Origin of the sequence: Planctomonas sp. JC2975 (assembly GCF_012985205.1) — a bacterium.
In the GTDB taxonomy this organism is placed as follows: domain Bacteria; phylum Actinomycetota; class Actinomycetes; order Actinomycetales; family Microbacteriaceae; genus Humibacter.
The window spans coordinates 687,545-745,215 of sequence record NZ_JABEKS010000001.1; the positions used below are offsets into that span (position 1 = coordinate 687,545).

Annotated in this window: 51 protein-coding genes and 1 riboswitch (2 of these 52 running past the window's edge); of the genes, 17 read left to right on the forward strand and 34 right to left on the reverse strand. The window is 68.3% G+C overall.

All coding sequences use genetic code 11. The features are described 5' to 3' along the window. Positions 1-401: the 5' portion of an ECF transporter S component gene (locus tag HII28_RS03290; protein WP_170024100.1), read on the reverse strand. It extends 292 nt beyond the left edge of the window; 401 of the gene's 693 nt are visible here — the first part of the coding sequence; its start codon is at positions 399-401; its stop codon lies off the left edge, out of view. A 60-nt stretch (positions 402-461) separates the two neighbouring features. Then, positions 462-572: riboswitch (TPP riboswitch) on the reverse strand. Between the two features lie 176 nt (positions 573-748). Here HII28_RS03290 and HII28_RS03295 point away from each other — a divergent pair. Continuing rightward, entirely contained in the window at positions 749-967 is a 219-nt protein-coding gene (locus HII28_RS03295) for a hypothetical protein (protein WP_170024101.1), read from the forward strand. A gap of 107 nt (positions 968-1,074) precedes the next feature. Here HII28_RS03295 and HII28_RS03300 read toward each other — a convergent pair whose 3' ends face one another. Continuing rightward, positions 1,075-1,416, reverse strand: a complete 342-nt coding sequence (locus tag HII28_RS03300) for a hypothetical protein (RefSeq protein WP_170024102.1) — start codon at positions 1,414-1,416, stop codon at positions 1,075-1,077. 59 nt (positions 1,417-1,475) lie between these two features. After that, positions 1,476-2,786, reverse strand: a complete 1,311-nt coding sequence (locus tag HII28_RS03305; RefSeq protein ID WP_170024103.1) for a DNA polymerase IV — start codon at positions 2,784-2,786, stop codon at positions 1,476-1,478. 222 nt (positions 2,787-3,008) lie between these two features. On the opposite strand from HII28_RS03305, the gene HII28_RS03310 reads away from it, so the two are divergent. Then, on the forward strand, positions 3,009-4,013 hold the full coding sequence (locus tag HII28_RS03310) for an aldo/keto reductase family protein (RefSeq protein WP_170024104.1): 1,005 nt from the start codon (positions 3,009-3,011) through the stop codon (positions 4,011-4,013). Positions 4,014-4,200: 187 nt separating this feature from the next. Here the strand turns inward: HII28_RS03310 and HII28_RS03315 are convergent, their stop codons facing one another. From HII28_RS03315 to HII28_RS03325, 3 genes are all read right to left on the reverse strand, one after another. After that, the gene (locus HII28_RS03315) at positions 4,201-4,860 is read right to left on the reverse strand and encodes a hypothetical protein (RefSeq protein ID WP_170024105.1); all 660 of its coding nucleotides are present in this window, start codon (positions 4,858-4,860) and stop codon (positions 4,201-4,203) included. A gap of 77 nt (positions 4,861-4,937) precedes the next feature. Continuing rightward, positions 4,938-5,288 carry a gamma-glutamylcyclotransferase family protein gene (locus HII28_RS03320; protein WP_170024106.1) on the reverse strand — a complete coding sequence of 117 codons (351 nt, stop codon included), beginning with the start codon at positions 5,286-5,288 and terminating at the stop codon, positions 4,938-4,940. Further along, complete coding sequence (locus HII28_RS03325; RefSeq protein WP_170024107.1) at positions 5,285-5,617, reverse strand: hypothetical protein; 333 nt, start codon at positions 5,615-5,617, stop codon at positions 5,285-5,287. Before HII28_RS03325 ends, HII28_RS03320 begins: the two co-directional genes overlap by 4 nt. A 65-nt stretch (positions 5,618-5,682) precedes the next feature. On the opposite strand from HII28_RS03325, the gene HII28_RS03330 reads away from it, so the two are divergent. The 5 genes from HII28_RS03330 to HII28_RS03350 all read left to right on the forward strand — a co-directional run bounded on the left by HII28_RS03330 (position 5,683) and on the right by HII28_RS03350 (position 10,716). Then, positions 5,683-6,351 (forward strand): SDR family oxidoreductase, encoded by a 669-nt coding sequence (locus tag HII28_RS03330; protein ID WP_170024108.1) that lies wholly within the window; start codon positions 5,683-5,685, stop codon positions 6,349-6,351. A 97-nt stretch (positions 6,352-6,448) separates the two neighbouring features. After that, positions 6,449-7,018 carry a TIGR03086 family metal-binding protein gene (locus tag HII28_RS03335; protein WP_170024109.1) on the forward strand — a complete coding sequence of 190 codons (570 nt, stop codon included), beginning with the start codon at positions 6,449-6,451 and terminating at the stop codon, positions 7,016-7,018. Between the two features lie 44 nt (positions 7,019-7,062). Beyond that, the gene (locus HII28_RS03340) at positions 7,063-8,760 is read left to right on the forward strand and encodes a long-chain-fatty-acid--CoA ligase (protein WP_170024110.1); all 1,698 of its coding nucleotides are present in this window, start codon (positions 7,063-7,065) and stop codon (positions 8,758-8,760) included. 91 nt (positions 8,761-8,851) lie between these two features. Beyond that, positions 8,852-9,505, forward strand: coding sequence for a DUF1345 domain-containing protein (locus tag HII28_RS03345; protein WP_346769162.1), 654 nt, complete (start codon positions 8,852-8,854; stop codon positions 9,503-9,505). Between the two features lie 95 nt (positions 9,506-9,600). Beyond that, positions 9,601-10,716 (forward strand): 5-methyltetrahydropteroyltriglutamate--homocysteine S-methyltransferase, encoded by a 1,116-nt coding sequence (locus HII28_RS03350; protein WP_170024111.1) that lies wholly within the window; start codon positions 9,601-9,603, stop codon positions 10,714-10,716. A 101-nt stretch (positions 10,717-10,817) separates the two neighbouring features. Here HII28_RS03350 and HII28_RS03355 read toward each other — a convergent pair whose 3' ends face one another. Next, entirely contained in the window at positions 10,818-11,390 is a 573-nt protein-coding gene (locus HII28_RS03355) for a TetR/AcrR family transcriptional regulator (protein ID WP_170024112.1), read from the reverse strand. A 115-nt stretch (positions 11,391-11,505) separates the two neighbouring features. Between HII28_RS03355 and HII28_RS03360 the strand changes: the two genes are divergently transcribed. Further along, positions 11,506-12,828: an MFS transporter gene (locus HII28_RS03360; RefSeq protein ID WP_170024113.1), complete on the forward strand. Its 1,323-nt coding sequence runs from the start codon at positions 11,506-11,508 to the stop codon at positions 12,826-12,828. A gap of 29 nt (positions 12,829-12,857) precedes the next feature. Here the strand turns inward: HII28_RS03360 and HII28_RS03365 are convergent, their stop codons facing one another. From HII28_RS03365 to HII28_RS03400, 8 genes are all read right to left on the reverse strand, one after another. Then, complete coding sequence (locus tag HII28_RS03365) at positions 12,858-13,763, reverse strand: oxygenase MpaB family protein (RefSeq protein ID WP_346769163.1); 906 nt, start codon at positions 13,761-13,763, stop codon at positions 12,858-12,860. Between the two features lie 13 nt (positions 13,764-13,776). Beyond that, positions 13,777-14,187, reverse strand: a complete 411-nt coding sequence (locus HII28_RS03370; protein WP_346769164.1) for a DUF3054 domain-containing protein — start codon at positions 14,185-14,187, stop codon at positions 13,777-13,779. Between the two features lie 136 nt (positions 14,188-14,323). Then, positions 14,324-15,895: a methyltransferase gene (locus HII28_RS03375; RefSeq protein ID WP_170024115.1), complete on the reverse strand. Its 1,572-nt coding sequence runs from the start codon at positions 15,893-15,895 to the stop codon at positions 14,324-14,326. A 130-nt stretch (positions 15,896-16,025) separates the two neighbouring features. After that, a complete protein-coding gene (locus HII28_RS03380; protein ID WP_170024116.1) occupies positions 16,026-16,352 on the reverse strand; it encodes a YciI family protein in 327 nt (108 codons plus the stop codon). A gap of 155 nt (positions 16,353-16,507) precedes the next feature. Further along, complete coding sequence (gene gatB, locus HII28_RS03385) at positions 16,508-18,004, reverse strand: Asp-tRNA(Asn)/Glu-tRNA(Gln) amidotransferase subunit GatB (RefSeq protein ID WP_170024117.1); 1,497 nt, start codon at positions 18,002-18,004, stop codon at positions 16,508-16,510. Beyond that, positions 18,004-19,557: an Asp-tRNA(Asn)/Glu-tRNA(Gln) amidotransferase subunit GatA gene (gene gatA / locus HII28_RS03390; protein ID WP_170024118.1), complete on the reverse strand. Its 1,554-nt coding sequence runs from the start codon at positions 19,555-19,557 to the stop codon at positions 18,004-18,006. Before gatA ends, gatB begins: the two co-directional genes overlap by 1 nt. Beyond that, positions 19,557-19,886 carry an Asp-tRNA(Asn)/Glu-tRNA(Gln) amidotransferase subunit GatC gene (gatC, locus tag HII28_RS03395; protein ID WP_170024119.1) on the reverse strand — a complete coding sequence of 110 codons (330 nt, stop codon included), beginning with the start codon at positions 19,884-19,886 and terminating at the stop codon, positions 19,557-19,559. The genes gatA and gatC overlap by 1 nt, the downstream gene beginning before the upstream one ends. A 41-nt stretch (positions 19,887-19,927) precedes the next feature. After that, positions 19,928-21,172, reverse strand: coding sequence for an epoxide hydrolase family protein (locus HII28_RS03400; protein WP_170024120.1), 1,245 nt, complete (start codon positions 21,170-21,172; stop codon positions 19,928-19,930). A 66-nt stretch (positions 21,173-21,238) separates the two neighbouring features. Here HII28_RS03400 and HII28_RS20435 point away from each other — a divergent pair, with 66 nt between their 5' ends. After that, positions 21,239-21,817, forward strand: coding sequence for a TetR/AcrR family transcriptional regulator (locus HII28_RS20435; RefSeq protein ID WP_170024121.1), 579 nt, complete (start codon positions 21,239-21,241; stop codon positions 21,815-21,817). Between the two features lie 3 nt (positions 21,818-21,820). On the opposite strand, the gene ligA is transcribed toward HII28_RS20435, so the two are convergent. Then, positions 21,821-24,256 (reverse strand): NAD-dependent DNA ligase LigA, encoded by a 2,436-nt coding sequence (ligA, locus tag HII28_RS03410; RefSeq protein WP_346769165.1) that lies wholly within the window; start codon positions 24,254-24,256, stop codon positions 21,821-21,823. Positions 24,257-24,390: 134 nt separating this feature from the next. On the opposite strand from ligA, the gene HII28_RS03415 reads away from it, so the two are divergent. Further along, positions 24,391-24,930: an alpha/beta hydrolase gene (locus tag HII28_RS03415; protein ID WP_170024122.1), complete on the forward strand. Its 540-nt coding sequence runs from the start codon at positions 24,391-24,393 to the stop codon at positions 24,928-24,930. A gap of 131 nt (positions 24,931-25,061) precedes the next feature. Here the strand turns inward: HII28_RS03415 and mnmA are convergent, their stop codons facing one another. Together mnmA and HII28_RS03425 are read right to left on the reverse strand one after the other, a co-directional pair. Next, positions 25,062-26,168, reverse strand: coding sequence for a tRNA 2-thiouridine(34) synthase MnmA (gene mnmA, locus HII28_RS03420; RefSeq protein WP_170024123.1), 1,107 nt, complete (start codon positions 26,166-26,168; stop codon positions 25,062-25,064). A gap of 110 nt (positions 26,169-26,278) precedes the next feature. Next, entirely contained in the window at positions 26,279-27,538 is a 1,260-nt protein-coding gene (locus HII28_RS03425; RefSeq protein ID WP_170024124.1) for a cysteine desulfurase family protein, read from the reverse strand. 19 nt (positions 27,539-27,557) lie between these two features. On the opposite strand from HII28_RS03425, the gene glgX reads away from it, so the two are divergent. Continuing rightward, positions 27,558-29,606, forward strand: coding sequence for a glycogen debranching protein GlgX (glgX, locus tag HII28_RS03430; RefSeq protein WP_170024125.1), 2,049 nt, complete (start codon positions 27,558-27,560; stop codon positions 29,604-29,606). Further along, positions 29,606-30,088, forward strand: coding sequence for a Cys-tRNA(Pro) deacylase (gene ybaK / locus HII28_RS03435; RefSeq protein ID WP_170024126.1), 483 nt, complete (start codon positions 29,606-29,608; stop codon positions 30,086-30,088). Before glgX ends, ybaK begins: the two co-directional genes overlap by 1 nt. A 103-nt stretch (positions 30,089-30,191) precedes the next feature. Here ybaK and glgP read toward each other — a convergent pair whose 3' ends face one another. Beyond that, positions 30,192-32,750, reverse strand: a complete 2,559-nt coding sequence (glgP, locus tag HII28_RS03440) for an alpha-glucan family phosphorylase (RefSeq protein ID WP_170024127.1) — start codon at positions 32,748-32,750, stop codon at positions 30,192-30,194. A 231-nt stretch (positions 32,751-32,981) separates the two neighbouring features. Between glgP and HII28_RS03445 the strand changes: the two genes are divergently transcribed. Then, complete coding sequence (locus HII28_RS03445) at positions 32,982-34,949, forward strand: alpha-1,4-glucan--maltose-1-phosphate maltosyltransferase (RefSeq protein WP_346769316.1); 1,968 nt, start codon at positions 32,982-32,984, stop codon at positions 34,947-34,949. Next, positions 34,949-37,234 carry a 1,4-alpha-glucan branching protein GlgB gene (glgB, locus tag HII28_RS03450; RefSeq protein ID WP_170024129.1) on the forward strand — a complete coding sequence of 762 codons (2,286 nt, stop codon included), beginning with the start codon at positions 34,949-34,951 and terminating at the stop codon, positions 37,232-37,234. Before HII28_RS03445 ends, glgB begins: the two co-directional genes overlap by 1 nt. 106 nt (positions 37,235-37,340) lie before the next feature. Here the strand turns inward: glgB and HII28_RS03455 are convergent, their stop codons facing one another. Together HII28_RS03455 and HII28_RS03460 are read right to left on the reverse strand one after the other, a co-directional pair. Beyond that, entirely contained in the window at positions 37,341-38,294 is a 954-nt protein-coding gene (locus HII28_RS03455; RefSeq protein WP_170024130.1) for a tetratricopeptide repeat protein, read from the reverse strand. Next, positions 38,291-40,183 carry a hypothetical protein gene (locus tag HII28_RS03460; RefSeq protein WP_170024131.1) on the reverse strand — a complete coding sequence of 631 codons (1,893 nt, stop codon included), beginning with the start codon at positions 40,181-40,183 and terminating at the stop codon, positions 38,291-38,293. Before HII28_RS03460 ends, HII28_RS03455 begins: the two co-directional genes overlap by 4 nt. A 399-nt stretch (positions 40,184-40,582) precedes the next feature. Between HII28_RS03460 and HII28_RS03465 the strand changes: the two genes are divergently transcribed. Both HII28_RS03465 and HII28_RS03470 read left to right on the forward strand, forming a co-directional pair. Further along, the gene (locus HII28_RS03465; protein WP_170024132.1) at positions 40,583-42,031 is read left to right on the forward strand and encodes a DivIVA domain-containing protein; all 1,449 of its coding nucleotides are present in this window, start codon (positions 40,583-40,585) and stop codon (positions 42,029-42,031) included. A 26-nt stretch (positions 42,032-42,057) separates the two neighbouring features. Next, positions 42,058-43,098 carry an AI-2E family transporter gene (locus HII28_RS03470; protein WP_170024133.1) on the forward strand — a complete coding sequence of 347 codons (1,041 nt, stop codon included), beginning with the start codon at positions 42,058-42,060 and terminating at the stop codon, positions 43,096-43,098. 36 nt (positions 43,099-43,134) lie between these two features. Here HII28_RS03470 and HII28_RS03475 read toward each other — a convergent pair whose 3' ends face one another. The 10 genes from HII28_RS03475 to HII28_RS03520 all read right to left on the reverse strand — a co-directional run bounded on the left by HII28_RS03475 (position 43,135) and on the right by HII28_RS03520 (position 53,018). Next, complete coding sequence (locus tag HII28_RS03475) at positions 43,135-43,431, reverse strand: hypothetical protein (RefSeq protein WP_170024134.1); 297 nt, start codon at positions 43,429-43,431, stop codon at positions 43,135-43,137. 50 nt (positions 43,432-43,481) lie between these two features. Beyond that, the gene (locus HII28_RS03480; RefSeq protein ID WP_170024135.1) at positions 43,482-45,218 is read right to left on the reverse strand and encodes a cation:proton antiporter; all 1,737 of its coding nucleotides are present in this window, start codon (positions 45,216-45,218) and stop codon (positions 43,482-43,484) included. 41 nt (positions 45,219-45,259) lie between these two features. Then, positions 45,260-45,817, reverse strand: a complete 558-nt coding sequence (locus HII28_RS20045; RefSeq protein WP_346769166.1) for a lytic transglycosylase domain-containing protein — start codon at positions 45,815-45,817, stop codon at positions 45,260-45,262. 214 nt (positions 45,818-46,031) lie between these two features. Beyond that, positions 46,032-46,574: a DivIVA domain-containing protein gene (locus HII28_RS03490; RefSeq protein WP_170024136.1), complete on the reverse strand. Its 543-nt coding sequence runs from the start codon at positions 46,572-46,574 to the stop codon at positions 46,032-46,034. 141 nt (positions 46,575-46,715) lie between these two features. After that, complete coding sequence (locus HII28_RS03495) at positions 46,716-47,633, reverse strand: phosphatidate cytidylyltransferase (protein WP_346769167.1); 918 nt, start codon at positions 47,631-47,633, stop codon at positions 46,716-46,718. Between the two features lie 91 nt (positions 47,634-47,724). Next, positions 47,725-48,279, reverse strand: coding sequence for a ribosome recycling factor (gene frr, locus HII28_RS03500; protein ID WP_170024138.1), 555 nt, complete (start codon positions 48,277-48,279; stop codon positions 47,725-47,727). A 122-nt stretch (positions 48,280-48,401) separates the two neighbouring features. Then, positions 48,402-49,115 (reverse strand): UMP kinase, encoded by a 714-nt coding sequence (pyrH, locus tag HII28_RS03505; protein WP_170024139.1) that lies wholly within the window; start codon positions 49,113-49,115, stop codon positions 48,402-48,404. 202 nt (positions 49,116-49,317) lie between these two features. Then, a complete protein-coding gene (tsf, locus tag HII28_RS03510) occupies positions 49,318-50,145 on the reverse strand; it encodes a translation elongation factor Ts (RefSeq protein WP_170024140.1) in 828 nt (275 codons plus the stop codon). 32 nt (positions 50,146-50,177) lie between these two features. Beyond that, positions 50,178-51,146 carry a 30S ribosomal protein S2 gene (gene rpsB, locus HII28_RS03515; protein WP_170024141.1) on the reverse strand — a complete coding sequence of 323 codons (969 nt, stop codon included), beginning with the start codon at positions 51,144-51,146 and terminating at the stop codon, positions 50,178-50,180. Between the two features lie 384 nt (positions 51,147-51,530). Further along, positions 51,531-53,018 (reverse strand): sugar porter family MFS transporter, encoded by a 1,488-nt coding sequence (locus tag HII28_RS03520; RefSeq protein WP_170024142.1) that lies wholly within the window; start codon positions 53,016-53,018, stop codon positions 51,531-51,533. A gap of 68 nt (positions 53,019-53,086) precedes the next feature. Between HII28_RS03520 and HII28_RS03525 the strand changes: the two genes are divergently transcribed. Further along, a complete protein-coding gene (locus tag HII28_RS03525) occupies positions 53,087-53,842 on the forward strand; it encodes a M23 family metallopeptidase (protein ID WP_170024143.1) in 756 nt (251 codons plus the stop codon). Between the two features lie 342 nt (positions 53,843-54,184). On the opposite strand, the gene HII28_RS03530 is transcribed toward HII28_RS03525, so the two are convergent. The 3 genes from HII28_RS03530 to HII28_RS03540 all read right to left on the reverse strand — a co-directional run. Beyond that, entirely contained in the window at positions 54,185-55,264 is a 1,080-nt protein-coding gene (locus HII28_RS03530) for a tyrosine recombinase XerC (protein WP_170024144.1), read from the reverse strand. 293 nt (positions 55,265-55,557) lie between these two features. Next, entirely contained in the window at positions 55,558-56,958 is a 1,401-nt protein-coding gene (dprA, locus tag HII28_RS03535) for a DNA-processing protein DprA (RefSeq protein WP_170024145.1), read from the reverse strand. Beyond that, positions 56,955-57,671 carry the end of a YifB family Mg chelatase-like AAA ATPase gene (locus HII28_RS03540; protein WP_170024146.1) on the reverse strand. 822 nt of this gene lie beyond the right edge of the window, so 717 of the gene's 1,539 nt are visible here — the last part of the coding sequence; the start codon falls outside the window, past its right edge — the gene reads right to left on this strand; the stop codon is at positions 56,955-56,957. The genes dprA and HII28_RS03540 overlap by 4 nt, the downstream gene beginning before the upstream one ends.

Here is a 57,671-nt window from a genome sequence, read left to right on the forward strand (position 1 = left end):
GCGAAGACGGCGGCACCGAGGTTCCAGACGCGGTAGAGCAGTATCGCGAAGGCGATCTCCGCGCCCAGACCCTCCACTGCGGCCCAGATGAAGTTCGTGAATCCCCACTCGTTGCCGATGAGCATCTCGACGACGCCGGCGACGACCTCGGTGAACAGCGCAGCACCTGGCTTGCGCACGATGAGACCGCCGATGACACCGGCGAACAGCCAGCCGCCGGCGAGCAGGCCGGCTGCACCGGGACCGAGGAAAGTCAAAGCTGCGGACAAAGGAGTCCAGGCGAGTCCCCACGCCCAGAAGATGACGCCGGACGCGACGCCGACGACGGCCGCGACGATGATGTCGACGACGCGCCAGCGGTAAATGCGCCGGGGGGATACGGCGGAAATGGTGGCGTGCACGATTCGTGCCCTTTCGTTCGAGTGAAACGTGGGCACGGGTGGATGCCTCGCACGTGCGAGGCGCCCCAGAGATGGCCTCCCTGCGCTGGCATGATCCAGATCAGGTTCGACGGTCGAAGGTTGGAGAACCTTCCTCTCAGCCCGGCTCACCGGACTCCCGTGTTCAACGCACGAGTATAGCCAGCGGCAGCCGGGCTGGCGTCACTCGGGTGACCCGGCGGCCACCGTTGCCACGTGCACCGCGTCACTCGACGTCGTTCGACGGGAGGGGGCGCGGATTCCTTGCGTACGGTGGGCGCGTCGCATCCGCGTAGTCTTGACCGCGGACGGGAGACGAGGAGGCGCCGATGTTCATCATGTGGGTGCTGCTCTTCATGGCCCTCGCGTTCGTCGTCATGCTCCGCATCATGGTGATGCGCATGCGCCGGTTCGAGCGGATCGCCGCAGAAAAGCGGGCCGAGTTGGCGCGTATCGCGGCGGCGCGAGCCGCACGCGAAGCCGCGGCGCGACGCTCTCGCGAGCTCGAAGCGGCAGACGGAGCAAGCGATTCACCGAGCGCTCCCTGACCGCCAGAGACTTCCCGGCCGTCCGGCGCGCTTCCGCTACGCAGACGACGTTCCACCGGCGCAGCGCGCCACCCGGTCTCTGCAGCGCAAACGGCTCGGCGTCGGAATCAGCGACGCCTGCCGCGCAGCGATCTGAAGACCAGAGCGACGCCCCGCGTCGTGACCCAGGCGAAGGGGATGGCGACGGCCAGCAGAGCGATCGGGTTCGGCTCGAACCGCACCCCCGCTTTGTCCTTGATGTAGGCGCCGATCGGAATGCTCGCGCCACCTCCGCCCCCACCGGAACCGAGCGCGGGTGCCTGTTCGCCCTCGCCGCCCCCGAAACCGAACCACGCCAGGGCGACAGGAATGACCGTGACGTCGTCGAGCGTCACCGGATCGCCGTAGGCGGTCCTCACGCCGGCAGTGGACTTGACGGTCTCGGCGAGCTTGAGCACGAAGTCAGCCATAACCCAACGGTACTCGCGACCTCGCCGGGCGGAAAGGATGCTGCCCGGTCCGTTCGTGATCAGTCCGAGTCCGCCGGCGCATCCGGTGTGCGACCTTGTCTGCGGGCCTCGCCCTCTTGGATCACGCGGGCATTGGCCGTATCGCCCACCTTGCGCGGCCGGGTGCCGACCAGTGCCGCCGATGTGACAGTTCCGGCACCGAACCGCGCTGTCACACGATCGACGGCGTTCTCCGCGTCGCGCCACTCCTCGTCCGGGTCCCAGAGCGATGGGCCGCCGGATCCGGCAGGCAGCAGCTGCTCGCCGCGCACCCCGAGGAGTCGGATGGCGTCGCCCGGCCGCAGCGCGGCATCCAGGAGGTCGACGGCCTCTTCGTAGATACGCCGGCCGACATCACTCGGTTCGCCGAGCGTTCTGGACCGCGAGATCGTGCGGAAGTCCGCGTAGCGCAGCTTCAGCGCGACGGTGCGCGCGGCGAGCCCGTGCGAGCGGAGCCGGGCCGCCACCTGCGTGGACAGCCGCAGCAGCTCGCGGCGCAGCACAGCGGCATCCGTCACGTCATGCTCGAACGTCTGCTCGTGTCCGATACTCTTCTCGCGCGAGACCGGTTCGACGCCTCTGGCGTCGATCCCGTTGGCGAGCTGGTGGAGCTTCACGCCTGACGCGTCGCCCACCCAGCCGCGGAGCACGTCGATCGGAGTGGCCGCCACGTCACCCACCGAGCGCAGGCCGTATCGGTGCAACGTCTCCTGCGTGGCGGGCCCGACGCCCCACAGTGCGCCGACCGGAAGGGGATGCAGGAAGGCGAGGGTGTCTGCGACGGGAACCACGAGCATCCCGTCGGGCTTCGCCTTCGTCGATGCGAGCTTCGCCATGAACTTCGTGCCGGCGACGCCGACCGAGCACGTGAGCCCGGTCTCGTCGAGCACACGCCGCCGGATGCCGGCAGCGATCGTCGACGGTGAGCCGAGGAGCCGAACGGCGCCCGCCACGTCGAGGAACGCCTCGTCGATGCTCACCTGCTCGACGAGCGGTGTGACATCGCCGAAGATGGCGACCACCTGTCTGGAGTAGTGCGCGTACTTGTCGAAGTGCGGCTCGAGGATGACGGCATCGGGGCACAGCCGCAGCGCCTGACTCACCGGCATCGCGCTGCGCACGCCCTTGCGTCGCGCCTCATAGGTGGCACTCGACACGACCGAGCGGCCGGATGCGTGTCCGACGATCGCGGGCCGACCGCGCAGCTCGGGTCGGTCGAGCAGTTCGACGGAGGCGTAGAACGCGTCCATGTCGACGTGCAGCTTCGTCGCGCCCGCGTCGTCGACGGGTCCCACTGTGACCTGCCTGTCTCGTCCGTCGCCGCGTCCCACGGTCCAAGTGTCGCATCGGCCGCCGACACCAGTCTCGACGCTCAGCCGGCCATCCTGCTACGCCGCCTGAGGGGGGCGTTCTGCCGTCGAACGCACCGAAGTGCGGGTCATGTCCGGTGGACGAGGCCGTTCGGCGCAGTTGACGTGGCGGCCGGTTCGTTCACCGATGCTTCGGGAAACGGGTGGCCATGGGGTGGGGATCCGCCGGATAACGTTGGATCCATGCAATTCAGATATCTGGGCAACAGCGGTCTCAAGATCTCGGAGATCATCTACGGCAACTGGCTCACCCACGGCTCGCAGGTGGAGAACGAGGTCGCGACCGCGTCCGTTCGCGCTGCGCTGGAGGCGGGCATCACGACCTTCGACACGGCTGACGCCTATGCGAACACCGCTGCCGAGAAGGTGCTCGGCGACGCGCTGAAGGATCAGCGCCGGGCGTCGCTGGAGATCTTCACGAAGGTCTACTGGCCGACCGGACCCCGTGGACACAACGACACCGGCCTCAGCCGCAAGCACATCATGGAGTCGATCGACGGTTCGCTCTCCCGTCTCGGCACCGACTACGTCGACCTGTACCAGGCGCACCGATACGACCACGAGACGCCGCTCGAAGAGACGATGCAGGCGTTCGCGGATGTCGTGCGCGCAGGCAAGGCGCTCTACATCGGCGTCAGCGAGTGGAACGCGGAGCAGCTCCGCGCCGGACACGCGCTGTCGAAGGAGCTCGGGTTCCAGCTCATCTCCAACCAGCCGCAGTACTCCATGCTGTGGCGGGTGATCGAGTCGGAGGTCGTCCCGACCTCGAAGGAGCTCGGCATCTCGCAGATCGTGTGGTCGCCCGTGGCACAGGGCGTGCTCACCGGCAAGTACAAGCCGGGTGCGGAACTGCCGGCCGGCAGCCGGGCTACCGACGAGAAGGGCGGCGCAGGCGCCATCAAGGACTTCCTGTCCGACGAGGTGCTTGGTGCCGTGCAGAAGCTGCAGCCGATCGCCGACGAGGCGGGCCTCACGCTCGCGCAGCTGGCCGTCGCGTGGGTTCTCCAGAACCCGAACGTGGCCGGTGCCATCGTGGGCGCTTCGCGTCCCGAGCAGGTCGCATCCAATGCGCAGGCCGCAGGCGTCAAGCTCGACGCCGAGGCACTCGCCCGGATCGACGAGGTGATCAGCCCGGTCGCGAAGACCGACGCGTCCCTCACGAAGTCACCCGCGACGCGCGTCGCGTAGCCCGCCGGCCGGCTCTCGCCGGTCGAGCCCGTCGAAACCAGGGTCCCAGGCTCGGTTCAGACAGGCTCGACCGGCGGTCCGGTCCGATTCCGCATGATCGACCAGCGGTCCGGCTCGATTCGAGATGCTCGACGAGCAGTCCGTCTGCCCGTCTCGAGGAACGAACTCAACCGACCGCCAAGACGGCCTACACCAGCGCCGCGACGAGCGGCTCGAACCAGTCTCGGAACGCCCTGTGGTCGTCGCGCAGGCTCCAGCTGATCACCACGGTGTCCGGGCCGACGACCCACGCGCCAGGCTCGGCGAGGGGTAGCGCCTCGATGTCGAGGCGGAACGATCCGGCCTGCCTGCGCAGCTCGTGCTCGCGCTCCCGAACGACCTCGACGATGTCTGCTGAGTACTCGGCGTGATGGCGCAGATCGTCGGCGAGGTACTCGGCGCGGCGGGCGTTGGACCATGCGACGGCATCCGCGAACCGCTCGATCACGAGATCTTGCAGCTCCAGCTCGCGGTCGAACGCCGCGAAGTGCGGGGGCACGAACGACGTGCTCCACGACGCGACGGCATTCATCCGCACGACGGCCCGTCGCCACCAGCGCGTCCACTCCTCGCCCAGGCCGGATTCCCCGTCTTTCGCCGCCTTCGGCAGAGGATGCCACGGCGTCACCGGGGCGACGGCGAGCATCCTGTCGGCAGCCGGCTGGTGCTGCACCGCAGGAACGATGGCCGGCAGAGCCGGATCACCGACTCCCTCGAGTCCGGCGAGGTCACGCAGGCACAAGGCCATCAGCAGGTCCCACGGGCAGTCCTCCGTGACCCGCCACCGAAGGGTGCCCTCGATGAGCATGGCTCAAGCATAGAATCTGCGACCGACGTCGGCGCCTGTCTGTTCACTGATCATCCGCAGCGGGCGACAGAACGGATTCAGACCTCGACGCTCGCGCCGTCAACGTAGAGCCACGCCGTCTCACCCGTGGACAGCGTCACCGCCACCCTGGTGTAGTCATCCACCTCGTACTCGTCCGCCGCGGCGAGGTCGTCGTCGGTGAGCTCGAGCACGACCCCGTCGACGAGGTCGTGCGCGTTCCCCGTCGCTCTGGCGAACGGATGCTCGGAACTCCCGCTGACCGCAAGGACGTGAGGATCGGTGATGGCGACCGTGTCGAGGACGTAACCGGGCAGCGAGGCGGCACGCATCGGCATCCGTTTGCCGAAGGTGGCCTCCTGCACCGAGGCCAGTTGCAGCGTGCCGTATGAGAAGAGCAGCTGGGTCACGAGTCGCTCTCGTCGGCAGTATCGGCGGGCGGCGCCGTCATCAGGAGGTACTCCGGGATGTCGGCGCGCGACACCGGCCCTGTGCCGTCCGCGCGGTACTGCGGCTCGTCGAAAGCGATGGTCCAGACGCGCCCGGAGAGCGCCTCCACCTCGAACGCCCCGTGCGCAAGCGTCGAAGCGCTCGCGATGATGACGCCGGTCGGATCGCCGACCCAGCCCTTCGAACCCTGCCGCTCGTCGTCGATCACGTGCACCTGCACGCCGACGCCGAAACTCTCATCGAGCGTCCGCGGCTCGCTCTTGTCCCGTCGCCACCACACGAGTGTCATTGTTCCACTCGGCGAGCATCGAACGGCACCTGCGTCAGGCGCGGAGGGCGAGCATGATGGAGAGCATGACACGGGTGGCGATCATCGGAGCGCACGGCAAGATCGCGCAGCAGCTCATGCGAGTGCTGTACGACCGGGGAGACGACTTCATCGGGATCGTGCGGGAAGACGATCACGCCGATGACGTCTACCGTTTCGGCGGCGAGGGCGTGACGTTGGACATCGAGCATGCGGAACCGGATGCCATCGCTCGTGCTTACGAAGACGCCGACGCGATCGTGTTCTCGGCCGGGGCTGGTCCGGGATCCGGTGTCGCGCGCAAGCGGACCGTGGACTTCGAAGGATCCGTGAAGGCTCAGCGAGCGGCAGAACTCGCCGGGATCCGTCGATTCGTGCAGGTCTCGGCGATGGGCATGGACGATCCGGTCGCCGACGACGCCGACGAGTCGTGGAAGGCGTACGTCGAGGCCAAGCGGGACGCGGATGTCGAGCTGCGCGCATCCGACCTCGACTGGACCATCGTGCGCCCCGGATCCCTTACGCTCGACGACGGAACGGGACTCGTGGAGATCGCCCAGCGGGTTTCGCGCGGCGCGATTCCCCGCGAGGATGTCGCCAAGGTGATCGCGGCCGTTCTGGCGACGCCGTCGACGATCCATACTCAGTTCGAGCTGGTATCCGGCTCGACACCCATCGACGAGGCGGTCGCCGGCGTGGCGTCCGCTGAAAGCTGAACGGGCCGACATGGCAGGAATGATCCCGCGAGACCCGCGGTTCTGGAACACGCACGACGATGCGATCGAGCAGCCCCCCGAACAGAGGACGACCCATATGTCATTCGCCGACTGGCTCCAGGTGCAGCAGCAGGCCCACGCCGCGTTCCGCGAGCGTCTCACCCTCATCGCCGACTGGAGCGCGCCGACACCCGACATCGACTGGGACGTCTCGGACCTCGTGCGTCACGTCATCGAGGAGCAGCAGTGGGTTCCGCTCCTGCTCGCCGGGCGCACGGTCGGCGAAGCGCGGTCCCGCCTGCTTCCGCTCGGCGACGATCTGACCGCGGAGTGGGAGCGGTACTCGGCGGCGGCGACTCTGGCGTGGGCATCCGTCGACCCCGACGCCATCGTGAACCTGTCGTACGACAACGTCCCGGCCAGCGCGTACCTGCGGGAGCAGGCATCCGACGTGATCGTGCACACCTGGGATCTGTCCCGCGCGATCGGTGCCGACGAGGAGCTCGGGGACCCGCTCGTCGAAGCGGCCTGGACGGTGTTCGCACCGCAGAAGGACACGCTGCAGGCGAGCGGTCTGTTCGCCTCGCCCGTGCCCGTGCCTGATGACGCGCCTCTGCAGTCGCGACTCCTCGCACTCACCGGGCGCGACGACCGGGTTGCCGCCTAGAGCGCGGCAGCCGCTCATCGCGAGCCGCGCCCTAGGCTTGAGGCATGAGCATCGCGGGTGAGCGTCCCTGGCTGTCGAGCTATGCGGAAGGCGTTCCGGCAGACATCGATCCGCCCGCTGCATCGCTTCCCCACCTCATCGAGGACTCCGCCGCCCAGTACTCGGATCACGTCGCGCTCGAGTTCTTCGGGGCGACCACCACGTACCGTCAACTGACCGACGCAATCGATCATGTCGCCGGCGGACTCGCCGCCCTCGGCGTGAAAGCCGGCGACCGGGTGGCCGTCGTGCTGCCGAACTGTCCGCAGCACGTCATCGCGTTCTACGCCGCCCTCCGAATCGGCGCTGTGATCGTGGAGCACAACCCGCTCTACACGCCGCGTGAGATGCGGCACCAGTTCGAGGACCATGGGGCAACGGTGGCCATCGCGTGGACCAAGGTGGTCTCGATGCTGCAGGACATGCCGGAGGACGTCGGGCTGAAGCACATCGTCGCCGTCGACATCGTGGACGCCATGCCGGCGCGCCTGCGCTTCGCCCTGAGCCTGCCGCTGAAGAAGGCCCGAGAATCCCGCGCGCAACTCCGCGCGAAGGTCACGGGGGCGGTGAGCTGGGACTCGCTGCTGAAGGCGGAGCCGATCGCGGCATCCGTTCCGCGTCCGGAGGTGGACGACCTCGCGCTCATCCAGTACACCAGCGGCACGACGGGGACGCCGAAAGGCGTCATGCTCTCGCACGGCAACCTCGTGGCGAACGCCGCGCAGGCACGCGCATGGGTGCCCGCCGTGCCACGCGGAACATCCGTCGTCTACGCCGTGCTGCCGCTGTTCCACGCGTATGGGCTCACGCTGTGCCTGACGTTCGCGATGAGCATGGGCGCTCGCCTGGTGCTCTTCCCGAACTTCGATCCCGACATGGTGCTGCAGGTGATGAAGAAGCGCGTGCCGACGTTCCTGCCCGCCGTGCCGCCGATCTACGAGCGGCTGGTGAAGGCGGCCAAGGCCAAGGGCGTGTCGCTGGCCGGCATCGAGATCGCGATCTCCGGCGCCATGAGCCTGCCGCAGACCATCGTCGATGTGTGGGAGAAGGAGTCGGGCGGCTTCCTGGTCGAGGGCTACGGCCTGACCGAGGCGTCACCGGTGCTCATGGCCAATCCGGTCGGATCGACGCGCAAAGCGGGGACCGTCGGACTCCCGCTGCCGAGCACCGAGCTTCGCGTCGTGGATCCCGACGACCCGGAGCACGTCGTCCCGCACGGTGAGGCAGGCGAGCTGCAGGCGCGTGGTCCGCAGGTGTTCGGCGGGTACTGGCGCAAGCCGGAGGAGACGGGCAAGGTGCTGGATCCCGACGGCTGGCTGCACACGGGCGACATCGTGATCATGGACGACCAGGGCTTCGTGCGCATCGTCGACCGCATCAAGGAACTCATCATCACCGGCGGTTTCAACGTCGCACCCACGGAGGTGGAGGACGAGCTGCGTGCGTACGACGGCATCGCCGACCTCTCCGTCGTCGGGCTTCCGCACTCCCGCGGCGGTGAGGATGTCGTGGCCGCCGTCATCATGAAACCGGGCGTGCCGTTCGACGAGGACGCGATCCGCGCGTTCGCGCGCGACACGATGACGCCGTACAAGGTGCCGCGTCGAGTGTTCGAAGTGGAGGAGCTGCCCCGGTCGATCGTGGGCAAGGTCCTTCGGCGTCAGGTGGTCGAACAGCTCGTGAAGCTCTCCGAACAGGGCTGAGCCCCGCCACTCCCCCGGCGCCTGCCTGCTGACGGATGGCGGACGGCGCGGCGACGCGGGCGTCGACGGGTGCCGTGCCAGCATCGGGGACGTGTCCATCACGCTCGATCCCCAGGGCCGCAACCGCTCGCGGATGCGCATGTTCGCCATGATCGCGGTCGGCCTGGTCGCAGGGATCATCGTCGGGTTCACCGGATCCTGGTGGTACGCAGCCGTGGTCGGTTGGGCCGCGGCGTGCGCAACCTATATCACCTGGGTATGGCTGGTCATCGGACGATTCGACGGAGCGACGACCCGTGTGCACGCGACGCGCGAGGATCCGGGTCGTGTCGTCAGCGAGCTCCTCATCGTCGCGATCTCGATCGCGAGCCTGGGAGCCGTCGCCATCCTGCTCGTGCACACCAGCCAGAGCCACGGCGTGCCAGAAGCGGCCGGAGCCGTCACCGCCGTCGTCAGCGTCGCGCTCTCCTGGGTGCTGCTGCACACCCTCTACACGCTCCGTTATGCCCGCATCTACTACACGGAGCCGGTCGGCGGCATCGACTTCAACGACGCCGAGGATCCGCGCTACGTCGACTTCGCGTACCTGTCGTTCGACCTCGGCATGACCTTCCAGGTGTCGGACACCACCGTGCGCACCACGCAGTTGCGATCGGTGATCCTGCGCCACACGTTGCTCTCGTACGTGTTCGGCACCGTCGTGCTGGCCTCGACGATCAATCTGGTCGCAGGACTGCGACCCTAGGCCGGTCCGGCACTCCGGTTGCGATCGCGGCCCGGCGAGGGAGCGGATGCCGCAGCCCTTCGATCCGCGAGACCCATCCGACCTAGGCTGGTGCGGTGAGCATCGAACCTCCTTTCCGGGCCGACATCGTCGGCAGCTTCCTGCGTCCAGACGCCGTTCACGAGGCGCGTGCTGCGCGCACCCGCGGCGAGCTCGATGACGCTGGGCTGACCTCCGTTGAGGATGCCGCCATCATCGACGTCATCCGCAAGCAGGAGGCGGCCGGCCTCCGCGCCGTCACCGACGGCGAGTTCCGCCGGTCGTGGTGGCACTTCGACTTCTTCGGGATGCTCGACGGGGTCGACATCGTCGAGCAGGACCACGGCATCCAGTTCACCGGCGTGCAGACCTCCCACCGCGGCATCCGGGTGAACGGACCGATCCGGTTCCCGAACCACCATCCGATGCTCGACCACTTCGCGTTCGTGCGCGACAACACGACGGTGATGCCGAAGATGTGCATCCCGGCGCCGACTGTGCTGCACTTCCGCCTCGAGCGAGGAGCCGTGGCCGCCGGTCTCTACCCCGACCGCGATGCGCTCTTCGCCGATCTCGCGCAGACGTACCGCGACGCCGTCCGTGCGTTCTACGATGCCGGATGCCGCTACCTGCAGTTCGACGACACCGCGTGGGCGTACCTGTGCTCGGAGGCCGAGCTCCAGAAGGCGGCTGACCGCGGCATCACGACGGACAACCTCGCCGACGCGTACGCGGAACTGCTGAACGAGTCGCTGCGGGACAGGCCGGACGACCTCGTCGTCACGACCCATGTGTGCCGAGGGAACTTCCGCTCGACGTGGATCTCCTCCGGCGGATACGAGCCGGTCGCGGAGCCTCTGCTCGCCCGCACCTCCTACGACGGCTACTTCCTGGAGTACGACACGGACCGCGCCGGCGGATTCGAGCCGCTGCGCCATCTGCCGCACGGCGACAAGACCGTGGTGCTCGGACTCATCACCTCGAAGTCGGGAACGCTGGAGGATCCAGCGGATGTGAGGGCCCGCATTCGCGAAGCCGCCGAGTTCGCTCCGCTCGAGCAGCTCGCGCTGAGCCCGCAGTGCGGATTCGCCTCCACCGAGGAGGGCAACGTGCTCACCGAGGATCAGCAGTGGGCGAAGGTGCGCTCAGTCGTGGACATCGCCACGAGCGTGTGGGGCGAGCCCGAGGTGTGACCCTGCGGACGCCCGAACGAGTCCCTGACCGGGTCGACAGAGCGAGTCCCTGAGCGGGCAGAGCGTTTCGAGCGTCTGCCCGTTCGACGCGCCCCCCTCGCTCACGGAGCGGTGACGATCGACGCGACGGTCGCCGGCACCCATTCCGTCGCGTCGGAATCCGTCAGCCGGCCGTTGCGGATCTCGTCAGCCGCGCCGTGCACGATCGCCAGGTAGCAGAACGTCAGCCAGTCAGCCGACTGGTCGGAGCGGAATGCACCGGATGCCCGTCCGCGCTCGATCACGCCGCGCACCCTGCCCAGAGCGTGCTCCATCTGCCCGCGCACCGCATCCTCGCCGAGCTCGTCGCGCGCTGTGCCCAGCACGGCGTGGAACCGAGCGACGATGCGCCACGACGACCGGGTGAGAGCGTCGAGCGCCGCAGCGGGATCGCCGTCGAGATTGACGGATTCCAGCGATGCGTCCGACTCGTCGACGGTTCGGCGGAACAACGCCGCGACGAGCGCGGTGCGCGACTCGAAATGCGCATACAGGGTGACACGACCGACTCCTGCAGCCTCGGCGATCGCCGACATGGTCGCGCTCGGATCGGCCAGGAAGCACTGCATGGCTGCGTCGAGGATCCGTTCGCGGTTGCGCGTCGAGTCCGACCGGGTCGCTCGCTGCCGTGTCATGCCGTCCTCGCTCCTCGTTCGATGCAGTCCATCATTGTCTCTTGCTTTTCCCGTACATGAGTGTTTAGTTTAACGCGTTATCTCGAACATACCCGTACGGATTAGGAGGATCCTCATGTCGCAACCCATCGCCGCGGATCGAACCCCGGTCGCCGGATCGCCCCATTCGGACCGTGCCGGCGCGACCGGATCGGGTGCGCGTCGCTGGTGGGCTCTCTCGCTCATCTGCCTCGCCCAGTTCATGCTCATCCTCGACGTGACCGTCGTGAACGTGGCGTTGCCGACCATCGACAGCGACCTCGGACTCGGCGCCTCGCTCGGTTGGGTGATCGCCGCGTACTCGCTGCCGTTCGGCCTGCTGCTCATCGTCGGCGGAATCGTCGCGGATCGCATCGGTCTCCGCACGGCCTTCGTCGGCGGACTCGCACTCTTCACGATCGCTTCGCTCGGCGCATCCGTCGCATCCGACGCAGGCACGCTCATCGCCTCTCGGGTGGCGCAGGGCGTCGGTGCAGCGCTGCTCTCCCCCGCCGCGCTCGGGCTCGTGATCTCGCTGTTCCGGGGACCGGCGCGCAACCGCGCGCTGGCCGTGTGGGCGGGCATCGGCGGTGCGGGATCCGCGATCGGCGCCGTTCTCGGCGGCGTGCTGACCCAGACCGGCGGATGGCGGTCGGTCTTCCTCGTGAACGTGCCGGTCGGCGTCGTGGTGGCGATCCTGATCCTGGTCGTCGTCGTACCCTCTCTGCTGACGAGCCGGGTCGACGGAGACGGGGAGCAGGGGGTGCAGGAGTCGGCAGCTGCCGTCGGAGCGCGTGCCAGGATGTCCGCGACGATCAGGACCCTTCGCTCACGCACCATCGGCGGCGGCGTGATCACCATGCTGTTGACCAGCATGATGCTGATCGGCTCGTTCTTCACGCTCACCATCGCGCTGCAGGACGCCGCGGGCTTCGACCCGCTGGCAGCCGGCATCGCCTTCCTTCCCGCGGCAGTCGCCGTGGCGCTGGGCGCCCAGGTCGGTGCGCACCTGCTGGGCCGCATGCCGGCCCGGATCGTGGGCGCAGCAGGGTTCATCGTCATCGTCATCGGCTTCGCAATCACCTGGCTGATACCGCACAGCGTCGCAGCGCCCATCGTCGGCGTCGCGGTCGCCGCACTGGGCCTGGGTCCCGCGCTCGTGACGGCGACCGCCACAGCCACCTCCAGCGTGCCGTCAGCCGACTCGGGCGCCGCATCAGGCGTGGTCAACACCATGCACGAGGTGGGCGGCGGGATCGGCGTGCTGCTGGCATCCGTCCCCGCGCTCGTCGCCGCCACGGCGAGCGGATCCGGCGTGGTCTTCGGGCTCGCCGCGGGAGTCGCCCTGGTGGCAGGTGCCGTCGTCACCGCGGTGCTCCCGCGTGGACGAGTGCAGACATCCGGCGGCTTCCATCACTGACGGTTGCCACGCCCGACGTCCTGTCGGCGTCAGGGGCGCAGCGCCTCCAGACGGACGCGGGCGGCCTTCTCGCCCGCGGTCTGCGGGCCGAGCAGGCCGCCCGCCCCTTTGAGCACGAGGCCCGTCGCGGAAACGATCGGAAGCGGGATCGGGCCGAGGCTGGGAATCCGCAGTCCGAGCAGGTCGCGGAATCGCGGCTCAAGCGACGCAACAGCGCCGGCGAAGAGCACGGCATAGGACGGGCGAAGGCTCCTGCGTACCGGAGCCCTCTTGACGAACCCCACCACCTCGCGCGTACGGTCGTCGCACCGCAGCTCGCCGGCGTCGGCGAACGCCTGCAGTGCGGACTTCAGCTCCGCTCGGGAGCGCGGCGGATTCGGCACGCCCATGAGGTCACCGGCGATCGCCCACTGCTCCACGTAGGCGTCCGATCCGCCCGGAATCGGGCCGCCCCACATCTCGTGGGCGGTCAGGAACGCGTCGGTGAACGCCAGATGCACCCACGTGGACAGGTGCGGGTCGTTGGCGGCGTAACTCGTCACCCGGCCGTGACCGTCCACGTACTCGCCGACCACGTGCTCGTGCAATCGCTTCACCCACGCCGATCCGGCCACCGCCTGGGCGGTGTCGCCGTAGCTGACCGTGAAGATCCAGCGAATGGTGCCGTTCAGTCGGCCGAGCGGATCCTCACGGAATCGCGACCTGTCGTATACGCCTGCGAGCGCGCCGGGGTGCAGCGCCTGCATGAGCAGGGCGCGAATGCCCGCCACGAGCGTCGGCATGCCGCCGTGCACGGCCCACACCGCTGAGTCCGGACCGAAGAACCCTTCGTCGGTCCCCGTCTCGAACTCACGCACCCACGGCGGAATACCGGTCTGCTGGCCGCTCAGCGGCTCCTGAAGCCTTGCGCGCAACGGTTCGGTGAGACGGGACACGCGGTGGTCCTCCTCAGCCGCGTCGCGCCGCGATGGCCCGCACCGCCAGAGCCGCAGCCCGCCATCCGATCAGGAACACGGCGAGCACGACGGCCGCGACGATCACGAACGACACCGCGATCCCCTGCGCGCTGGCAACCCGAAGGAGCATGCCGACCACGAGCGTTGCCAGCCACACGATGACGCCGGTCGGCCACAGGGCGAACGGCGCCTTCCACGCGCGGGAGACGAGCCAGCCGACGAGAGTGCCGACGGCGAACGGCCAGAAGGTGACGAGCGCGCCGCCGATGACGTTCTCGCCGTGGCTGCCCCGGCCGATCAGCACGAACACGAGAACGAGCACGACGTCGATCACCGCGGCGATGGCGACGCGGCCGCCGGTCGGACGTGCGGTGCGTGTGGTGTCGCGAACGGGTGCTGTCACATCGCCAAGTCTACGGAGCAGGTGGGCCAGCATTCGCCGTGCGGCGTCCAGCCATGGGGTGCAGGTCCCCCTGGTCCGCGCACATCCGGTGGTCCCGGCGAGAAGCGGAGAACACCGCATGGAGCGCTGTCGTCGGTCATCCGATGCCAGAGGGCTCGAGCATCCCGACGAAGACCAGCTCGCGGATGCGCGGCAGCAGTTCCGCCCCGAGCTCGGCGGCATCCACGTCGAGGAGGTCCGCAAGGGCACCGATGATGACTCCGGCAGGAAGGTCGCCGTCGCACGCCCCGACGAAGCCCGCGAGGCCTGTGTCGATGGCCGTGCGCCGCCCGAATCCGCCGCCCTGCAGAAGTGCGATCACGGTCGGATCGTCCGCTCCTGGCCAATAGTGGCGTTCCTCGGTGACATCGGATGCCGTGACCAGCGTCGCGAGACGGAGCTGCTCGTCGTTCACGGATGCCAGCCACTCGCCCATCCGCAGCCCGCGTGCCAGGTGAGGTCCGAGGCCTCCCTCCGCGGATCCCGAGGATTCCACCGACTCGAAGCGGCGCAGCGTGACGGCCCCGATCGGGCGTCGCAGCGTCACGTAGCCGAAGCCCACATAGCGCACGTCGCGCGACTCGAAGTCGTCGAGCCAGGCATCCGTGAGGCGTTCGAAGTCGTGCGTACCCGGTCGTGTGCCCCCGTCGCGGATCCAGGTCTCTGCATACTGCGGCGCATCCTGCAGCTCGCGCTCCACGATCCACGCGTCGAGCGCGCCGGGTTCCGCATCGTCTCCCAGCCATCCGCGCACCCGGTCGAACGCCTCGCCCTCCCCGTGGTACTCCCAGTTGCCGAGGAACTGCGCGACCCCGCCTTCAGTCAGGTGCTCACGAACACCGCGCATCACAGCCTCGACGATCTTGTCGCCGGTGAGGCCGCCATCCCGATACTCGTACTCCGGAACACCCTCTGCACGCGGGGTGATGACGAACGGCGGATTCGACACGATGCGATCGAAACGTTCGCCTGCGACGGGCTCGAACAGGCTGCCGAGGCGGAACTCGATGTTCGAGAATCCGCCCAGCCGCGCATTGAACTGCGCGAACCGCAGTGCACGCTCCGAGATGTCTGTGGCCACCACGCGGTCGGCGTAACGCGCGGCATGCAGGGCCTGGATGCCGCATCCGGTGCCCAGATCGAGTGCGGATGCCACCGGCCGGCGGATCATGATCGCGCTCAGCGTGTTGGACGCGCCGCCCACGCCGAGCACGTGGTCCTCGCGCAGCGCGCGCCCCAACGCGAGTTCGCCCAGGTCGGATGCGATCCACCAGGATCCGGATCCGAGATCGTCCGCGAACGAGTACGGCCGGAGGTCGATCAGCGGGCGGGCGAAGGCGTCCGCCTCGCCGTCTGCGGGGTCGAGTGCGATGAGCCCGAGCTCGAGCGCGCCCGCCGCACCGAGCGTCGGCAGGGCGGAAGCGACGGACGAGACGGGAACCGCCAAGCCGAGCACGAAGACCGTTCCGAGCACAGCGAGCGGGTCGCCGGCCGCCACTGCCGTCGCGGCAGCACGCCGGGCGGCCACTCTCTGTCCGCGGAACAACGCGGCGGAGGCCTCGTCGCCCCAGAGTGCGTCAAGGGAGGTCACGGTGAAGGCCGCCGACTCCAGGTCGGCGCGCAGCCGGGCGATCAGTTCCGGATCGGTCTCGGGAGCGTCAGCCGGCATCCGGCCATTGTTTCATGTCCGGGAGGCGATGCTCCGGTCGCTGACAGTGCCGTGCGCGTTCTGCTGCGCCGAACTCGCCAGCGGATCCAGGCGCACCCCGGCTCGATCGCCGCCGGATGCTCGGTTCACGTCACCAGGCGTAGAACTGCCGCACCTCGACGAGCCCGGCACGGGCCATCGGATGCCGCGCCGCGATCTCGAGGGCACGCTCGAGCGAGTCCGCCTCGATCAGGTCGAATCCCGCGATCTGCTCCTTCGATTCGGCGAACGGGCCGTCCGTCACATGCACGCGGTCGCCCCGGCGGCGCACCACCTTCGCCGTCTCGACCGGCAACCGTTCGCCCACGATCCGTTCGCCCGATCCATCTGTCTCGGCCACCCACTCGTCGATGGTGAGGTCGCCCGGCGCATCGTCCTCACCCGTCGGATCGGTGCAGATCAGCAGCAGGTATCGCATGAGCGTTCCCTTCGTCGTCGTTCACTCAGTCACACGTCGAACGCCATCCAGTGCCTTCGACATTCGATCCGTACGACGAATCGGCCCGTTCGGGGCGAGATCCCCGCGAAAGCGGTCCATCTCGTCCGGAACGGGCCGGCTCGGTGCGGGATCGTCTACTGCGCTGCCCGCTCCAGCACGAGTTCGCGCACGCGGGCGGCGTCCGCCTGGCCCTTCATCGCCTTCATGACCGCACCGATGACGGCACCGGCCGCTTGCACCTTGCCGTCGCGGATCTTCGCCAGCACGTCCGGCTGCGCCGCCAGGGCCTCGTCGATCGCCGCGATCAGGGCACCGTCGTCCGAAACGACCTTGAGGCCGCGTGACTCGACGACCTCCGCCGGCGAGCCCTCGCCGTCGATGACGCCCTCCAGCACCTGACGGGCGAGGCGGTCGGTGAGCTCGCCGCTCTCCACGAGTGCGACGAGCTCAGACACGTGCAGAGGAGACACCAGCGTGGTCACCGCGACGCCGCGCGCGTTGGCGACGCGGGCGAGCTCGCCCGTCCACCACTTGCGTGCTGCGGCAGGCGACGCACCCTCGGCGACTGTCGCCTCGACCACCTCGAGCAGGTCGGCGTTGACGACGTCCTGCATCTCCAGGGCGGTGAATCCCCACGCCTCGCGCAGACGGGCTCGGCGCTCCGCCGGCGGCTCGGGCAGCGTGGCGCGCAGCTCCTCGACCCACTCGCGGCTGGGGGCGACGGGAACGAGATCCGGCTCCGGGAAGTAGCGGTAGTCGTCGGCGTCGCTCTTCGGACGGCCGGCGGATGTCGTGCCGGTGTCCTCGTGCCAGTGGCGGGTCTCCTGGGTGATCGTGCCTCCCGCGTCGAGGATGGCGGCCTGCCGCTGGATCTCGTACCGCACGGCGCGCTCCACCGATCGCAGCGAGTTCACGTTCTTCGTCTCGGTACGGGTGCCCAGAGTCGTCGAGCCACGACGGCGCAGCGAGACGTTGGCGTCGCAGCGCACGTTCCCCTCCTCCATGCGCGCGTTCGAAACCCCAAGCGCCTTGACGAGCTCGCGGATGTGCGCGACGTACGCACGCCCGACCTCCGGGGCGTCACTCTCCGCACCCTCGATGATCCTCGTGACGATCTCGACGAGCGGGACACCGCCGCGGTTGTAGTCCACGAGCGAGTAGTCGGCGCCCTGGATGCGGCCGGTGGCTCCGGCGTGCGTGAGCTTGCCGGCATCCTCCTCCATGTGCGCGCGCTCGATCTGGATCGTCACCTGGCGACCGCTCTCCAGTTCGACGGTCACCTGGCCATCGTGGGCGATCGGCTCGTCGTACTGCGAGGTCTGGAAGTTCTTCGACGTGTCCGGGTAGAAGTAGTTCTTGCGCGCGAACCGCGAGCTCTCCGCGATCCCGCAGCCGAGCGAGAGACCCAGGCGGATGCTGGACTCGACGGCCTTGTGGTTCACCTGCGGCAGGCCGCCGGGAAGTCCGAGGCACGTCGGGCACGTGTTGGTGTTCGCGCCCGAGCCGAACTCGTTGGCGCAGCCGCAGAACATCTTCGTCTTCGTGTTCAGCTCGACGTGCACCTCGAAACCGAGGACGGGCTCGAAGAGCTCGAGGGCCTCGTCGTAATCCATCAGCTTGTCTTTGGCCATCAGACCGCTCCCTCCTCGCTCGCGAACATCTCGGTTTGGCTCAACTGCGGCGCACGGCCGAGCAACGGCCCACCCCATCCGGACTCGAGCAGGCGCTCCAGCGCCGCGCCGACCGTGTAGAGGCGGGCGTCCTCGCGTGCGGGAGCCATGATCTGCAGGCCGACCGGCAGGTCGTCCTCCGGCGCGAGCCCGATGGGCAGCGCCAGTCCAGGCACGCCGGCGAGGTTGGCCGGAATGGTGGTCACGTCGTTCAGGTACATGGCCAGCGGGTCGTCGATCTTCTCACCGAGCTTGAACGCCGTGGTCGGCGCCGCCGGGCTGATCAGCACGTCGACCTGGTCGAAGGCCGCGGCGAAGTCGCGCTGGATGAGCGTGCGCACCTTCTGCGCGCTGCCGTAGTAGGCGTCGTAGTAGCCGGCGCTCAGGGCATACGTGCCGAGGATGATGCGCCGCTTCACCTCGGCTCCGAATCCGGCGTCTCGGGTCGCGGACATCACGCGCTCGCTGGTCACCTGACCGCTTTCCGGCGTGACTCGGAGGCCGAACCGCACGGAGTCGAATCGCGCCAGGTTGCTCGACGCCTCTGCCGGAAGGATCAGGTAGTACGCGGCCACCGCGTACTCGAAGCTCGGCGCAGACACCTCGACCACCTCGGCGCCAGCGGCCGTCAGCAGCTGCACGGTCTCGTCGAACCGCTGCTTCACGCCCGGCTGGAAGCCCTCGCCGCTCCCCGAGATCTCTCGAACGACTCCGACCCGCACGCCCTTGAGCGCGTCGTCACGCTGTCCGGCGCGAGCCGCCTCGGCCATGGAGGGCCAGACGTCCGTGAGCGATGTGGAGTCGAGCGGGTCGTGTCCGGCGATCACGTCGTGCAGCAGCGCCGCGTCGAGAACGCTGCGCGAGACCGGTCCGACCTGGTCGAGCGAGCTCGCCAGCGCGATCGCTCCGTAACGGCTCACTCCGCCGTATGTGGGCTTGACGCCCACGGATCCGGTCACGGCGGCGGGCTGACGGATGGAACCGCCTGTGTCGCTGCCGAGAGCGAAGGGAGCCTCGAACGCTGCGACGGCCGCGGCGGATCCGCCACCGGACCCTCCAGGGATCCGCTCCAGGTCCCAGGGGTTGCGGGTCGGACCGTACGCGGAGTGCTCGGTGGAGGACCCCATGGCGAACTCGTCCATGTTCGTCTTGCCGAGCGGGATGAGGTCGGCCTCGCGCAAGCGGCGCACAACGGTTGCGTCGTAGGGCGGTATCCAGCCCTCGAGAATCTTCGAACCCGAGGTGGAGGGCATGTCGTACGTGCACAGCACGTCCTTGACGGCCACCGGAACACCGGCCAGCGCGCCCAGCTTCTCGCCTGCCGCACGACGCGCGTCGACGGCCCTCGCCGTCTCGATCGCCTTCTGGGATGCCACGTGCAGGAACGCGTGCACGTCGGGGTCGACTGCCGCGATGCGATCCAGGTGCGCGCGCGTCGCCTCCTCGCTGGAGACCTCGGACGCGGCGATCCTGCCGGCCAGCTCTGCGGCGGACAGTCTGGTCAGGTCGCTCATCAGGCCTCCTCGCCGAGGATCGGCGCCACACGGAAGAAGTCGCCCTCACGGTCGGGCGCGCCGGAGAGCGCCTGCTCGACGGTCAGTCCCGGCACGACCACGTCCTCTCGGAACACGTTGTCCATCGGGATCGGATGGCTCGTGGCGGGAACCTCTGGCGTAGCCACCTCACTCACCTTCGCCACGGATTCCACGATCTGCGTCAGCTCGGCTGTGAGACTGGTCAGCTCGGCCTCGCTCAGGTCGATGCGGGCCAGATCGGCCAGATGCCGCACCTGGTCTGCGCTGATGTGTGTTGCTCCTTCGTGGGCAGCACTGTTGTCGGGCATGCGTCTCCGTTGTTAGAACGTCGTACGGGATGCCTTCCAGTCTATTCGCGCGCGGTCACCGGTTCCGGGGCTGTGCCCCCCGCGGGCGCCGGGAGCTCGGGTCGCGCTTCCCAGCCACCGGATGCATCGGCGAGCGCGATCGCGCGGCGCACGTCGGCGGCGTATGCCTGAGGTTCCTCCCACGCGGCGAAGTGGCCCCCGCGATCATGCCGGACGTACTCCCGCACGTCGACGAATCGCGATGCGAAACTGCGCGGCTCCGGCTTGGTGTCGCGACCGAAGACGCCGAGAACGGTGGGGGTCGGCACGAAGGACGGCGGCCGCACGGATTCCGAGTACGGCGCGAAGGACGTGCCGATGGCGCCGGTGAACCAATAGACGCTGACCCAGGTCAGCAGATCCTCGACCGGAAACGGAGCGTCTGACCAGCCGTTCAGTTTCTCGATGATCCAGGCTGCAAGGCCGGCGGGCGAATCGGCGAGACCCACCGCCAGGGTGTGCGGCTTCGATGACTGCTCGGCGATGTATCCGCCTTCCGTTCGCTGCCAGGCGGCGACGGCGTCGAGGTACGCGAGCTCCTCGGGACCGAGCTCGGAACGGTCGGCGAAGACGGCGTGCAGCGGCGAGATGTTCGTCAGATGCAGACTCGCCACGTTCTGCGGACGCAGCAAGGCCAGGTGTTCGGCGACATCCCCGCCGATGTCGCCGCCGGATGCCACGTAGCGCTCGTACCCGAGCGCCTGCATGAGGTCGGCCACGATCCGCGCCGTGGCCGTGATGGTCATTTCTGCGCCCGGAACCTCCGTGCCGGTCGACCATGCGCGGGTGGGTCCGTTGTCGGCCCCTTCCGTGGTCGGGACGCCTTGGCCGCTCGCCTCGGCACTGAACGGGAAGCCCGGCAGCGCGGGAGCGACCAGATTCAGGTCGGCGAGCTCGGGCAGCAGGCGCTCGAACCGCAGCACGGAGTCCGGCCATCCGTGCAGCAGGACGACGGTGGCAGCATCCGGCGCGGATGCCCGCCTGTGCACGAAACGCACGGCGCGACCCCCCACTTCCGCTTCCTCCCACGGCAGGCTCAGGATGCGCGCCTCGTGCGTCCGCCAGTCGTACCGCGCGCGCCAGTGCTCGATGAGCTCGGTCAGCTCGTGTGCGTCCATTCCTCGGTCACCCGCGGTGTTGCCGACGAGGCGCGCCCGCCTCGTCGTGGCGAGACGTCGGGAGAGATCGTCGAGCTCGTCATCCGACACCGGGGTGAGCAGGGCAAAAGTTGCGAGGGAGGCACTCATGTGTACGACCATACACATTTGTGTTCACACGTACACAACGACGAGAAGCCGCGGTAACGTTGCGGCGTGAAAGCTGCCACGACTCGACCGCGGGATGCCGAACGGACCCGCGAGCGCATCCTCGCCTCCGCTCGCCGCGAGTTCGCCAGAGTGGGGTTCGGTCGAGCCACCGTGCGCGGGATCGCGGCCTCTGCCGGCGTATCGCCCAACCTCGTCACCCGCTACTTCGGCGGGAAGGACGGTCTCTTCGTTGCGGCGGCCGAGGTGCGCCTCCGCCTCGACGACGTCTTCGACGGCGACAGGGCGTCGCTCGGCCGGCGGCTGGCCGAGAGCATGGTCGCCCGTTGGACGACCATGGAGGGCGACGACCCACTCCTCGTGCTGCTTCGCGCTTCGGGAGAACGCGAAGAGGCCGCTCGGACCCTGTCCGAGTTCCTCGACGCCGAATCCCTGGAACCGTTCAGACAGCAGTTGCTGTCCTACGGCATGACCGAGGATGACGCGACCGCACGCGCCAAGGCGGTCGATGCGTTCGCACTCGGCATCTCCGCACGGTACCGGGTGCTTCGCAACGCACTCGGCGACGCCGACGCCGTGACGGACTGGATCGCGGTCACCGCCCAGCGGCTCGTCGACGCTCCGTGACGGCTACGCTCCGTCGGTTGCAGCGTCGGCCGCGCCGTCGCTTCCCGCTCCGTCGCTCCCCGCGCCCCGTCCGAGCGCCGATGGACCCTCGGTGACGAGAACGGCGAACTGCGCGGCATCCAGCACCGGGATGCCCAGCTCTTCCGCCTTCGCGAGCTTCGACCCGGCCCCGGGACCCGCAGCAACGTAGTCCGTCTTCTTCGACACGCTCGAGGCCGCCTTGCCGCCGGCCGCGATGATCGCCTCCTGGGCGCCCTCCCTGGTGAAGCCCTCGAGCGATCCGGTGGCCACGACGGTGAGTCCGGCCAAGGGACCGTCTGCGTCCTCAGCTCTGCCGGGACCGGGATGCCCCGGCGTCGCGAACGGCACACCGGCCGCTGCCCACTGCTCGACGATGTCCCGGTGCCAGTCGACCTCGAACCACGCCAGCACGGCGTCGGCGATGATGCCGCCGACGCCGTCGACGGCGGCGAGTTCGTCCCGCGATGCCGAGCGGATGGCATCCAACGATCCGAACCATCCGGCGAGAGCCCTCGCTGCGACGGGTCCGACGTGCCGGATGTTCAGGGCGACGAGGAACCGCCACAACTCCTTCTGCTTCGACGCGTCGATGTTGGCGAGCATGTCGTGCGCCGTCTTCGACGGCACGTGCGAGGGAGTCCCTGCGAAGACGTCGGCGCTCGGGTCGAACGGGCCGTCGGCATCCTTGCCCGTGAGCTTGCGCTGTCTGCGGAACGGCGTGTCGGTGCGCACCCGGATGGTGACACCGTCGTCGGTCGTGAGCTCGTGCCCCGGCTCACCGGGCTCGCCCTCCTTCGGCAGCCCCGTCTCGTGATCGCGCACGATGACCTCGATGTCGAAGATGCGCGCCAACGTCAGGTCGAAGAGGCCGGCCTCCGTGGGAAGCGGCGGTGTCGGGGGATGCAGAGGCTGTGTGAGCGCTGCGGCCACCACCTCGCCGAGCGCCTCGATGTCGAGGGATCCACGGCCGGCGATGTGCTCGACGCGCCCTCGCACCTGGGCAGGGCACGACCGGGAATTCGGGCAGCGCAGATCGATATCGCCCTCCTTCGCCGGCGCCAGCCTGGTGCCGCACTCTGGACAGAACTCGGGCATCCGCCACTCGCGTTCCGTGCCGTCGCGGCGCTCCTCGACCGCTCCGAGGATCTCGGGGATGACATCGCCCGCCTTGCGCAGCACCACCGTGTCGCCGATGAGCACGCCCTTCGCCTTCACGACCTGCTGGTTGTGCAGGGTGGCCTGCCGCACCGTGCTGCCCGCGACCTTCACCGGCTCCATCACGGCGAAGGGCGTCGCCCTGCCGGTGCGGCCGATGCCCACCAGGATGTCCAGCAGCTTCGTGAAGACCTCCTCCGGCGGGTACTTGTACGCGATGGCCCAGCGCGGTGCACGACTGGTCGCGCCGAGCTCGTCGTGGGTCGCCAGGTCGTCCACCTTGATGACGACACCGTCGATCTCGTGCTCGAGCGAGTGCCGCTTCTCCCCCATCTCGGCGATGTAGGCGGCCACCTCGTCGACGGATGGGAGCACGCGGTTGTGCGGCGAGACCGGCAAACCCCAGCTGCGCAGCAGGTCGTATCCCTCGGACTGGGTCGACATGGGCGGATTCGACCACGCTCCGAGCGTGTGCAGGTAGAGCGACAGTCGTCCCTGCCGCTCGCGCATCAGCTCTAGCTCTTGAGATGACTTGTTCTCCCGCCGCTGGCGCAGGCTGCCCGCCGCGGTGTTGCGTGCGTTCGCGAACTCGGGGAAGCGGGTCTTGATCTCCTCCTCGGGCTTGCCCTTCGCCAGCTGTTCGGCCACGTAGCGATCCTGCAGCTGGTGCTGCCGTTCGTTCAGGAACTCGAAATCGACGGTCTTCAGAAACACTTCGCCGCGCACCTCGAAGAACTCCGGCCATCCCGAGCCGGTGAGACGCCGCGGGATGCAGGGGATCCAGTCCACATTCTCCGTGATGTCCTCGCCGACCCGCCCGTCACCGCGGGTGGTGGCGGTCTCCAGCACGCCGTCGCGGTACGCCAGGCTGATGGCCAAGCCGTCGATCTTCACCTCGGTCAGCCACCGCACGGGGTGACCGGCGGCATCCGCCCTTGCAGCGCTCTCGGTCTTCAGGGCCCAGTCGCGCAGCTCGTCGACGCTGAACACGTTGTCGAGGCTGAGCATGCGCTCCGCGTGCTCGTGCGGCGGGAACCCGGCCGACGCGATGTCTGCGCCAACCGTCTGCGTCGGGCTGTCCTGGCCGGCGAGCTCGGGGAACTCCCGCTCGATCGCCTCCAGCCTATGGATGTCGGTGTCGTACTCGGCGTCGCTGATGAGGCTGCCGCCCTCGTAGTACGCGATGCGGTTGCGCTCGATCCGATCGCGGAGCGCTTCCGACTCGGCGCGGGCGGAATCGAAATCTGCGGGGATGTCCGTCACGTGGTCGATTTTAGGAGCGACCACCGACGCATCCGAGGCAATCGACGCGATCTGTTCGAAGCTCGTGGTGCGCATCGTCGAGGTGCGGCGATCCGTCAGACTGTGTGACAAGCGTCCGAGCCCCGAGGAGAGCCATGCGCATCGTCATCGTCCCCGGCATCGACGACTCGCCGCACGACCACTGGCAGTCCATCTGGCAGGAGTCGCTGGGGCCGACCGCGGTGCGGATCGCACCGGCATCCTTCATCGATCCCGATGAGGAGGACTGGATCGCGGCCATCGACCGAGTCGCTGGCGCAGACGACCTCCTCGTCGCGCACAGTCTCGGATGCCTCGCGACGGCATCGTGGATCGCTCGCGGCGGCCGCGCGGCCGGCGCCTTCCTGGTCGCACCGCCAGACGAGAACGGCCCGGCGTTCCCCACGACCGCGACCGGGTTCGCCGCGCCCCGCCGCCCGTTGGCGATCCCGTCCGTCATCGTCGCCTCGGAGGACGACCCGTACTCGTCACTCGAGCACCTCGCGGAACTCGGCGAGTGGTGGAGGGCACCCGTGATCACCGTCGGCCCGCACGGGCACCTCAATCGTGCGAGCCGATTGGGCGAATGGGACGAGGGACGCCGCCTGCTCACCGCCTTCGCGGCAGGCCTCGGCCGTCGGATTCCGACCCGCTGATCTCCGTCGTGTGCCTTCCGGGCACACAGCAGCAGCCGCCTCACACCGCCACGACACACCGCCTCACACGCGCAGGCGCAGCGGTCAGGCAGATGCGAGACAGGAACGCGTGCCCGGCGGACGCGCCCGGGCTACGCCTCGACGGGTACCGCGCTCACCGTGCGGTCGATGGTGCACTGTCCGAGCACCCGTGTTCCGACGTAGACGACGGCGCTCTGCCCGGTGGCGACACCGTTGATCGGCGTCGCGGGACGGATGACGAGCTCGCCGTCCCTGACGAATGCCGTCGCCGGCACGGGATCCGCGTGCGCACGGATCTGCACCTCGCACGCGAACGGCGTCGCAGCATCCTTCGGCGGCAGCCCGGCCCAGGTGAGGCGGGATCCGGCAAGCTCGGCGATGTCGAGCGCTTCCTTCGGTCCCACGACGACGGTGTTGTCCTTGGGGCGCACTTCGAGCACGAAGCGGGGACGCCCATCCGGAGCCGGGACCGTGATGCCAAGGCCTCGACGCTGCCCGACCGTGTACGCGGTCGCACCCTCGTGGTTGCCGACCACAGCACCTGCACGGTCGACGATCTCGCCAGGGGCCGTCCCGACGTGCTCGGCCAGCCATCCGCGCGTGTCACCGTCGGGGATGAAGCAGATGTCGTGCGAGTCCGGCTTCTGCGCAACGGTGAAGCCGCGCTCGGCGGCTTCGGCCCTGACCTCCGCCTTGGATGGCGTCGCGCCGAGCGGGAACATCGCGTGCGCCAGCTGCTCGGAGGTGAGCACGCCCAGCACGTACGACTGGTCCTTCGCCCACGCGGCAGCGCGGTGCAATTCACGGTTGCCGTCGGCGTCCGTCAGGATGCTGGCGTAGTGACCCGTGCACACAGCGTCGAAACCAAGGGCCATCGCCTTCTCGAGCAGAGCGGCGAACTTGATCTTCTCGTTGCAGCGCAGGCACGGATTCGGCGTGCGGCCGGCCGAGTACTCGGCGATGAAGTCGTCGACAACGTCAAGCTTGAACCGCTCGGAGAAATCCCACACGTAGTACGGGATGCCGATCATGTTCGCCACTCGCTGGGCATCCATCGAGTCCTCGATGGTGCAGCAGCCGCGGCTCCCGGTGCGCAGCGTCCCCGGCATGCGGCTCAGGGCCAGGTGCACACCCACGACGTCGTGCCCGGCCTCGACGGCACGCGCTGCCGCCACCGCGGAATCGACTCCACCGCTCATCGCTGCCAGAACACGCATGGGTTCCAGTGTACGAAAGGGCACCTCAAGAGAGGCTTGATGGTCGCACTCGTCGCTCACCACCGCCGGTTGAGCGGGTTCGAGATGCTCAATCGGTGGTACGGCCGCGCTCAGCGCGCGCCGAGCGACGACTCTCTGGTGGCCAGTCCGGCGCGGGATGCCTGGGCGTAGGCATCCGGAAGCGCGGCGAGGAACGCGTCCACGTCGGCATCCGTCGAGGTGCGGCCGAGCGTGATCCGGAGGGCGCTGCCCGCGTCGTCCTCGCTGCGTCCCATTGCCAGCAGCACGTGCGACGGCTCAGGGATTCCCGCTTGGCACGCCGACCCCGTCGACACCTCGACGCCTGCTGCGTCGAGGAGGAACAGCAGGGAGTCGCCCTGACACCCCGGGAAGGTGAAGTGCGCGTTCGAGACGAGGCGCGCATCCGCTCGATCGGGTTCGGATCCGCCCGGTTCTCGGCCGACCGGGTCGGGACCGCTCAGGACCGCGTTCGGCACGGCAGCGCGTACGCCGGCTATCAGCCTGTCGCGCAATGAGGTGAGGCGCTGCGCCTCGCTCGCGCGTTCCGCATGCGCCTTTGTCGCCGCCGCCGCGAAGGCCGCCGCCGCCGCGACGTCCTGCGTACCGCTGCGCACCTGGCGCTGCTGGCCACCGCCGTGGATGAGCGGCACGACCGTCGCGTCCCGTGAGAGCACGAGTCCGCCTGCTCCGATGGGGCCGCCGATCTTGTGTGCTGACACGCTCAGCGCGACGAGTCCCGACAGCGCCTTCGATGCGGTCCGGGCGCGCATGCCGGCGAAGTCGATCGGCAGATGGCCATAGGCGGAGACGGCGTCGATATGCACGGGCACGCCGACGGATGCGGCGAGCGCGATGATCCGTTCGGCCGGCTGGATGGTGCCGACCTCGTTGTTGGCCCAGAGGAACGTCACGAGCGCGATCGACGACGTGTCCCGCCGCAGCGACGCCTCGAGTGCGTCCATCCTGACGAATCCCTGGGCATCGAGCGGGATCCACTCGACCTCCGCGCCCTCGTACGACTCGAGCCATTCCACCGTGTCGAGCGTCGCGTGATGCTCGCCCTCTGGCACGAGGATGCGTGTCGCCCCCGACTGCCTGCGCGACCAGAAGAGTCCCTTGATCGCGAGGTTGATCGCCTCGGTGCCGCCCGAGGTGAGGACGAGCTCGATGCCCTGGCAGCCGAGCGTGTCTGCGATGCGCTCGCGGGCGTCCTCGAGCATGCGCTTCGCGTTCTGGCCGGCGGAATGGATGCTCGACGGATTGCCGACCTGCGTCAGCGCGCGCGTGTACGCCTCGATCGCCTCAGGCAGAACGGGGGTGGTGGCGGCGTGGTCAAGGTAGACCGGCATAAGAATTACTGTAGGACGCATGCCCAGCCAGGATCCCCTTTCCCTACTCGGCGTCCATGCCGGGCCGGACGGCGGGACGATCGGGGTCTACTCGAAGAACGCCACAGCGATCGAGCTGCTGCTCTTCGATGACGCCGACCAGCATTGGCTCACGGAGCGCGTCCCCCTCACTCACGGCGTCGGCGACGTGTGGACCGCCCAGTCGCCGCATCTGAAACCGGGAACCCGCTACAACGTGCAGTGCTCGGGCCCACGCGGACCCGAGCACCACTTCAATGAGCGCAAGCTGCTCATCGAGCCGTACTCACGCGGCCTCGTCCGTTCTGGCACGAAGGAGTGGCGGTCGGTCGCCATCGACGGATCCTTCGATTGGGCCGGCGCGTCGAAGCCGCGGGTGCCAAGGGACCACACCGTCATCTACGAGGCCCACGTGAAAGGCCTCACGACGCTCAACACCGACCTCCCCGCCGATCTGCGCGGCACGTATGCGGGCATGGCGCATCCGTCGACGATCGAGCACTTCCATCGGCTCGGGGTGACGAGCATCGAACTGCTCCCGGTGCATGCATTCGTCAGCGAGGACCGGCTGACCCGGCTGGGACTGTCGAACTACTGGGGCTACAACACCCTGAACTTCTTCACGCCGCACTCTCCCTACGCAACGAAGCAGGCGCAGGCATCCGGAGCCGAGGCCGTGCTGCGCGAGTTCAAGGGCATGGTCCGGCTGCTGCACGAGGCCGGCCTCGAGGTGATCCTCGATGTCGTGTACAACCACACGGCCGAGGGCGGTCTCGGCGGCCCGACAACCAGCCTGCGTGGCATCGACAACGCCACCTACTACCGGCAGAATCCCGACGGCTCGTATGTCGACACCACCGGTGTCGGCAACACCGTGGACTTCGGCAATCCGATCGCCGAGCGCCTCGTGCTCGACTCGCTGCGCTACTGGGCCGACGACGTGCAGATCGACGGCTTCCGCTTCGACCTCGCTGCAACGCTCGGCCGCGACGAGACCGGCGCCTTCGAGAACGATCACTCGCTGCTTGCCGCCATCACCGACGACCCCTACCTGGAGGGCGTCAAGCTCATCGCCGAACCGTGGGACGTCGGTCCCGGCGGGTGGCAGACGGGCGGGTTCCCTGATGGCTGGTCGGAGTGGAACGACCGCTACCGCAACCGCGTACGCTCGTTCTGGCTGCGCGACATTGCGGATGCCCGCACGTCCGGCGCCGCTCCTACCGGCATCGGCTCGTTCGCAACGCGTCTCGCAGGCTCGTCCAACCTCTTCACTCCGCAGCGCGGCCCGCTGGCCTCCGTGAACTTCGTGACCGCCCACGACGGCTTCACGCTGCACGATCTCGTCAGCTATGACCAGAAGCACAACCTCGGCAACGGTGAGGACAACCGCGACGGCACCGACGACAACCGCTCGTTCAACCACGGTGTCGAGGGAAACACCGACGACCAGGTGATCCGCGCGGCACGACGCAAGGCCGCACGCAACCTGATGGGGACGCTGCTGCTGTCCGCGGGGATCCCGATGATCACTGCAGGAGACGAGTACGGCCGCACGCAGTCCGGCAACAACAACGCGTACTGCCACGACGACGACCTCACCTGGAACCGCTGGGACTGGGACGAACGGCAGCGCGACTTCGCGGCCATCACGGCGGAGCTGATCCGGCTTCGTCGCGAGAATCCGGCGCTGCGACCCGTGCGCTTCGGCAAGTTCGGCGAGACGGTCCCGAGTGCCAGCCAGCTGGACTGGTACGACGCCGGCGGCGAGACCATGGAGGCCGACGACTGGGACTCGCCGCAGAACCGCACCCTGCAGTACCTCGCTGCATCGACTCCCGAGTTCGAGGCGTTCAACCGCATCCTGCTCGTCGTGCACGGCCTGGAGACGGAGACGGTCGTCGCGCTGCCTGCCCACGACGGCGTGGTGGGCTACACCCTGCTCTGGGACAGCGCCGACGAGACGGTCGCCGAAGGCACAGCCGAGTTCGGCCCCGGCAACACCGTTCCGATGGGTCCGACGTCGATGAAGCTGTTCCGGGCGCACGGCTGATGGCCACGCGGTCAGCTGGCACGCCGGCGACCGTCGCGCTCTCGCGTGCCGGCATCCCCTTCGTTCCGCACGCCTACGAACACGACCCCGATGTCACGGCCTTCGGGCTCGAGGCCGCACACGAGCTCGCCGTGGACCCGGCGCGCGTCTTCAAGACGCTGCTGGCCGATGCCGACGGCCGACTCGTGGTCGGTATCGTGCCGGTGACCGGACAGCTCGACCTCAAGGCGCTCGCCGCAGCCGTCGGGGCCAAGCGCGCCGCCCTCGCAGATGCGGCCGTCGCCCAACGGAAGACCGGCTACGTGCTCGGCGGCATCTCGCCCATCGGACAGAAGACCCGCCTGGCGACAGTGCTCGATGCCTCCGCGAGCGACTTCGACACGGTCTTCGTGTCGGGTGGGCGCCGCGGCTTCGACATCGAGCTCGCCCCGGCCGACCTGTTGCGCGCGACCGACGGGATGCTCTCCCCCATCGGACGCTGACCTCGCTGAGGTCGAATCCCCGAGCCGGCCGCCCCGTCTCGACATCGACATACCTGCCGTCGCGTGCCTGCCATGGCATGCCGGCGGTCGCATGCCGGACCCGTCAGTGCGCGGAGGCGACCAACCCGAGCTCGGCCGGGCTCGCCATCGCGGAGTTGCTCGGCACGACGCGGACCGTGTAACCGAACGCACCTGATCGATCAAGGGGAACGACCCCCTCGAACGCGGCAGTGCCGCCCGACCCGCAGTCGCGGGGCTCCAGCCCTGCACGCTGCGGCGTGACGAGCTCGTCATCCGCCCCCGTATGTCCGTAGACGACCTCGACGGTGACGTCGGACGCGGACAGCCCGCCGAGTGCGACGTGAGCGCGCAACCGAAGCTGGTCGCCGACCTGCGGTACGGCATCCATGCCGCCGGACTCCACATGCACGACCGCGACGTCCGGCCAAGCCGCCGTCACGCGCGCCTTCCATGCTGCGAAGTCCTTCGCCCCGGAGAACCGGTTGGCGGTGAGGCTCGCGGATTCGCGGCAGGCCGGAACGTAGAGATCCTCGACGTACTGGCGCACCATGCGGTCCGCGCTCAGCTCGGGCGACAGCGTCTTCAGGCTGTGCCTCACCTGCTCGAGCCAGCGTCCCGGAACCCCGTTCTCGTCGCGGTCGTAGAACCGTGGAGCGACCTGGTGCTCGATGAGGTCGTAGAGTGCGTTCGCCTCCAGAGCGTCTCGTTCTCCGGCGTCACCGGCGGCGTCCGCGGAGGGGATCGCCCAGCCGTTGTCACCGTCGAAGTACTCGGCCCACCAGCCGTCGAGGATCGACAGGTTCAGCGATCCGTTCAGGGCAGCCTTCATGCCGCTGGTCCCGCACGCCTCCAGCGGGCGCAGCGGGTTGTTCAGCCAGATGTCGCACCCGGGATACAGGGTCTGCGCCATAGTGATGTCGTAGTCCGGCAGGAACACCAGCCGGGCGCGCACGTCGGGCTGGGCCGCGAACTCGACGAGCTCCTGGATGAGCCGCTTGCCTCCGTCGTCTGCGGGATGCGCCTTGCCTGCGATGACCAACTGCACCGGCCGCTCGGGATCGTTCAGGATCCGCTTCAGTCGTTCCTTGTCGTGCAGCATGAGCGTGAGCCGCTTGTACGTCGCCACGCGCCGCGCGAAGCCGATGGTCAGCACATCCGGGTCGAGCACGGATGACAGCCACGACGGCGTGATCGCGGTGGGGCTGCGCCGCCTCCAGGCCGCAGCGATGCGAGCACGGGCATCCTCGACCAGGTTCTCCCGCAGGCGATGGCGGACCTGCCAGAGGTCCCCGTCGGAGAGCGATGGCGACAGCCAGTCGGCATGAGTCGTGTCCGAGGTGCCGAGCGTGTTGCGCGCGAGCTCGAGCAGCAGCGGATCCGTCCAGGTCGGTGCGTGCACGCCGTTCGTGACCGAGCCGATCGGCACGTCGTCGAAGTCGAATCCAGGCCACAGCCCGGCGAAGATGTGCCTGGAAACGTTGCCGTGCAGCTTGGAGACGCCGTTCGCCCTCTGCGCCAGGCGCAGCCCCATCACGGCCATGTTGAACACGCCGGGCGTTCCGCCCTCGTAGTCCTCCGCACCGAGCTGCATCACGTCTTCGACGCTGACGCCCGGCACGAGTTCGCGCTGTTCGAAGTAGCGGTCGACGAGGGATTCCTCGAACCGGTCGATCCCGGCCGCCACCGGTGTGTGCGTGGTGAACACCGTGCCGGCGCGAACAGCCTCCATCGCCTGCGGGTACGTCAGCCCGTCGCTGATGAGCTCCGCTATGCGCTCCAGCCCCTGGAACCCGGCGTGGCCTTCGTTCGTGTGGAACACGGTCGGGGCCGGACCGCCCAGAAGCGCTCCGACCAGTCGCAACGCTCGAACGCCGCCGATGCCCAGCAGCAGCTCCTGCAGCAGGCGGTGCTCTCCCCCGCCGCCGTAGAGGCGGTCGGTGACACCGCGAAGGTCCTCGTCGTTGTCCGGGATGTTCGTGTCCAGAAGGAGCAGTCGCACACGTCCCACCATCGTGGTCCAGACACGTGCGCTCAGCGTGCGTCCGTCCGGCATCGCGAGGGCGACGAGGGCTGCTGTCCCATCCGGATGCCTGAGGACCGAGAGCGGCATCCCGTCCGGATCGAAGACGGGATAGCTCTCCTGCTGCCAGCCGTCTGACGTGAGCGACTGGGCGAAGTATCCGGAGCGGTAGAACAGCCCGACGCCGGTCAGCGGCAGGCCGAGATCCGACGCGCTCTTGAGGTGGTCGCCCGCGAGGATGCCCAGGCCGCCCGAGTACTGCGGAAGCGCCGCGGCGATCCCGAACTCGGGCGAGAAGTACGCGATCGCCTGCGGAGCCCCCTCGAGGGTCTGGTACCAGCGCGGCTCCTCGACGTACCTGCGCAGGTCGTCGCGCAGGCTGCCTGCCCAGCCGACGAAGCCCTCGTCATCGGCGAGCTCGGCGAGCCTCTCGGGGCTGACGGCGCCGAGCAGCGCGATCGGATCGTGGTTCGTGCTGCGCCACAGGCTCTCGGAGATGTGCCGGAACAGCTCCCTGGTCGGTTCGTGCCACGACCAGCGCAGGTTCGACGAGAGCTCGTCGAGCGCTTGCAGGGATTCCGGGATGACCGCACGGACGGTGAATCGACGGATGGCCTTCACCTGCGCCACCCTACCCGCGGGAGGTTTCGGGCACATGAATGCCCGGACACACCACGTTCGCGTCGCGTTCGCACACGGACGCGCCCGTCGCTGTGCGGGATGGGTTGCGCGCGCTACGGTCGGAGGGTGCCGACCTCGACGTCTCCATCCCCGCGCCGCCGCGGCAACCACGCCGCCGCAGCGGTCGATTCCGGATCCCTCACCGAGTCGTACCGAACGGTGCTCGGCCGCATCCCCATCCTCGAGGTGACCCCCGTCGTCGACGGCGGCGCATGGCCGGCCAAGGCGTTCGACGGGGAGGTCGTGCCCTTTTCCGCCGTGGCGTTCCGCGAGGGACACGGACTCATCGGCGTCGATTTGGAGCTGAAAGCGCCGTCCGGTGCGGCGCACATCCGCCGGATGAAGCCCGGCACGCCCGGCTTCGACCGCTGGCACGCGCTCGCACGACTCGACGAGCCGGGAATGTGGACCTTCCGCATCGCGGCGTGGGCCAACGACTGGGCGACGTGGCTGCACGCGGCCCGGGTCAAGGTGCCCATCGGGCAGGACGTCGAGCTCGTCTTCGCCGAGGGGGCCGAACTGCTGGAGCGGGCTCAGCGATCCCGTCGGTCGCCATCCGACCGGCAGGTGCTGCGCGACCTGCTGAAGACCATCACCGACACGGATGCCGAGCTGGCCGTCCGTCTCGCCGCGACGGGCACCGACCGGGTGACCGGCATCCTCACGGCGCGTCCCATCGTCTCGCTCGTCACCCGCAGCGCCGATCACCGGCTGGAGGTCGAACGGACGCGGGCGGGCGTGGCGTCGTGGTACGAGTTCTTCCCGCGTTCGGAAGGCGCCAAGCGGCTCGCGGACGGCACCTGGAAGTCGGGCACGTTCCGGTCGGCCGCGAAGCGGCTCCCCGCCGTCGCACAGATGGGATTCGATGTCGTCTACCTGCCGCCGGTGCATCCGATCGGTGAGGCGTACCGCAAGGGGCGCAACAACACGCTCGCGCCCGAGCCTGGCGATCCGGGATCCCCGTGGGCGATCGGCGGCGCGGCGGGCGGACACGACGCGCTGCATCCCGAGCTCGGCGATCGCGGCGAGTTCACCCGCTTCGTCCGCAAGGCGAACCAGCTGGGGCTCGAGGTCGCGATGGACTTCGCTCTGCAGGCCTCCCCCGACCATCCATGGGTTCAGGAGCATCCTGAATGGTTCACGACGCTGCCGGACGGCTCGATCGCGTATGCGGAGAATCCGCCGAAGAAGTACCAGGACATCTACCCGATCAACTTCGACAACGATCCCGAAGGGATCCGCACCGAGGCGTTGCGCCTCATCGAGCTCTGGATCGCAGCAGGCATCACGACGTTCAGGGTCGACAACCCGCACACGAAGCCGCTCGACTTCTGGGAGTGGCTCATCCACACGGTGCGGCAACAGCATCCCGAGGTCGTGTTCCTCGCTGAGGCGTTCACCAGACCGGCCGTGATGCAGACGCTCGCCAAGGCCGGATTCCAGCAGTCCTACTCCTACTTCACCTGGCGCAACACGAAAGAGGAGCTCGAGGAGTTCCTCGACTCCGTCGCACACGAGACGGACGCGTTCCTGCGCCCCAACCTGTTCGTCAACACTCCGGACATCCTCACCGAGTACCTGCAGTTCGGCGGGCATCCGGCGTTCAAGATCCGTGCTGCGATCGCGGCGACCGGCGCTCCGCTGTGGGGCGTGTACTCCGGGTTCGAACTGTTCGAGTCAGTGGCCAGGAGTGGCGCCGAGGAGTACATCGACAACGAGAAGTACGAGTACCGGCCACGCGACTACGCGGGCGCCGAAGCCCGGAACGAGTCGCTGGCTCCGTACCTGACGATGCTGAACGAGGTGAGGCGCCAGCATCCGGCGCTACGGCAGCTGCGCAATCTGCACGTGCACTCCAGCGAGGACGACTCCGTGCTCGTCTTCTCCAAGCACCTGGCCGCCGAGTTCACCGGCACCCGTCGTGCCGACACCGTCATCGTGGTCGCGAATGTCGATCCGCACTCTGTGCGCGAGACTCTCGTGCACCTCGACCTCGCGGCCATCGGCGTACCGATCGGCGCCACGTTCGACGTGTCCGATGCCATCACCGGCCAGACGTGGACGTGGGGCGCCGTGAACTATGTGCGCCTGGATGCCTTCCACGAGCCGGTCCACATCCTCAGCGTGAAGGCGGTCTGATGTCCGAGAACACCGACGTTCCCCGTTCTCCCGTGCGCGAGTCCCTGCGTTCGGATCGAGCCGATTCGCACCGGTCGAACGCCGTCCAGCACGCCGACGGCACGGCTGCGATCGGATCGGTCGAGCTCGACGGATCCGTTCTCGCCGCCGTCGCGGAGGGCAGCTACCACGACCCGCATTCCGTGCTCGGTCAGCACCTGGTGGCCGCACCCGGCGTCGCGGACCGCGTCACGGTCATCCGTGCGCTGCGCCCGCTCGCGAGCGCCGTCACCGCCGTGTTGTCCACCGGTGCGCGGGTCGCTCTCGGACACGTCAGCGAGGGGATCTGGCAGGGCATCAGCGTGCTGGGACCGGGGCCGTATCTGATCGAGGCGCGCTACGACGACGGGTCGGTCTGGACCGCCGACGATCCGTACCGCTTCACGCCGACGATCGGCGAGCTCGACCTCCACCTCATTCGCGAGGGTCGCCACGAACGGCTCTGGGATGCGCTCGGCGCACACCACCGCCGGCACGACGAGGTCCTCGGAACGGCGTTCACCGTCTGGGCGCCCAACGCCACTGCGGTGCGCGTGGTGGGTGAGTTCGACGACTGGAACGGTGTCGGCACCGCGATGCGCTCGATGGGTGCGAGCGGCGTGTGGGAGCTGTTCCTGCCGGGGATCGAGCCCGGTGCAGTGTACAAGTTCGAGCTGCGCGGCAAGGACGGCACCTGGCACATGAAGGCGGATCCGATGGCCCGCTTCACCGAGGTCCCTCCGGCGACCGGATCCGTCGTCGGCACGTCGTCGCACGAGTGGGGCGACGGCGAGTGGATGCGCGCTCGCGCCTCGACGGATCCGCACTCCGGTCCGATGAGCGTGTACGAGCTGCACCTCGGATCCTGGCGGCCCGGGCTCGGATATCGCGAGGCGGCCGACATCCTCATCGACTACCTCGTTCCCCTCGGATACACCCACGTGGAATTCCTGCCGCTGTCGGAGCATCCGTTCGGCGGATCATGGGGCTACCAGGTCACCGGCTACTACGCGCCGACCAGCCGTTTCGGTCACCCCGATGATCTGCGCCACCTCATCGATCGCCTGCACCAGGCGGGCATCGGCGTGCTGATCGACTGGGTGCCCGGCCATTTCCCCAAGGACGACTGGGCTCTCGCACGATTCGACGGCGAGGCGCTGTACGAGCACGCGGATCCCCGTCGCGGCGAGCAGAAGGACTGGGGCACGTACGTCTTCGACTTCGGCCGCTCCGAGGTGCGCAATTTCCTGGTGGCGAACGCCCTCTACTGGCTAGAGGAGTTCCACGTCGACGGGCTCCGCGTCGACGCGGTCGCCTCGATGCTGTACCTCGACTACTCGCGGAACGACGGCGAGTGGGAGCCGAACGTGCACGGTGGCCGCGAGAACCTCGAGGCGATCGCCTTCCTCCAGGAGGCGACCGCGACCGCCTACAAGCGCAATCCGGGCATCGTGATGATCGCCGAGGAGTCGACGGCCTACCCGGGCGTCACCGCTCCCACGAGCTTCGGCGGCCTGGGATTCGGCCTGAAGTGGAACATGGGCTGGATGCACGACTCGCTGCAGTACATGCACGAGGATCCGATGTATCGCTCGTACCACCACGGCGAGATCACCTTCTCGTTCGTCTATGCGTTCAGCGAGCACTTCCTGCTGCCGATCAGTCACGACGAGGTGGTGCACGGCAAGGGATCCCTGCTGACCAAGATGCCCGGCGACCACTGGCAGCAGCTGGCGAACGTGCGGGCGTACCTCGCGTTCATGTGGGCGCACCCCGGCAAGCAGCTGCTATTCATGGGCCAGGAGTTCGGCCAGCCCTCCGAGTGGAGCGAAGAACGCGGGCTGGACTGGTGGATCCTCGATCAGCCGGCGCACCGCGGTCTCTGGGACCTCGTGGCGCGCCTGAACGCCGTGTATCGCGACGAGTCGGCACTGTGGCGCTACGACCACGACCCGCGCGGATTCCAATGGCTCGATGGCGGCGACGCGCAGGCGAACGTCGTCGCGTTCGCGCGGCTGGGCGACGCGGATCCGCTGGTGTGCGTTGCGAACTTCGCCGGCATCCCGCACGAGGGATACCGCCTGCCGATGCCGTTCGCGGGCGAGTGGGAAGAGCTCCTCAACACGGACGCCGCCGACTACGGCGGCTCGGGTGTCGGCAACCTCGGCACGGTGACAGCGACGGATGCCCCGTGGGGTGGTCTCCCCGCGTCCGCCGTCCTCACGCTCCCACCGCTCGGCACTCTCTGGCTCCGCCCCAAGCGTTGACCGGCACCGCTACCGGCGGTTGAGCCTGTCGAAGCCGAGCCTCCGCTCTGGCTTCTTTCGACAAGCTCGACCGACGGTGTCGAGTGCACCGGCTCAACCAGTGGAATCAGTACAAGAGGCTCGCCAGCCGGCCGCGGGCCTTGATCACCAGCGGATCCGTCACGCCGACGATCTCGAAGTAATCCAGCAGTCGCGTGCGGATCACGTTGCGCCCGTCGGCGTCGGCCGAAGCGAAGACGTCGAGAAGGCGTGCGAAGGCGTCCTCGACGTGTCCGCCCGAGAGGTCCAGGTCGGCGACGCCGAGTGCGGCGTCCACGTCGGAGGGAGCGGATGCCGCAGCCTCGCGTACCTGCGCGGCATCCGCGGTCGACAGCCTCTGCAGCAGACCCACCTGGGCGAGTCCGGCGACGGCGAGGTCGTCGTTCGGGTTCTGCGCGATCGCGAGGCGGTACTCGGCGATCGCCGTGTCGTAGTCGCCTTGCTCGATGGCGTCGTACGCCTCCTGGTGGTGCGGAGGCAGCGGCTCCGGATCCGGCTCTGCCTCGGGCGTCTCGTCGTCGGCACCCGCTGACGGGTCCACCGCGACGCTGCCCGTCACGCCGTTCTGCTCCGCGATCTGCAGCACTTGCTCGAACACCTCGCGCACCTGCGCCTCGGGTATCGCGCCCACGAAGAGCGGTGCCGGACGTCCTCCGATCAGGGCGACGACGGTCGGAATGGACTGCGCCTGGAACGCCTGGCTGAGCTGCGGATTGGCGTCGACGTCGACCTTGACCAGCACGAACCGGCCCGCGTAGTCGGTGACCACGCGTTCCAGCGCCGGCGAGAGCTGCTTGCACGGACCGCACCACTCTGCCCAGAGGTCAACGATCACAGGGACCGTGTTGGACAACTCGAGGAATTGGCTGAAATTCTCGTCCGTGCCGTCGTAGATCAGGCCGGGCAGCGCCTGCGGCGGCGCTTCGGCATCGCCACCGGGCTGCTGCGCGGCCTGGCGGTTGGCGAGAGCTGAGAGGTCGACGGCACCGCGAAGCGACGCGGCGTCAGGAGTGTTGGTCATCCGAGTTCCTTCGCACCGAGAAGTGCCTGCGTGAAGCCGAGCATCACGATCTTGTCCTTCGACCCGGCTGGTGGCACGTAAAACAGTAGCTGGTAGCCGTACGTGGTCTCGAGACCCTTCGTGCTGTCCGTCACACCCGTGAGCGCCTGCACGTTGGGGTTCCCCGAGGACACAGTCGCGCCTGCCTCGACGGGCTGCAGCGTCGACACTTCGTTGAGGCTGGTGGCCACGATGGCGCCCGAGTTGTTGGTCGCCATGGCGATGGGACCGTCCGCGCCGGCGGAGTCGGTGAAGGCGAGCGAGGCTGTCTTCGGCAGCTGCGCTTGCTGCGCGGCCTTGTAGGCGGCGCCGACCTGCGGTGCGAGCTTGTCCGACTTCGAGTCGAAGAGGTCGTAGTACTTGCTCTTCTCTCCGTTCTTGAGCACATCGCCGTACTCCACCGCAAGCTGGTTCGGCGAGACGAGGAGAAGCTTCGAGTCCGGCGGCACGATGGACGTTCCGATGTTCGCCGGCGGCAGGTCGGGCACATTGGCGTCGGCCTCGAGGGCGATCGAGTACTCGACCGTGTAGTTGTCGCGCGGCGACTTCTGCACGAGCAGCAGATCCAACGGCGCGGCCTTGGAATTCTTCGGGTCGTGCACCACCGCGCTCACGACGCGCGGCCAGCTGTCGGTCGCCTGCGGAAGCGCGAGCGAGACGGAGTCGCTGGGGATGGCCTGCTGTGCCGCGGCGTCCGCCTTCTTCGAGCGAAGGGCGTAGTCACCGGTGCGCGCGTCGAGGGCCGGACCGCTGAAGCGCGTGGCGGCGAGCGTGGCATCCAGAGAGCCGTCCGCCTTGTTCGCGGTCTTCGCGATCGCGTTCACGATGTTGTCGAGCTGCGGCGCGGTGACGGCCGGCGGGGGCGTGTCCTTGCCCTGGCCCGGCAGGTCGGTGGCGATCGGCGTCGACGTCGAAGAGGCCGTCGCGTCGCCGCCGAACTGAGGCCAGTAGTCGGACGAGCAACCGGCGAGCACGAGCGCGCCGACCAGCACCACGGGAACGGCGACGGATGCCCGTCCGATCGAACGCCTGCCGCGCACGGGCGTCTCCACTTCCTGGGTCGGCTTGTAGTTGCCGGGCTTCGGCGGCTTGGAGCCCCGCGGCAGCTTCGGCGGCTTGCCCCCGCCGCGACGAGGTCCGCGGGATCGGCGCAGGTGCCGGATCGCCAAGATGTACATCAGGATGCCGAACGCGGCCACCACGATCCCACCGACGATCAGCGGGCCCGCCCACGGCGTCCGGCTGTCCAGCGGCCAGTTCAGGCTGATGCGGTCCGGGGCCGCCTTGGTGCCGTCGCTGGCGATGATCACGCTCACCGTGCTCGGAACGTTCATCTTCGTGATGGCGGCGGAGTCGCCGGAGAACTCTTCCAGCCACAGGTCGGATCCCGCAGGATTCGGGCCCTTGTGCGCCGAGCTGGAGTCGGACGTGCTGCCGTCGGTCGCTGCGCTGTCGGTAGCCGTCGGAGTCGGCGTCGCGGTGGCCGTCGACGTCGACGAGCCATCGCCAGCGCCCTTGTCGGACTTGGGCGTGATCACCTTGGACGACAACTCGTTCGTCGCGGCGTTGTACGAGACCTTGGCGTACTTCTCGTCACCTATCCAGGCCAGCACGTCGGCCGTGCGGCCGTAGGCGACGAACGGCTTCGCGCTTCCCGACACGGTGAGCGTCTGCTGGCCGGTTCTGGCGCGCAGCACGGATCCGTCGATCACGGTGAACGGCGCACCGCCCTTGACGACCGTGGCGGTCACGATGTTGGCAGGCGGGATCCAGACGGTCCGCTGGGCGATACCCAGGCCGATCAAGACGGCCGCGGCGACGAACGCCAGGATGGCGATCAGAAATCGCACGAACTCTCCTTCGCTGTCACGTCCCACGGGTCTCGTGCGGTCGCGCACGACGTGACGGGCGTCTTCGCGCCCGAGAAATCAGGTGATCGGGTGGCGACCGCCGCGCACGGCGACGATCGGCTGGCAACCAACGATACCGAAACAGCCCTGTGAGGCGCCTCCCAGGGACCTGGACGGCCGGTCGGTGTCGACGGAGCACGGATGCCGCACCCTCATTCCCTCGATCACCGGGTCGCATCCGCGGCGAGATGCCCACCAACGAGGCCCCGCGCCCGACTACACTCGAATGGATCCGACGCGCTGACGCGTCGCTTCTGCGCTGCCTGCCCAGCCCCCGCTCCGGTGCAGTTCCGCGCGCTTATCAGCCAACCCCAGTTACCACCCGGAGAGAAGAAGCCCGTGGCCCCCGAAGAGACAGAGTTCACTCAAGTCTTCCGCGGATATGACAAAGACGAGGTCGACAAGGCCCTCCAGGACCTTCGTCGCGAACTGATCCAGGCGAACGGCCAGAGCGCCGACGCCGGCAAAGAGATCAAGCGTCTGACTGCCCGCATCGAAGAGCTCAACGCCGAGATCGAGGAGGTCGGCAGCCCGACGTTCTCCGGCCTCGGAACGAAGCTCGAGAACACGCTGCGCGTGGCAGAAGAGCAGTCAACGCGAATGATCGCCCAGGCGGACATCGACGCGGAGAAGCTGCGTGCCAGCGTCGCCGCGGAGGTCGAGAAGACCCGCCGCACCGCCGAGGAGCAGGCTCAGCGCATCCTCAACGAGGCGCACGGCCAGGCGGACACCATGCTGCAGGACGCCACCATCGAAGCGAACGAGCTCGTCAACGAGGCCAAAGCGAAGGCCGACACCTCGAACCAGGAGGCGGAGCGCATCGCCGCCGCCGTGCGCAGCTCCGTCGCCACCGAGGTCGCCGAGCTGCGTGCCACCGCGAAGCGCGAGGCCGCAGCCGTCCAGGCCCAGGCCGAGCACGAGGCCGCCGATCTCAAGGCGACAGCAGCCAACGAGGCCTCGCAGGCGCGTGCGGATGCAGAGGGTCTGAACCGTGAGGTCGAGGAGACGCGCGCAGCTCTCGCCCGTGAACTGGACTCCCGCCGGTCCGACGTCGAGGCTCAGCTCGCGGACCACCGGACGGCCGTCGAGGCCGAGATCGCGCAGACCAAGCGCGACCTCGCCGCGGACACGCAGCAGGCCCGCGTCGACCTGGCCAACGAGATCGAGCAGGCTCGCACGGCGCTGGCCCGCGACCTCGAGCAGCGCAAGGCCGACGCGGAGGCGGAGGCCGAGAAGGAGCGCAAGGCATTCCAGCGCGCCTCGGAGAAGGCTCGCAAGGAACTGGACGACGAGCTGGCCGGCATCCGCTCGCAGGTGGCAGCGGAGTCTGAGCGCCTCACGCACGAGGCGGAGCGCGCCCGTATGGAGCTCGAGGTCGAGCTCAAGGCGCGTCGCGACGAGTCCGAGAAGGAGCACCTCGCCCGTCACCAGCAGGCCGTCGCACAGACCCAGAAGTACCTGGACGACGCCAACGCCGAACTCACCGAGGTCACGCGCCGCACGAACGAGGTGCGTTCGGAGGGCGAGGCTATCGAGAAGGAGATGCGCCAGGAGGTCAAGGCCGCCCGCAAGGAGGCCGAGGTCTCCGCTCGCGACATCGTCCGTGCTGCTGAGGAGCGCGCCAGCGCGATCATCGACGAGGCCGACGACCGCACGCGCTTGCTCGTGGCGGACGCGGAAGAGCGACTGTCTCAGATTAGGATCGAGCGCGAAACCGTCGCGGGCTACTTCGAAAGCCTGCGCGGTGTTCTGAAGCAGGCAGAGCAGGTTTCCGCCGAGACCGCCTGATCGCCGCGACGCCGAGGGGGCCATACGTGAAGATCCAGAACGCTTTCCGCGTCGGATTGATCGGCACCCTCGGCGTCGGCCTCGGCATCCTCATCCTCACCTCGATCGTCTCGCTATCGACGATCCTCACCTACATCGGCGCCGCCCTCTTCCTTGCCCTCGGACTTGAGCCGATCATCGGCTTCCTCGAGCGGCGCAAGCTGCCAAGGTGGTCGGCGATCCTGATCGTCCTTGTCGCACTGCTGGTGTTCCTCGGTCTGTTGCTCTGGGCGATCATCCCGATCATCGTCAAGCAAGCGTCGAGTCTCGTCGCGAAGATCTCCGAGTTCGTGCAGAACGGCACGTACCAGGACTGGTACACGTGGCTGCAGAAGCAGTTCCCTGCCGTCGACTTCGACAAGACCCTTCAGGATGTCTGGAACTACATCCAGCACTCCGCAGGTGACATCGGTGCCGGCCTGCTCACCGTCGGCATCGGCATCGTCTCCGGATTCTTCGGCGTGCTGATCGTGCTCATCCTCACCATCTACTTCACCGCATCCCTGCCGAACATCAAGCGCGCAGCGTACGAGCTCGTACCGGCCAGCAAGCGCGCGCGCTTCGCCGACATCGCGGAGCAGATCACCGACTCGGTCGGCAAGTACGTCATGGGCCAAGTCGCACTGGCGCTCGTCAACGGCATCCTCAGCGCGATCTTCCTGACGGTCATCGGGGCCCCCTTCCCGATCCTGCTCGCCGTCATCGCGTTCGTCTTCTCCCTGATCCCGCTGGTCGGCACGCTCACCGGATCCATTGTGATCGTGCTTCTCTCGCTCCTCCTGGCGTCGCCGCTCACGGCGCTCGTGGCCGCCATCTACTACGTCATCTATATGCAGGTAGAGGCATATGTGCTGAGCCCGCGCATCATGAACCGAGCCGTGTCGGTTCCGGGAGCGGTCGTCGTGATCGCGGCCCTCGCCGGAGGCTCGCTTCTTGGACTCCTGGGCGCGCTGATCGCCATTCCGGTCGCGGCCTCGATCCTGCTCATCATCAAGCAGGTCGTGATCCCGCGCCAGAACGAGCTCTGAGGTTCAGGACTCCAACCGTCTCAGGGCTCGCTCCGCTCAGGCGACCCGCCAGCAAGCCGTGTGCCAGTGCCTGCGCGCACCCAGATCCGCTGCGTCCCCGAGCACGCCATCCGCTCGCCACACCACCACGTGCGCCACCCCTGGCGTCACGACTCCCCCGCATCCCGGACACGTGTAGCTCTTGATCGCCGATGCCGCCGACACCGGCTGCACGTTCCATTCGCGGCCCCGACGCGTCTCGGTACGTCGCCATCCCGCGAGCATGCGGCTGAGGTCGTCCGGCTCCTCGTCCGCAGCCCGGCCGCGGCCTCGCGGTCGGTTGTTGCGCGGCATCCATCCATTCTACGAATCGCCGAACGCGGTCGCGGTCGACGCGAGTGCCGTCACTCCGTGTCCGCGCGGCGCTCGAGCCGTGCTTCCTCCTGGTCCAGCAGGCTCTGCGCCCGTCCCAGCACACGCGACGAGTACGTTCCCTTCGATCGCGCCTCGAGAAGCGCTGCCCGCTCAGCGTCGAGTGCCAGCTGCAGGAGCATTCCGTACTGGGCGTGCGGCCCCGTCGCCGCCTTGCCCTCGTGCAGGGCCGCGCGCTCCCATGTGGACTCCGCCATCACCTCGATGTCCTTGCGCAGCCGTTCGATCACTTCCGGATCCGGTTCGGCTCCGTTCTCCAGATCGAGCTTCGGATCCTCCAACGCCTCATCGGCTGCCTCGGCCAGCTCGTCCAGCAGAGAGGCGAGCTCCCGGGCGTCCGCCGCCGCATCGGATCCGAGCACGCCGGTGATCCGGATGATCCACGGCAACGTCCCGCCCTGCAGCACGAGAGACAGGATCGCCACGACGAACGCGATGAGGATCAGCTGCTCGCGGTAGGGAGTGTGCTGAGGAAGGGACTGGGCGGCCGCCAGCGTCACGACACCTCTCATGCCCGCCCAGGTGAGCACCACACCGTCCCGCCAGCCGACTTGGTTCTTCTGCAGGTCGACGAGGTCGGCGTCGCGCCGGTCGATGTTGTGCTCCGTGCGACGCATCCGCTCCTTGGCGCGCTCGTCATGGTGCCGTCTGGTGAGTTCCCGCACGCGGTCGCGTACGACCGACAGGTATTCGCGGCTGTCGTCGGCCCTTCGCGCCGCACGACGGATGCGCAACAGCACGGGCGTCACGATCACGCCGCGCACGATCAGCAGGAGCACCATCACGAGCAGGCCCAGTGCGAAGGTCTCGGCCAATCCGATCTCGGGATGGTTGACCGCCGAGCCGACGAGCCCCATGAGCTGCCCGCCCATGATCAGGAACACGCCGTTCTCGATGACGAACGCGATCACGCGCCAGTTCAGCTGTTCGCTGATCCGCGCTCTGGCCGTGAACTTCCGTGCGGCCTGATGCCCCGAGTACAGACCGGCCACCACCACGGACAACGCTCCAGAAGCCCCGAGCGCCTCGGCGGGGATGAAGGCGAGGAACGGCACCACGAACGACACCACCGTGTCGAGCACCGGCTCGGAGAACTTGGAACGCACCCACACCGTGATGAAGCCCACGACGAGCCCGACGAGCACCGCCACGATGACGGAGCGGGCGAAGTCTCCCGCGACACTCCACACGCTGACGGATGCCGCGGTCGCCGCGATCGCGGATTTCAGGAGCACCAGCGCTGTCGCGTCGTTGACGAGGCTCTCGCCCTCGAGCAGCGTGACGTCGCGCGCAGGCAGTCCGAGGCGTTTGGCCACGGCGGTCGCCGCGACGGCGTCTGTCGGACTCACCACCGCGCCCAGCGCGATCGCCGCCGCGAGGTTCAACTGCGGAAGGAGCGCGAAGAGAACGAGGCCGATCACGACGGCGGAGACCACCACCAGCACGACGGAGAGCATCGTGATGCCGCCCAGATTGCGTCGGAAGTCCACGAGGGGAACCTGGACCGCCGCGGCGTACAACAGGAGCGGCAGGAGCACGTCGAGCACGATCTCGGGCTTCAGCTCCAGGTGCGGCGCCCCGGGGATGAGCGAGTATACGATGCCGATGACGACCAGCAGGATGGGCGTCGCAACGCCGAGCCGCTTCGAGAAGGCTGCGGTCGCGACGAGCACGAGGATGCCCACGATGATGAGCAGCGCGTACTCCATCCGACCAGCCTAGGGTCTGCCTGGCCGCCGAAGCCGAGGGATCAGTACCAGCCCGTCGACTCCGAGTGCGACCACGCGCCGCACGGGGTGCCGTAACGCCCGTCGACGTAGCCGAGACCCCAGTTGACCTGAGTCACGAAGCTGGTCGCCCAGTCGGCTCCCGCCGACGCCATCTTGCTGCCCGGCAGCGCCTGCGGGATGCCGTACGCCCCGGTGCTGGAGTTGTACGCGTAGATGTTCCAGTGCGACTCGCGATTCCACAGCGCAACGAGGCAGTTGAACTGATCGGCGCCCATCCCCTGCGACGCCAGCACACCCTGGGCGTAGGCCTGAGCGCTGCCAGGATCCGGTGTGCCCGCTGCGGGTGCGGACGATCCCGACGAGCTGCTCGTGGTGACCGTTGCCTTCGGTGCGGCCTTGGATCCGAACGTGTCAGCGCTCACGGTCCCGTCGGCGTACTTTCCCGAAACAGCCAACTTCTGCACCGGCTGGTCGAGGAACCGGGAACGGGCCGACGCGAAATCAGGAGACGCCGTCGCGCCGGAGTACGGATCGACGATGTTCACCAGGAAGAATCCGATGGCCGCGGTGAATGCCACACCGACAACGACCGGTCGCGCAGTGCGGCGCGTGCGGCGGGGTCGTCGAACAGACGCCTGCACCGTGCTTCGGGTCGGTGTCGGAGGCTCTGCCAGGTGTCGTACTCGTCTGCCCACGATCACACAACGATAACGAAGTCAGGGCCTGCGGCCAAAGTCGAAACCTGCTTCCGTCCGAACTGCCGATTCAGGTGCCGGCCGCGCTCGCTCCCGGTCACCGGACGGCGAGCATCACGTCGACGACGCTGTCCAGCAGCAGATCGACCTGCGCCTCTCGATAGCCGTTGCGCTGCTGCCGGAAGACCACCGTGCGCACCTCGTCGACCGACATCGGCATGCCGTCCCGGAAGTAGCGGACGAGACGCTTGGCGAACCGGTCGACCTCGCGCTTGTTGTATCCGATGGTGAAGATGCTCGCGTGCTGGAACTTCTGCGCATCGGGCCGTCCGAGACGGTTCAGGATGACCTGCGCCGTGCCGCGCGCGTCGTCCAGCCACTGACGGTCCCCGAGCGCCTGCCTGGCCTGTACGCGCTCCCTGGAGGCGAAGGCATCCTCGAGTCGCTCCAGCGCTCCGTCGACCACACCGGGCTCGTAGCCGCCGCGCTGGAGCGCGAAGCCGGTACGACGGATGTCCTCCGCCGTCAACGGCACGTCGGGATCGCCCTCGTAGGCGCGCCTGGCCAGCCGCAGGAAGCGGTCGACCTCCTCGGGGTCGTATCCGCGCTTGCTGCGCTTGACGGTCGGAAAATTCGCCACGGGAGCATTCTCTCAAAGCCTTGCCATGAGTCCGTACACAGGGGTCGGCCGGCCGTGTCGCGTCGAGGCGTCCGCCGGCATCATCGATGCGTCTCTCGATGCCGCCGGTCCGGCGGCAGCATGGTCGCTGGCGCGACCGGATCAGCGGAAGAGCGGCTCGAAGACGACGTAGAGCACGTATGCCAGTGCCACCGACGGCAGGATCGAGTCCAGCCGGTCGAGGAACCCTCCGTGGCCGGGCAGCCACGAGCTCATGTCCTTGATGCCGATATCCCTCTTGATCAGGGATTCCACAAGGTCGCCCATGGTCGCCGTGAGCAGAAGGAGTGCGCCGAAGATGAGGCCGAACCAGAACGGCGTGTGGAGCATGAAGACGGCGAGGATCACACCGGTGACGAGCGCCACGATGGCCGCCCCGGCGAAACCCTCCCACGTCTTCTTCGGGCTGATGGTCGGCGCCATCGGATGCCTGCCGAACGACAGCCCGGCGGCGTACGCACCCGTGTCGACGGCGACCACGAGGATGAGAGCAGCGAGCGTCCACCACTGACCGTTCGGCTGAGCGACCAGAACAACGGTGAAGCACGCAAGGAACGGCACATACAGGATCGCGAGAGCGGATGCCACGAGGTCGCGCAGCAGCGCGGCTCCCGCCACTCGCTGTGCCCGGCTGATCAGCTCGACGAGCCGCCAGATCCAGAGCACCAGGATTCCGCCGAGGGCGACCAGCCACAGTCCCGGCGCGTGCAGATAGTACGCAGCGGGAACGAGCGCGACACCCACCACGGTGAGGGCGACGCGCGGAACCCGCAGCCCCGCGATCCGCAGCGCCGTGGCGAATTCGAACCCTGCGGATCCCGCCACTGCTGCTGCGAACACCATGAAGAGCTCTTTGATGAAGATCAGGCTCACCAGCAACAGAGCGCCGCCGACGAGACCGATCAGGATCGCGAAGATCAGGTTGCGTCCCGTGCGCTGCTGGATCTTCTCGTTCGTGGCATCGAGCTGCGCCCTGGTCGCCTGCATCTGGCGTTCGAGATCCGCGCGCGTGTCACGCACGCGGCGCCCGAACGGCGACGATCGTCGGCCGCGCGGGGCGCCGTCATCCGGCGAACCGGGAGTAGCGTCGGGCGGATGCGTCATCGGCGTGTCAGACCTCGAGGAGTTCCGCTTCCTTGCGCACCAGGGCCTCGTCGATCTGATCGATGTGTTTCTTCGTGATCGACTCGAGTTCCTTCTCGGCGCGCGCCACCTCGTCGTCACCGACCTCGGACTTGAGCGCGTCGAGCTCGTCCTTGCCCTTGCGGCGGATGTTGCGGACCGATACTCGCGCATCCTCCGCCTTGGAGCGCACGATCTTCACGTACTCCTTGCGACGCTCCTCGTTGAGCTCGGGCATGGTGACCCTGATGAGCTGACCGTCGTTGTTCGGCGTCGCGCCGAGGTTCGGTGCGGCGACGATGGCCTTCTCGATCTCCTTCAGCGCCGTCTTGTCGTACGGCGTGATCACGATCGTGCGCGCCTCGGGGTTCTGCAGCGAGGCGAGCTGCGCGAGCGGCGTCGGGGTGCCGTAGTAATCCACGAGCAGACGCTGGAAGAGCTGCGGGTTGGCTCGCCCGGTGCGCACGGTGGAGAAGTCGTCCTTGGCCACCTCCACTGCCTTCGTCATGCGTTCGGTCGCAGCAGCCAATGAGTCGGCGATCACGTGTCGCTCCTTCGTTCGAGGGATCAGGTCAAGCTTAGAGGCCGCACCGGCCTGCGCCCGGTTCGGACCGGCAGTGCAGTCAACGGGATGACGCCGGGAAACGGCGCCGTGCCGGCGCGGACTCAGCCGCCGACGATCGTGCCCAGTTCCTTCCCGAGGATGGCGTCGGTCACGCTTCCTTCGGGCTCGATCCCGAAGATCTGCATCGGCATCGAGTTGTCGCGGCAGAGGCTGAGCGCGGTCGCATCGATGGCCTTGAGGTCGCGGACCAGAGCATCCTGATAGGTGATGCGCTCCAGCTTGACGGCGTCGGGGTTCTTGCGCGGATCGTCGCTGTAGAGGCCGTCGACGCCGTTCTTGGCCATCAGGACCGTGTGTGCGCCGATCTCCAGCGCACGCTGCACTGCCACCGTGTCCGTCGAGAAGTACGGCAGGCCGGCGCCGGCGCCGAAGATGACGACGCGTCCCTTTTCGAGGTGGCGCTCCGCTCGACGCGGGATGTACGGCTCGGCCACCTGGGTCATGCTGATGGCCGACTGCACGCGGGTCTCGGCCCCCGCCTGCTCGAGGAAGTCCTGGAGCGCGAGTGCGTTCATCACCGTGCCGAGCATGCCCATGTAGTCGGCCCGACCGCGATCCATACCGCGCTGGCTGAGCTCGGCCCCGCGGAAGAAGTTGCCTCCACCGACGACCACCGCGACCTCGACGTCCTCGGCGGCGCGGGCGATCTCGCGGGCGAGGGAGCCGACGACGTCGGGATTGACGCCGAGGGAACCGCCCCCGAAGGCCTCGCCGGACAGTTTGAGAAGGACCCTCCGTCTCGGTGCAGCTGCCATGTGAGAGTCCCTTCTGAGATGTCTGGAATCTAACGTAATGGTGACCGGCTCTGCGGTCACCGCCTTCACGACGATGCTTCGCCGTGAATCACCCGAGACCGGCGTGCGGACGTCTGCGCGAGCGGCGTCCCGGCATCCGATCCGCGTGCTGGCACAGAAAAGGAGCCCGGACCCACAGGGTCCGGACTCCTTCTCAACGCTGTTACGCGCCGACCTTGAACCGGGCGAACCCGGTGACGGTCAGGCCTGCGTCGCTGGCCACCTTCGCCACCGTGACCTTGTTGTCCTTCGCGTAGTCCTGGTCGAGCAGGGAGACCTGCTTGAAGTACGCGTTCAGACGGCCCTCGATGATCTTCGGGAGCGCGGCCTCGGGCTTGCCCTCGTTGCGCGAGATCTCCTCGACGATGCGACGCTCGTTCTCGACCGCCTCGGCAGGAACCTCATCGCGCGTGAGGTACTCGGGGTTCGCGAACGAGACGTGCTGAGCGATGCTGCGAGCGGTCTCGGCGTCGTCGCCCGAGTAGGCGACGATGACGCCGACCTGCGGGGGCAGGTCCTTCGACGTCTTGTGCAGGTAGATCGAGAAGTGCTCGCCGTCGAGGCTGGCGAAGCGACGTAGCTCGACCTTCTCGCCCAGGATCGCGGCCTCGTCGTTGATGACGTCGGCGACGGTCTTGGTCGCGGCCGGGGCTGCGAGCGCCTCCTCCAGCGTGGTGGCGCCTGCCTCGACCACGGCCTCCTCGATGCCGCCGGCCAGGGCGATGAACTTGTCGTTCTTCGCCACGAAGTCGGTCTCGCAGTTCAGCTCGAGCATGTAGGCGCGACCGCCGTGCTCACGAGCCGTCACGAGGCCCTCGCTGGTGGAGCGGTCGGCACGTTTGGCGTTGCCCTTGGCACCCTTCAGGCGCAGGATCTCGGTGGCCTTCTCGATGTCTCCATCGGCCTCCTCGAGCGCCTTCTTGGTGTCGACCATGCCGGTGCCGAGCTGCTCGCGCAGCGCCTTGATGTCGGCGATGCTGACGTTTGCCATGGTGGTGTGAACTCCTCGGTTCGAAGTTGTTGTTACTTGGCCTCTGCGGCGTCGCCCTCGGCGGTGGCATCCGCCTCGACGACGGCCTCTGCCTCTGCGGAAGCGCCCTCGACGTCGGCGTCGGACTCGGTGGCCTCGATCTGCTCGGCCTCCTCGTTCACGACGGCAGCGGCCTCGGCCTTGCCCTCGGCGAGGTCGGCGTCGGCGACACGTGCGGTCTCAGCGCTCTGCTGAACGCCGTCGCCCGTCTCGAGGAGCTCGCGCTCCCACTCGGCCAGCGGCTCGGCGCCCTCTTCTCCCTCTTCGGGCTTCTGGTGGCGCTGAATGAGACCCTCTGCCGCGGCGTCGGCCACGATGCGGGTGAGCAGGCTGACGGAGCGGATCGCGTCGTCGTTGCCCGGGATCGGGTACTGCACCTCGTCGGGGTCGCAGTTGGTGTCGAGGATGGCGATCACCGGAATACCGAGCTTCTTCGCCTCGTCGATGGCGAGGTGCTCCTTCTTGGTGTCGACAACCCAGATCGCGCTCGGGGTCTTGGACAGGTTGCGGATGCCGCCGAGCGACTTGTGTAGCTTGTCGAGCTCGCGCTTCTTGATGAGCAGTTCCTTCTTGGTGAAGCCGCTCGTGGTGCCCTCGAAGTCGAGCTCCTCGAGCTCCTTCATGCGTGCAAGACGCTTGGAGACCGTCTGGAAGTTGGTGAGCAGACCGCCCAGCCAGCGCTGGTTCACGTAGGGCTGGCCGACGCGCTGCGCCTGCTCGGCGATGGCGTTCTGGGCCTGCTTCTTGGTGCCGACGAAGAGGATGGTGCCGCCGTGGGCGACCGTCTCCTTGACGAAGTCGTACGTCTTGTCGATGTACGCGAGCGACTGCTGCAGATCGATGATGTAGCTGCCGGAGCGCTCCGTGAGGATGAAGCGCTTCATCTTCGGGTTCCAGCGACGGGTCTGGTGTCCGAAGTGGACGCCGCTGTCGAGCAGCTGGCGCATGGTGACGACGGCCATGGCCGTTCTCCTGTTCTCGGCATCGGGCACGACGTGCCGCTGATGCCTGGTCGGTTTCTTCGCGAGAGCCGGTCGGCTTCGCGCCTGGCGCCCGACAGTGATCCCCCTCGACGTGAATCGAGAACCTTGGGATTTCTGTGCTGCGATCCGGCTTCCGGATGAACGGTTGCCGTGCCGACGAACGGGCGCGCGTAGTCACCCCGACGCGCGGGGTGCCGAACAATCATAACAGGACGGATACCGTCTGTTCGCGCAGCGGCAGGGCACCCGCGCACGCGGACAGGCGGGCGGACCGAAGGGGGCGAGCGCTCTCATCCGCGGGCGCACCGGCACCGTCATCCGCTCGCACGACTTCGACGAACGGACCTCGGTGGGCCGCGTCACTCAGGCGGTCGCGCGATCCCTGTGGATGTGCTCCAGCTTCGACTTGTCCTCCAGCTCGAGCCCCGTCACCTCGGGCAGAGCCGAGAACACGAACCAGAACGAGAGCGCCGCGAAGAGCGCGAATCCGGCGTAGACCCAGCCGAGGCCGACCGCCTGGCTGAGGATCGGGAACAGCAGCGTGACGAGAAAGTTGAACACCCAGTTGAACGCCGCCGCGATGCCGAGGCCCAGTCCGCGGATCTTGTTCGGGAACACCTCACCCAGCACGACCCACATCACGGGTCCCCACGTGGCGGCGAAGAAGACGACGAACAGGTTGGCACCGATCAAGGCGATGACGCCCCACGGCTCGGGCAGCGTGACGGTCGAACCGGAGACGTGCGCCTGCGCGAACGAGACCGCCGCGAGAACGAGACCGACGAACATGCCGGCGGATCCCCAGAGCAGGAGCGCCTTGCGACCGACCCGGTCGACGAAGAGGATGGCGACGAACGTCAACACCACGTTGATCACCGACGTGATGACCGAGGTGACGAATGAGTCGCTCGCCGAGAAGCCGACGGACTTCCAGAGTGTCGTGGAGTAGTAGAAGATCGCGTTGATGCCTACCAGCTGCTGGAACGCGGCCATCCCTATGCCGATCCAGAGGATCGGCTGAAGGCCGAGGGCTTTGCCACGAAGGTCGCGATACGTGGCGCGTCGCTCGATTTCCAGGCTGTCCTCGATCTCGTGGATGCGTCGATCGATGTCGATCGCGCCCGTCACGTCGCGCACGACGGCTTTCGCATCGTCCCGTCTGCCCTTGCGGATGAGGTACTGCGGCGACTCAGGGATGGACAGCGACAGGATGCCGTAGACGACGGCCGGGACGACTCCGACGAGCAGCATCCAGCGCCAGGCAGGGAGGCCGAACCAGAGCTGACGCATCGCGTCGCCCTGCGAGCCGGCGAGTGCGGCATCCGACAGCAGCGCGAGGAAGATTCCGAGCGTGATCGCCAGCTGTTGCAGGGAGCTCAGACCACCACGGAGCCGCGCGGGCGCGATCTCGCCGATGTATGCGGGCGCAATCACCGAGGCGATGCCGATCGCGAGACCGCCGATGAATCGCCAGGTCATGAGGAACCAGTCGGCGAAGGCGAGCGCGGAGGCGACGGAGCTCACCACGAACAGGATCGCCGCGAGCACCATGACGGACTTGCGGCCCCAGGCGTCCGCGAGCTGACCGGCGAACCACGCGCCGACGGCGCAGCCGATCAGCGTGATTGCGACGGTGAATCCGATCGCAGCCGCGCCCAGTTCGAACGTGTGCTGGATCGAATCGACCGCGCCGTTGATGACCGATGTGTCGAACCCGAACAGCAGACCGCCCAGCGCCGCCGAAATGGTGACGCCGAGCACTTTCCCCCGATGCGCCGTTCCCATCGCCGATCGCGAGCCGCCCGGCGTCGCGCTGCCGGAACTGCCCCCTGAATTGGACGTGTCGGACATCCATCTCACCCCCCGTGAGTCTGTTAGCACGCTACACCGGGTATCGGCGTCAGCCAGGGACGAGCCGTATGGACGCGCGCGCCGTTCTGCTGCTCGTGCGATTCGCAGTGCTGCTGCTCCTGCGATTCGCCGAGGCACTCCCCCACCCCAATTTCGCGATCCGCGCATGGTCCACAGATGGCGGCAGCGGCTCCAATCCGGGTCCCGAATCGCACCAAGATCGACCCATGCCGTCGCCGCGATCCCACACCGCTACCCGAGCGGTGGCCGTTCTCGCGGCGGCGGCGGTCGCGCTCGCATCCGTCGGCAACCCCGAGCCGGCGGATGCGAGCGGGAGAAACCATGCGACCGGCAGGGATGCGCCAGGTGCGCATGCGACGCCGAGAAGCGTCGCCGCTCTCCCCGCTGGCACGTGGGTCTGGCCGTTTCCCGGTCCGCATGCCGTCGCGCGGGGATTCGAGGCGCCGGTGTCCCGGTACGCGGCAGGTCATCGGGGTATCGATCTGCCGACGAATCCGGGACAGCTCGTGCGAGCACCCGAAGGCGGAACAGTGCGCTTCGCCGGCGTGGTCGTCGATCGTCCGACCTTGACGATCGCGACGAGCTCCGGCGTGCTGATCAGCCTCGAGCCGGTGACGACGAGCCTTGTCGCAGGGGACCTCGTTGCACGAGGCGCAACCGTGGGAGTCGTCGCGACCGGAGGCCACTGCTCGCAGTCGTGCGTTCACCTTGGCGTGCGTGTCGCCGGACAGTACGTGTCGCCTCTGCGGTTCTTCGGCGGGGTGCCGCGCGCCGTGCTGCTGCCCATCCGGGATCGGGGCTGACCGCGAACGATGCGGAACCACAACGACGCTCGCCGTCGAAAGACCCGGACCTCGCGTGATGATCGCCGCCGGACTGCGAGTAATCCACCACGACTAGTCTCTCAAGCCGCTCGCCCTTCCGTAGCGGCTGGCTAGCCGCTCAAGCCGCTGACCCCTCCACCGCGGCGAGGCTAGCCGCTCAAGCCGCTGGCCCTTCCGTCGCGGCGAGGCTAGCCGCTCAAGCCGCTGGCCCTTCCGTCGCGGCGAGGCTAGCCGCTCAAGCCGCTGGCCCTTCCGTCGCGGCTAGCACCGAAACGTGAGCGTGCAGGACCGGGAGGTCCTGCACGCGGGAAGTGTGTTCGGTCACGCGCGCGGATGCGCCCTCTGGTAGCTCTCCTTGAGGCGTTCCGCAGATACGTGAGTGTAGATCTGGGTCGTGCCCAGGCTTGCGTGTCCGAGGAGTTCTTGCACGGCGCGGAGATCCGCACCACCGTCGAGCAAGTGGGTGGCCGCCGTGTGGCGCAGCGTGTGCGGGCCGGACGGCCCGGATCCGGGCAGTTCCTCCAGCAGCGCCGACACCAGGCGGTACACCGTGCGCGGATTCACCCGTCCGCCTCGCGCACCGAGGAACAGCGCGCCGTCGCTCCGCGTGGCACCGGCAGAGGTCGCATCGCTGGGCGACGTATGGACAGCGATCGTGTCTGCAGAGGCGGTGTCTGCAGGCGTCGTGTCTGCAGGCGTCGTGTCTGCAGGCGTCGTATCTGCAAGCGTCGTATCTGCAAGCGTCGTGGCGCCGCCAGTCGTGGCACTGGAAGTGGACCGTCGTGCAACGAGCGCCGGACGCGCCTGGCGGAGGTAGTCCACGATCGCGTTCAGGGCCGGGACGCCGAACGGCGTCACCCGGTCCTTGGATCCTTTGCCGGTGACGCGCACCGTGAGACGATCCAGGTCCACGTCGTCGACGTCGATGCCGGTGAGCTCCGAGACCCTCAGGGCCGACGCGTAGAGGAGCTCGACGATCGCCACGTCGCGGAGGGCGATGGGATCGCCGTCCCCGGCTCGTAACATGAGCGACTCAAGCAGGTCGAATGCCTGCTCCTTGGTCACGACCCGCGGGAGTCTCCGGTCGGGCTTGGGGGCGCGAAGTCGCCGGCCGGCGTCCGTCGGTGCTCGTCCTGTGCGTTCCGACCACGCGGTGAAGCCACGGACAGTCGCAGCGCGCCGCGCGATGGACGCCTTCGCCAGCTCGTCTTGCTGCGCCTTCCAGAGCCAATCCCTGAGCAGCCCGAGATCGAGCTCTGCCGGCGCGGCACATCCGTGGTCGAGAGCGAAAGCGGCGAGCGCACGCAGATCTGATCCGTAGGACCGCACCGTACTCGTCGAGTAGCCGCGCTCCGAGCGCAGGAACGACTCGTATTCGTGGATGGCGACGTCCCAGGACATGTCACCAGCATGTCGCCGGTTCGCCGTCCAACGACCGAGGACACCCCGCCCGGCGTGGACGCGGTCAGGCGCCTGGACACAGTGGGCGTGGCCCCGGCCATGAGTGGACGCGGTACGGCGACACAGTTGGCGTGGACCCGGCCCGACGTGGACACGGTCAGGCGCGTGGACAAAGTGGGCCTGGACGGCGGCCCGGAGTGGGCACAGGTGGGCGTGGACCGCGCCCGGCGCGGACCCGGCCCGACGGTGTCGTCTGCGGCGGCTCGTCATCGAAGACCTGCGGCGGCGTGCGGTCATCGCTGTGCAGACACGGCGACCCAGCCGCCGCCCTGCTCACGGACGCGTCGGTCGAGCTCCAAGCCTCCGAGCACAGCGAGGGTCGACGCCACGCTGAGACCGGCGAGCGTCGCGAGCTCATCGGCTGTGCGCCCTGCCCGCGTGCTGAGCGCATCCACGATGCGCTTCGTCTCGGGCCCGTCGATCGCGGCCGAAGCTGGTCCAGACGCCTCAGGAGCGATCAGCTCTGCAACGTCCCTCGTGTTCGTGACGCAGACAGCGTCGTATTCGCGGAAGAGGCGATGACATCCTGCAGACGCCGGTGATGTGACGGGTCCGGGAACGGCGGCCAGCGGACGCCCGAGCGCCGCGGCGTGCCCGGCGGTGTTCAGTGAGCCGGACCGCGCTCCCGCCTCGACTACGACGGTCACCGCGCTGGCTGCGGCGATGAGCCGATTCCGTTGCAGGAATCGCCACTTCGTGGGTGCGGCGCCGCATGGAAGCTCGGAGAGCACGAGACCGTGCTCGACGACCCGCCGCAGCAGGTCGTCATGACCTGCTGGATAGAACCGGTCGACGCCGCCGGCGAGGAATGCGAATGTGAGTCCGCCGACGGCGAGCGCTGCACGATGGGCTGTCCCGTCGATGCCATAGGCGGCGCCGGACACGATCGTGTTGCCGAGATCCGCGAGTCCGGCGGAGAGCTCGCTCGCCACGTGCTCGCCGTATCCGGTGGCTGCGCGGGCACCGACCAGGGCCACCGTCGATCGAACGTCCGAGATCCGCGACGGGTCGCCTCTGGCCCAGAGCGCGATTGGTGCATGGGATCCGAGATCGTCGACTCCCCACGGCCACGGTGCGGTCGGGCCGCCGGATCCGGTTGGCACGAGAAGCTCCGCGTGGATCCGTGCCGCCGAGGTCAGTGCACGCTCCACATCCGCCGAACGCAGTCGCGGCCGCCATCGGTGGAGCGCTGCTTTGAGTTGGTCCGATCCGGCCGGCGGCTCGTCGATCCTCGTGCGGTGGGACTCGTCCACGATCGGATCCGGCGCGCTTGTTGCACGACCGACGCGCGCGGTTCCGTCCTGGCTCGGTGCCGATCCAGGCACGTCGGTCATCCGCTCGACGCCGGGCGAACCGACCGTCACGACCGAGCCGGCCGAGCCGCCGCGGCTTCCAGCCGGGGCGGGGCACGCGAGCCGGGAGCGGTCAGCGGTGTCGAGGACGTAGGTCAGCGCATCCGCTGCGCCTAGTTCGGCGGCCAGTGTGCCCGCGATGCCGTCGCCTGGCTCCGTGATGACGGACCATGCAGCACGTGCGAATCTGTCGGCTACGTCGGTGTCCTCCAGTTCCGATTCCGTGGTCACCCCGGCGACCAGACGTCGGACGTTCGCCTCGTCGAGCCCGAACAGGGTCATGCTCCGATTCCCTTCCTGAGGTACAGCGCCGTGCCGATGTGCTCGGCGCTGGGGTGATCCGCGCCGGCGACGTCGGCGATAGTCCATGCCAGACGGAGCGACCTGTCGTATCCGCGCATGGTGAGCGCGCCGCGTTCCAGCGCCCGATCGAGGACCGCGGTCGAGCCGCGTTGAAGCATCCGCGAATGCTCGCGCAGCCAGGAACCTGGCACCTCTGCGTTGGTCCGCCACGGGGTCTCCGACAGCCGCGCAGCTGCCGCCGCTCTGGCAGCCGTCACACGAGCGCGAACGGTCGCGGTCGTCGCGCCCTTGGCCGTTCCCGCGAGCTTGAGCTGCGCCGCGGTGATGCGCCGCACGCTGAGGCGGATGTCCACCCGGTCGAGGAGCGGACCAGAGATCTTGGCCATATAGCGCCTGCGCGTCGAAGGCGCACACGTGCATTCGGCATCGGCGGCACCGTATTGACCGCACGGGCAGGGGTTCGCGGCCAGGACGAGCTGGAAACGACCGGGGAAGGTGGCAACGGCGTTCGCGCGGTGTATGCGGATCCGCCCGGACTCGAGAGGTTGGCGCAGTACGTCGAGCACGGAACTCGGGAACTCCGGTGCCTCGTCGAGGAACAGGACGCCATGGGCTGCGCGCACTGCGGCTCCGGGACGGATCTGCGCGCTGCCTCCGCCGACGATCGCAGCGGCGGTGGCCGTGTGATGGGG

Excerpts from the sequence above, each read along its gene's own strand:
- rpsB (WP_170024141.1), bottom strand. The coding sequence starts at position 51,146 with ATGGCCGTCGTCACCATGCGCCAGCTGCTCGACAGCGGCGTCCACTTC.
- HII28_RS03340 (WP_170024110.1), top strand. The coding sequence starts at position 7,063 with ATGAGCATCGCGGGTGAGCGTCCCTGGCTGTCGAGCTATGCGGAAGGC.
- HII28_RS03415 (WP_170024122.1), top strand. The coding sequence starts at position 24,391 with ATGCGCATCGTCATCGTCCCCGGCATCGACGACTCGCCGCACGACCAC.
- HII28_RS03520 (WP_170024142.1), bottom strand. The coding sequence starts at position 53,018 with ATGTCCGACACGTCCAATTCAGGGGGCAGTTCCGGCAGCGCGACGCCG.
- glgB (WP_170024129.1), top strand. The coding sequence starts at position 34,949 with ATGTCCGAGAACACCGACGTTCCCCGTTCTCCCGTGCGCGAGTCCCTG.
- tsf (WP_170024140.1), bottom strand. The coding sequence starts at position 50,145 with ATGGCAAACGTCAGCATCGCCGACATCAAGGCGCTGCGCGAGCAGCTC.
- HII28_RS03300 (WP_170024102.1), bottom strand. The coding sequence starts at position 1,416 with ATGGCTGACTTCGTGCTCAAGCTCGCCGAGACCGTCAAGTCCACTGCC.
- HII28_RS03530 (WP_170024144.1), bottom strand. The coding sequence starts at position 55,264 with ATGTCCTGGGACGTCGCCATCCACGAATACGAGTCGTTCCTGCGCTCG.
- HII28_RS03475 (WP_170024134.1), bottom strand. The coding sequence starts at position 43,431 with ATGCCGCGCAACAACCGACCGCGAGGCCGCGGCCGGGCTGCGGACGAG.
- HII28_RS03355 (WP_170024112.1), bottom strand. The coding sequence starts at position 11,390 with ATGACACGGCAGCGAGCGACCCGGTCGGACTCGACGCGCAACCGCGAA.
- HII28_RS03310 (WP_170024104.1), top strand. The coding sequence starts at position 3,009 with ATGCAATTCAGATATCTGGGCAACAGCGGTCTCAAGATCTCGGAGATC.
- HII28_RS03425 (WP_170024124.1), bottom strand. The coding sequence starts at position 27,538 with ATGCCGGTCTACCTTGACCACGCCGCCACCACCCCCGTTCTGCCTGAG.
- HII28_RS03375 (WP_170024115.1), bottom strand. The coding sequence starts at position 15,895 with ATGCCGGCTGACGCTCCCGAGACCGATCCGGAACTGATCGCCCGGCTG.
- HII28_RS03380 (WP_170024116.1), bottom strand. The coding sequence starts at position 16,352 with ATGCGATACCTGCTGCTGATCTGCACCGATCCGACGGGTGAGGACGAT.
- ybaK (WP_170024126.1), top strand. The coding sequence starts at position 29,606 with ATGGCCACGCGGTCAGCTGGCACGCCGGCGACCGTCGCGCTCTCGCGT.
- gatC (WP_170024119.1), bottom strand. The coding sequence starts at position 19,886 with ATGCCCGACAACAGTGCTGCCCACGAAGGAGCAACACACATCAGCGCA.
- HII28_RS03525 (WP_170024143.1), top strand. The coding sequence starts at position 53,087 with ATGGACGCGCGCGCCGTTCTGCTGCTCGTGCGATTCGCAGTGCTGCTG.
- HII28_RS03295 (WP_170024101.1), top strand. The coding sequence starts at position 749 with ATGTTCATCATGTGGGTGCTGCTCTTCATGGCCCTCGCGTTCGTCGTC.
- HII28_RS03330 (WP_170024108.1), top strand. The coding sequence starts at position 5,683 with ATGACACGGGTGGCGATCATCGGAGCGCACGGCAAGATCGCGCAGCAG.
- dprA (WP_170024145.1), bottom strand. The coding sequence starts at position 56,958 with ATGACCCTGTTCGGGCTCGACGAGGCGAACGTCCGACGTCTGGTCGCC.
- HII28_RS03315 (WP_170024105.1), bottom strand. The coding sequence starts at position 4,860 with ATGCTCATCGAGGGCACCCTTCGGTGGCGGGTCACGGAGGACTGCCCG.
- HII28_RS03480 (WP_170024135.1), bottom strand. The coding sequence starts at position 45,218 with ATGGAGTACGCGCTGCTCATCATCGTGGGCATCCTCGTGCTCGTCGCG.
- gatA (WP_170024118.1), bottom strand. The coding sequence starts at position 19,557 with ATGAGCGACCTGACCAGACTGTCCGCCGCAGAGCTGGCCGGCAGGATC.
- HII28_RS03455 (WP_170024130.1), bottom strand. The coding sequence starts at position 38,294 with ATGACCAACACTCCTGACGCCGCGTCGCTTCGCGGTGCCGTCGACCTC.
- pyrH (WP_170024139.1), bottom strand. The coding sequence starts at position 49,115 with ATGGCAGCTGCACCGAGACGGAGGGTCCTTCTCAAACTGTCCGGCGAG.
- mnmA (WP_170024123.1), bottom strand. The coding sequence starts at position 26,168 with ATGCGTGTTCTGGCAGCGATGAGCGGTGGAGTCGATTCCGCGGTGGCG.
- glgX (WP_170024125.1), top strand. The coding sequence starts at position 27,558 with ATGCCCAGCCAGGATCCCCTTTCCCTACTCGGCGTCCATGCCGGGCCG.
- HII28_RS03400 (WP_170024120.1), bottom strand. The coding sequence starts at position 21,172 with ATGAGTGCCTCCCTCGCAACTTTTGCCCTGCTCACCCCGGTGTCGGAT.
- HII28_RS03360 (WP_170024113.1), top strand. The coding sequence starts at position 11,506 with ATGTCGCAACCCATCGCCGCGGATCGAACCCCGGTCGCCGGATCGCCC.
- HII28_RS03335 (WP_170024109.1), top strand. The coding sequence starts at position 6,449 with ATGTCATTCGCCGACTGGCTCCAGGTGCAGCAGCAGGCCCACGCCGCG.
- HII28_RS03325 (WP_170024107.1), bottom strand. The coding sequence starts at position 5,617 with ATGACACTCGTGTGGTGGCGACGGGACAAGAGCGAGCCGCGGACGCTC.
- gatB (WP_170024117.1), bottom strand. The coding sequence starts at position 18,004 with ATGGCCAAAGACAAGCTGATGGATTACGACGAGGCCCTCGAGCTCTTC.